Origin of the sequence: Sphingobacterium multivorum (assembly GCF_900457465.1) — a bacterium.
GTDB lineage: Bacteria > Bacteroidota > Bacteroidia > Sphingobacteriales > Sphingobacteriaceae > Sphingobacterium > Sphingobacterium multivorum.
In genome coordinates this window covers 1,038,082-1,095,752 of record NZ_UAUU01000009.1, presented here as the reverse complement: position 1 = coordinate 1,095,752, position 57,671 = coordinate 1,038,082, and the positions used below count along the sequence as shown (strand labels likewise).

The window sequence follows — 57,671 nt, the reverse complement described above, 5'->3', positions numbered from 1 at the left end:
AACGCAACTTAGACAAGGCCTACAAGGAGCTTTCATTCAGTGAGAAAAGGTTTCGATCATTAATCGAAAATGGTCGGGATCTTGTGGCCATTATCGACCTCGACGGCAAATACAAGTATGTAGCCCCTACATCCACTACCGTTCTGGGGATGGATCCTGAAGCCTTTGTGGGCAAAAGTGCCTTTGAATTCATCTATGAAGATGATGCTCGCCAGGTCAAGGCGCAGCTCGACAAAATGAAGGTATCGAAGTCGGCTTCCATTGGCGCATATCGGTTTCCCGATGCAAACGGCGATCTGCGCTGGTTTAAAACCGAATTATCCAACCACCTAAACACGCCCCTTATTGAGGGCATCATTGCTAATACGCAGGAGGTCACCGCCGAAATCAAAGAGAAGATCGTCAACGATCTTTTTACCGAGCTGACCTTAACCTTTGCAAAGTCTATTTCCCTGATATCCTCACTAGATCAAGCCCTTCAACGATTGGTGTTGCTTCCCAAGATACGTGTCAGCGAGATCTGGTTGGTCGCTCCAGACCACAGCGAGTTACACCTTGTGTCAAAATCGTCGCAGCAAAGTAAGTTCGCGCTATTTCACCAACAGACGCAGGAATTGACTTCCTTTAAAGAAGAGGACGGGCTCGCAGGTAAAGTATGGAAAGAAAAAAAGGTGGTTATTTGGGACGATCTCGGCGAAAATAAAGATTTTCTACGCGCAGAAGCAGCCAGGGCGGTGGGTCTTTCCACGGGGATCGGACTACCGATTATGTATGGCGATGAATTTCTGGGCTGCATCGTATGTTTTTCGACGTCTGCGCCAGAGAATCTTGTCGAAACGATAAATTTACTGACCAATGTCAGCGAAAAGCTTGGCCCACTCGTCAAACAAAAAGTGACAGAAGAAGAGTATCGTTCTATTTTCAATATTTCTTCAGATCCGCTGTGCATAATTGGTTTCGATGGTTATATCAAAAAATGCAATAAAGCTTTCAGCCAAGTGCTGGGTTATCCTACAACATATCTATATGCTACCCCCATGTTTGAACTCATCCATCCCGAAGATCGAGAGCGTTTAGAAGAAGGGTTTTCGTTATTGATGAGCGGCCATAACACCGAGCGTTTTTCGGGTCGGTTTTTAACATCCTCCGGTGATATGAAATGGTTGCAATGGTCGGCTACTGTAGCAGCAGAATCCAAAACGCTTGTTGCTGTCGGGAAGGATATCACCAAACAAAAGCTTGCCGAGCACGCGTTACAAACAGCTTATGAACAATTAAAGACAGCCCAAAAAATTGCTAAGCTCGGGTACTGGTTTAGAACTATAGATTCGGATGTCACGGAATGGAGTGAGGAGATGTACAAAATTTATGAGTGTTCGCCTAGCACCTTTATCCCCAGCTTAGAAAATATCAAGCAAACTTTGCAGCCCAAAGACCAGCATATGCTCGAGGATGATCCTTTATTTCACGTAGAGCCTGGAATTATCAAAAGCTTTGAGCATGAAATCATCACCTTATCGGGAAAGTTGAAATGGGTGCATCAAGAAGTGCGATTAGTCACTGATGAAACGGGTAATACGATTAAAATTGAAGGCACAATACAAGATATTACAGCTTCCCATCAGGCTATGGATCAAATAAAGAAACAGAACGAGACCCTCTGTGAAATCGCCTGGCTGCAGTCTCACAGTATCCGCGCTCCACTAACACGGATCATGAGCCTAATTTACCTTTCAAAGGAATTAGATGGCGGCGGAAAATCTACTGCTGAAATTATGGATCTGATTATGGATTCCGCAAAAGAATTAGATGCGGTGATTGCGCAAATCACCGTTAAAACAAACCTTATTCATCATTAAAATGGAACAGATACTACTTATAGATGACGACGCTGTCATCAATTTTGTACATACTAAAATCATTGCTAGTGTCTATCCCGATGCGACTGTGGTCATTTTAGAAAATGGAAAGAAAGCGGTGGAATACATACAGCAAAATCAACAAAATCCCTATCTCGTCTTCTTGGATATCAATATGCCGATTATGGATGGCTGGCAATTTCTGGAAGCGATGCAAGATTTTCCCAATAAGGACAACTTGCGCATACATATGTTAACCTCTTCCGTAGATTTAAGAGACCAGAGTCGCGCAGCAGACAACAACATGGTGCTTTCTTATCTTTCAAAACCCTTAACAAAAGATGTTTTACGATCGATACCCGTTCAACAGTAGCTGGCATTAGGTAAGTAGTCCATCAACTATTACGCACTTTAGGCAATACCACCTTCATTGCGTCGGCAACAATAGTTTGACACAAAATCCAGGTTGCTAAAGGACGTAAAAAACCGATTTAAACGAATAGAGCCCAGTCTGATTTAGTAAACAGGCTGGGCTCTTCAATTTTACGCTAAACCCTTCGTTTTAAAAAAGCGTATTTTTGCATTTTTATTCGTTTAAATACAATATTTCAATCCAAAAATTGTATAATAATTTGAAAAAATGCATTTTTATGCTATATTTGATATAAAACATATACAAACCGATTTCTAACCGCTATAAATTTTTATGAAATAGCACAATATTTATGTTGCCCAAGCACCAGGTGTATTGGCAAAACCTAAGTTGAACGAAACTAATCAAACACAATTTTATTATGAAAAGAAGTATGCTCATACTAGTGAGTTTACTGAGTACGTATGGTGTCGCCCTGGCCCAAAAAATCGTTACCGGTAAAGTCACTACGACAGATGGGTCGGCATTAGGCGGTGTAACAGTTCTCGAAAAAGGCAAAAACACCCAGTCCATCACCACCAACAGTGGAATGTACAAGATCACCGTACAAGAAAACGCCACCTTAATTTTTAGACATGTCGGTTATAACCAAATCGAAAAAGCGCTCATGGGGCAGTCGGTAATCAACATCAGCCTATCCGAAAACAGTTCGTCCCTCGACGAAGTGGTAGTCACCGCTTTCGGAGTCAAACGTGATCGAAAAACCCTCGGATACTCCACACCTATCGTTGCCGGATCAGATGTATCCGAAACCCAACGCGAATCGTTTTTCCAAGGTCTCCAAGGCCGTGTACCGGGCCTTTCAATCAATAGTACAAGCGGTATGCCAGGTGCATCGGCACAAATCGTACTGCGCGGCTTTGCCTCCATCTCTGGCGACAACAATACCCTTATCGTTGTCGATGGCGTACCCATCAACAACTCCACACTGAATGAAAATGACCTGGCTAGCAATGGAGCAAATCGAGATCTCGATTACTCCAATCGGGCAATGGATATCAATCCAGACGATATCGAAACCTATACCATCCTGAAAGGCCCAGAGGCGACAGCCCAATTCGGCAGCCAAGGTGCAGGCGGAGCCATTCTCATAACAACCAAGAAAGGAAAAGCCGGTAAATTTACCGTCAACTATTCGCTCTCAGGACGTGTTGAAACGGTCAATAAATACCCCGAGCGGCAATATGTTTATGCACAGGGAACCAATGGTGTATACGCCGCTAATTCGGTCTATTCAATGGGACCAAAATATGCAGAAGGAGTCACGCTCTACAAAGACAATGTCAACAACTTCTTCCGCACCGGATATAATCAAAAGCATAATCTTTCTTTCGAAGGCGGATCAGAAAAAGTGACTTACCGCTGGTCCAATGAATACAGCAACAATACTGGTATCGTCCCCAATACCAGCTATAAGCGGTTTTCGACCCGCCTCAATGGAACAGCAAAATTTAACGACAAACTCGAATTTAACACCTCTTTCAACTATATCAATTCACAAAACGATAAAGTCCGTAAAGGCAATACAGGCTACCTGATTACCCTGATGCGCTTCAACCCGCTGTACGATGTTCGCGACTGGATCGATGAAAAAGGGAATCGTGTACTCCACAGCACCGATATTTACAATGAGCTGGATAATCCCTTTTGGGATGTATACCGCAACACCGCCAATGATGATGTAAACCGCCTCCTTGCCACTTCCAACATGACCTATCGCGCTACGAACTGGCTAAGCCTCAACGGGATCATCGGCATCGACTTTGCCAACACACGGGGGCAAAGCGTTTACCATCCTCAATCCTACTCCGGATCAGGGTCTTCGACCAATGTACGCAATGGCTCCATGAATGAGTATCAAGTCAATGCACGCGTGCTCTCGGGATCATTTATGGCGACGGCCAATACAAAAATCGGGCGCGACATTAGTTTTAGGGCAAACTTGGGAACAGAATTTAAAGACTACAATACCCTTACTAACTCCCAATATGGCGAGGACTTTTACGATCCCAACTTTTACAGCATCAACAACACCTTTCCGAGCACGCGCCTGGCGCGATCTGTTGCCAATAACTTTCGTACAGTCGGATTTTTGGCACAGGCTGGATTTGGATATCTTGACAACCTGCTGTATCTAAATTTAACCGGACGACTGGATGCAGCCTCCCGAATGATGCCCAATAATCCGTATTTTGGCTATCCATCGGCTTCGTTGGCCTTCAATTTTTCAGACTTGTCTTTCTTCAAAAATAAAGTGCAATGGCTCAGCGACGGAAAATACCGCATCTCTGTGGGAACAACGGGAAAAGCGCCCTTTAAAAGCTATTACACGTTATCTAATCTCGAGCCCAAGCTATCCACAGGTGGTGGATTTGCCTATGGTGTGAATGGCGGAAATCCCGATCTGAAAGCCGAAAAAACCCGCGATTTTGAAACAGGACTCGAATTTGGCTTTTTTAAGCGCCGCCTTACATTTGATTTCAGCTATTTTAACCGTTTAAGCACCGGGCAGATCATTCTACCGCGACTGAGTTATGGCTCAGGCTTCGTTTTACGGATGATGAACGGCGGTGAAGTCAAGACTTACGGTACCGAATTGCAAGTCAACGTCAACCCGATCAAAAAAACCGATTTCAGTTGGGACATGACCTTTAATTTTACCCAGTACAAAGGAAAAGTACTTTCATTAGCGGAAGAATTGCCCGAACTGTATGATTCTGACACCTGGGTACTGAGCGGCGTAAGGTCTTCGGTCATGCCGGGCTATAGTATCGGTACCTTAACTGGAACACAATTTAAGCGAAACGGTCGCGGAGACATTTTGATAAACCCTCAAACCGGTCTACCCATCGCCGGCACCGACAAATATTATCCTATTGGAGATCGTATTCCTGACTTCACGCTGGGCATTGTCAATAAGTTCAACTACAAAGATTTTTACCTCACCTTTTTATGGGACCTCCGCAAAGGTGGCGATGTGCTCAATGGACTGGATTATAGGCTCTATACCTATGGGCAGTCTGTTAAGACGTTAAATCGGGAAAACCCTCGGGTGATTGAGGGGGTACTCGAGGACGGACTCGAAAATACAGCCAATCCAACAACGAACCGTATTGCGGTAACCCCTTATTCAGCTTCAGCCTACTATATGACCAATATAGAACCGCAGATGTTTATCGAGAAAAACATCTATGCATTTAGACTGCGCGATGTTACACTCCGCTATGCACTTCCCAAGCATCTCACACAGCGTATTTCGCCACAAGCTGCATTAAGTGTATTTTTTACCGCTACCGATCTTTTTCTTTTTACGAATTATACAGGACTTGACCCGGAAAGCAATAGTAATACGGCAGGCCTTGGCGGCATCGGCGGATATGGTATAGATTACGGAAACATGGCTAAGCCAAGAGGTTTCAATTTTGGTCTTAACTTGAGATTTTAGGAGGAATATATCATGAAAACAAAACTTTATATACTCATCTTTTCAGTCCTTGCCGGATTGAGCAGTTGTAAAAAATACCTGGACATCAATGAAAATCCGTCCAACCCGCAGCTAGTCAAAGCCGAATTGCTTCTAGCTCCGATCATCTATCAGATGGCCAATGGTTATGCCAATGACCAGCGGCAGATGAACAAATTCAATCAAACCATCTTGGGCGCGAGCACAGACGAATCCTCCCGGATCTGGGAACGTCATGGTTTCCCGCAGCAAAGTGATGTTGGCGGTGTGATGTGGCGTATGGTCTATTTTGATCATGGACTCAACCTGCAGCTGATGATCAACGATGCAATAGTCAATCAAAAATATGAATACGCCGCGATCGGCTATGCCGTAAAGGCCTGGGGCTATCAGATGCTCACCGATTACCACGGCCCGATTATTCTCGATGAAGCCTTGCGTACACAGCAGTTATCTTTCAAATATAATGACCAGCCCGAAGTATATGCTAAAGTACGTGTATGGTGTGACTCGGCTTTATATTATCTGGATCAAAAAAGCCCTGTCGATTATAGTGCCAACCTGAATTCAAAAAAAGGCGATAATCTATTTCGGGGAAATATGGACCGCTGGCGAAAGTTTGTCTACGGCCTAAAAGCACTTCAGTACATTCACCTGGTCAACAAACCCGATTTTAAAGAAAAATATGCCGATTCCATTGCCTATTTTGTGGACCGTTCATTTGATTCTCCGTCCGATGATGCTGGCGTTAAATTTGACGGTGATAAATCGGAAACAGCCAATGTGGTAAGCTCCAGATTTGGTCTTTACACCACATCTTATTATAACAGGGCAGGCAAGCCGATCGTACGCTACCTCACCGGAGGATTGCGCGGTGAACCCATTGAAAACCCGAAAGTATCGACCGATCCACGTCTTTCGCGCATGTTAATGATCAACAATCCGGTTGACAGCATCTACATCGGCGGCGATCCCAATGTATCCAACACAACAGTTCCAAACATCCTTGGAGACGTCAGTAGCGGCGTGGGCAAATTTATCTTTAGGGACGCAGCTGATTTTCCGCTGATGACCTACGCGCAGCTGCAAATGGTCAAGGCCGAAGCACTATTTATCAAAGGCGATGCAGCAAAGGCCTATGAGGCCTATATCAAAGGTATCTATGCCCACATGAACTTCGTCAATAAGTACATCAATACCACCAACGAAAAATCCATTACTGCTGTTGAAATAGATAATTACATCAAAGGAGGAGAAGTACCGCTATCTGCTGCTGATCTAACCCTAGCCGACATTATGGGACAAAAGTATATTGTCCAGTGGGGATGGGGCGGTTTAGAACAATGGTGTGATTTAAGGAAATATCATTATAGCACCGAAATATTTAAACAGTTTATTCCATTGGCCGGCAGCCAGCTGACTTACAATGATTATTGTTACCGCGTCCGGCCGCGTTATAATTCGGAGTACGTATGGAACGCTTCAGAGCTTGAACGATGGGGCGCCCTAGAGCCGGAGTATGTGATTAAGCCCACCTGGTTTGTCACTTCAACTTATTAACGGATTAAAGAAAAAATTATGAAGAATTTCAAAAAAATAGTATTTCTTGGTTTAGGTGCATTTGCCCTATATTCTTGCGAGAAGTCCATTCAAGACTTTGGAAAAGTAGAGTTTCTCGGCCCCGATGATGTCATTGTGAAGGTAAATATGGCATCTATCTATCCCGATGACCGCTATATGTATGTCAAATTTGATGACCAGCGCGTCACTTCGCTCATCCGGGGACGTGAGCCGTTTCCCGGCGGCGGGTACAACACCCGCGGGGACTCCAGACCCGACTTTTTAAAATGGAAGGCCGGCAATGTGAAAGTACAGGTTGCCCTTCCACATAAAACCGATGATGGACGCGACTCCATTATATTGGCCGAATCATCCGTAAACCTTGGTGCCGGCAAGCGCTATACCCTGCATATTACAGATACAGCGCAGAATACGAAAATGATCTTAAATGAAGAGGATCTTTCGCGGCCCGACAGTACACAGGCAAAATACCGATTTACCAATCTGATGCCCAATGTCCCGTCCATTGATCTCTATTATGGCGCTGCAGCAACTGGAAGCGCAACTGCTATTGCTGTCCAAGACTCGCTTGTAGCAAAAGATGTAAAATACCTAGAGACCAGCCCCTATTTCCAACTGAACCGTATTGCGACACGGACATGGAAGATCCGCAAAGCCGGATCACCTGTAACAAATGGTACAGTAATCGCCTCTTATAGCAATGCCGGAGCGATACTTGACCGCAGGTCGTATGTTGTTTATGCCTTAGGCTATGATGGATTTACCAGTACCATCATGAAGCCCTATGTTTCATTTTTCTTAGTTCGATAGATATGGAAAGAAAAACAATTTTTAGTTTTGCCCTGCTATGCATATTCTGTATGGGTATAGCTAATTCGTGCAAACAGAGGGATGATTATCCCTCCTTTGATGATAAGGTCGTAGAAAATCCGATCACAGACACAATCCCCAACGATACACAGATGGAGGCGGTCACCAAAACGATTATGGAACGGACTGACCTGATCAAAACGTTTTTGGTCGATTCATCCGTCAAAGTAACGGATGGACTTACACGCACCCATATACGTTATCTGAATAAGCTCGATCAACGGGTGAGTTTTCAATTGCTAACAGTAGACCTTTCATCCAAAGCGGTATTCCCTTCAATTATGAGTGCATTTGACGATTATTTATATGTTAGTCAGCCAATTGGCGATATGGCAAAGTATAATGAACCGCGGGCGGGGGGGCAGATTCTATCGGCTATCAATGCCGCTTTATCTACGACCTACTCTTACATTAAAAATGGTCGGCAGATCAATGTATCGACCAGTAATATAAAAACCAAAGAAAAGACCAGGCCTTTCTTTGCCATACGCAAAGATGGCTCGCCTTATATTGGCAATTGTCCCGATACCACCAAGTTTGCTTTTGAGCCTTATGATTTGAATCAATTTAGCGGACTGGTATCCGGTACCAACTGGGTTCGTTACCGGGGTTATAACGTTTTGACTACAGCAGCTATTGTTCAAGCGGTAACAGCCATTGGCCTGTCCGCAGACAATAAAACGATGTATGCCTTGGTTGTTGATGGTGGCGACACAAATTTTTCAGTTGGCATCAGTTTAAATGATGTTTCTGCTTTGATGGGTGCTTTAGGCAGTCATGATGCTTTTGTATTAAACAGTGGCACCACCAGTGTTATGGTCCAGAAGACGATCACCAATGACCAATTCAACCCCGTGGTCTGGAATACAGTATCTAAACCCCTAACGGCAGGCGGATCCGCAAGCATCAGTGGTATTGGATTTGTGAAGCGATAAATCGTTTTTAAAAAATCAGCTACTCTACATACAAGTTGGAGTAGCTGATTAAATCGCTACCCTTCGCCATGCCATCTGCTGAACTTTTAGCCATGCCTTGACCCGTCCTAAAATTATTTTTGCGCATGTACTAGACATAGATGAGCATTTACCTGCGTAAAAAATTCGCTTTAAGACAAAATTTAACACCTTATAAACGATTACAACCAGATAAAATATCATCACACACTACATTCGAAGTAAAAAAAGCAAATAAATCACCTACCCGACACAAATAAGTACACATTTTAACAAAAAAACACAGAATATTAGTAGAAAACTCAGAAATAAAAGACATAATAAATTAAAATATCCATAAAAATGCCTTTTGATCTAAAAAATTATCAAAAAAAACAGATTAAATTTGAAAAAGAAATAAAAAATCCATATATTTACATCACCTTAATAGGTTTATAATTGGTTATTTGAAGGTTTTCATTCTCCCCGACTGAAAACCTTTTTTTATTTCACATGTTTCCATCAAAAATGTACTTTTTGAGCACTCTCTACAACAAGATACAATCAATCTCCAGCTGATTACCAGAAATATACCCAAGAACCTCATCCCTATAACTTAAATTCTCAATATCTAAATATTTCGGTAGTGATGAATAGCCTTCTGGTATGTTTTTTAGCCTAAAGATGGTTTCCTTCTCGTTGGAGGCGAAAGACCCAGAGAAGGCTGTAAACGGCAAAAAATCCTGGGAGGAAATTAATTTTGCCAGTTGTACACCTTTGACCGCAGCAATGACGATTTTGACCAAAATATAGACCGAAGCACAAAACACAGAGTCTGATGTGGTTAAAAGGCTGACGAGTGTCCCGACAAAGGCAGTCAATGCACTGTACAGTAGTTTTCTGACTGGGCTAAATCAGGAGCACCAAAGCTGCGGTACAAGCGATCGCTAAACGGGTTAACGCGATGAAACCGGGAAAAATAGGCGAACTACGGTACCTTTGTTTAGTTCGCTCGACAAATGAATCGTCCCACCGATATGTTCCATGAGATGTTTGACCAACGCCAGTCCGATTCCCGTTCCAGCAACCTTGGCCGTATTACTCGCCCGTTCATTCATAAGAAAAACCTTCTGCAACTCATCTCCGGGAATTCCAATGCCATTATCCTCGATATAATATACGACCCCCTTGTCAGCTTTTTCACTGTAAATATGCAATAAAGCCTCTCCTGATTTTTTTGCATATTTTACGGCATTACCAATGAGATTGATAAAAACCTGATAAACGATTCCACCATCCGTATACAAAGGAAATAGATCTCCTAATATGAATTCCATGTGTTTGTCGGGATATACCAGTTTAATTTCATCAATACAATTGCCTATTTTTTTATCCATTGCCACACACGCAACTTCTTTCTCGGCACGGCGTATCTTCCCAAGCTGCAATGTCTGATTTATAATACTTTCTATATTTTGAATAGATGCCGCAAAGGTTTCAAACCATTTTTTACTTACCTTAACGGAAACACCCACATTTTTACTCAGAAAACTATTCCCAATTTTCAAAACAGACAATGGATTTTTCAGATCATGTGCCAATGTGCTGGCGAGCACGTCCAATTCGCGGCTCAACATAAGCTGCTTTTGCTTTTCTTTCACATTTTTGTAAGCAAGATGCCGGTCCGTTACATCACTTGCAGTATGCATAATAGCATAGGTTTTCCCATCCTCGTCAAGCAATGGTCTATATTCAAAATTAAAATATCGCAGTATTTTCGTGCCATCATGAACAATATAAGCGGGTGTATCCTCAGCCTGATAGACAATTCCTGTTTTCCATACATTTTTCAAAATGGATGAAAAACCTTCTTCCTTAAAATTTGGAAAGCATGCACAAAAACTACGCCCCAGGATGGAGCGATCCACACACCAGATATCCAGCATCCCTTGGCTAACAAAAGCAATATTTAGCTCTTTGCTATCAAAAATTGCGATCGCACTAGGGCACTGCTCCAAAACAGACATCAGAAAATTAGCTGCAATTTTCATATACGCTAATATAATTATTTTATTTTTACAGCTGATAAAATAGTGCCAAAATCCTTGCTCCATTTCGAGGAGCCGTTTTAGTGATTAAACTAGTCGTTGACATTACTTATCCAGTTATTAGCCACCCCATAATCTGTAGGATTTTCCGTAGATTCAATAGAGAGCGTCCCCCCTTTTCTGAGCTCATCGTGTGTTATCCATAAACGCCCTAAATCCTTACCATTGAGCAGGATTGATTTAATATAACGCTTTTTGTCACTCGCATTAGGCACCTCAATGACCAGCGGATTTGAACCATTACCTAGAATAATCCGTTCAAAAAAAGGTACGCTAACATAGAAAATAGGCTCACCGATCAAGGGTTGTTGCAATCCGATGGCCGAAAGTACCCACCAACTGGACATCGCGCCGGCATCGTCGTCCATCGTCCGCACAAAAGCCTTGGGCTCATTTTTATAAATCCGATCGATATGTGCTCCGATTCCTCGGCTATTGTCGTTGAAATAATATTGAATGGTGGTATCCAAAGCGATGCGATGTATCCATTCTTGATAACGCCAAGGCGACTTGCTCGCATTATACAAAGTCAGTGATTGCATGTCCGGTTCATTCGCCCTGTTGAAATAATAACCGTCATAAAATTCATCTAGTTCCCGCAGAAAGTCTTCCTCGCCACCTGCGAGCTGCTTTAATCCAGCGACATCGAAGGGTACATTCCATCGATATTGCCTGATTGTGCCCTGATACATATCACGCGCAGACATACGATCTACATCCCGTTTTGTCAGATCTTTAAAATCTTTATTCCAAATAGTTCGATATGACTTTGCCCGTCCCAGGTAGGTCTTGCGCTCCTGCGGAAAAAGTTTGGCCATTGCCCACATATCATAACATGCTTCAAGGTATTTGTCCGGTTTCTTAAAATCAAAGCGGGCGGTATCACCTACCAAGGAGTCTCTAATACCAGCAAGATCAACCTCATATCCCTTTCTGACCGCATCCAGCAGGATCACTGCGGCATGCTCTGTCCGGACTGAATTGGCAGGTTCATGCGGGCCAGCAAAATCATATTTCCCATAACGATAAAGGTCGGCTATAGACGTGATGATGCCTTGATACATATGGGGATCTAGCAATTCCAGAAGTGGTAATTGTGTTTTGTAATTGTCCCAGATGGCCCAGCCGTGGTAACGTTTCTCTTTTGAACGATGCATTTTTCCGTCTGTTCCCCAAAAATCGCCCTGCGAGTTGCTGATACTATAGGGAGATTGCAAACTGCGATATAGTAAGGAATAAAAAAGATCTACTTTATCCGGATCGCCCTTTACTTTGAGCCCTGAAAGGGAATTTTTCCAGTGATCAGCCGCGCGTTTTTTTATGGTCTCAAAATCTAGCTTAGCGTATGCTGAGATCGCCATTTTTGCATCATTTTTACTCACAGCGGAAAAAGCGATATTAATATCTGCGACTAAAGCTTCCTCTTTTAGATCCACCCATATCTTATTTCCTTCTTTTCGCCATCCCCTGGCTTTAGGAATCTCCAGCGCATAATAAATAGTATAGACACCAACATGGCAGGTCGTTTTCGCACGCATTTTACCTACAAGGAGATTACCCGCTTGAATAAATTCATTGTCAACAAAAGCTCCATTGAAAGCATGTTCCAAATCAATAAAAAAACCTTTTCTCCCCGCGGGAAAGCTATAGTGTTCCCGGCCAAAATCATTATCAACAGCGACTTCAACTTGAATGCCTTCTGCTGTATTTACCGTATAATAACCCGGGCTGGCCTGCTCAATGACTTTATTCAAAGGTTTTGTATCATTTTCTATAAATGGTTTAATCAGGATCAATCCTCCACTGCCCATACAGCCCACCCCCTCCAGGCGATTGTGGGTAAACCCCTTAATTTCTTTGGCCAGATACTCGTATCCTGTATGCGTTGTAGGATTAGTATAAGGTACGATACTCAATTGGTGAAAAGGAGAGGACGCTGCCGGCGAAAGCTGGCCATGGTCACCGGAAGATCCTAAGAAGACATTCACGCGTTCGGTTTGCGCTCCAGCAGCAGCTGAGTAACAGAGGAGCAAAGTAAGCAGCAGCTTTTTCATTTAAAGTCTATTAATTTTTTAATTCTGCTTTCAAGCAGTATAATCCTATTAAACAAATCCCGATTTAATTACTAAAGCACCTTGAAACCAGTTCTTTATGCCGCACTTTTGAGACTAGCTAACGGGATAAATAAACATATGCAAGCAAAAATACGATCTTTCTTATTCTTTTTTAGTGTACTGCTAATGAAATTCCAATTTAATAGTGCAGCCCTGGTTCGGTATCACAATGCTTCGCCCCTGTAGACAGCCTATTGTCGCTTTGGCATTTCCCAGTTGCTCATAAATTTATTTTATAAAAACAGTTCGCCTTAAAAACACACGTTTTTTAAGGCGAACTTCAATTTGAGCCTCAAATCTATGAACCTACTTTCTCCGCCGCCACCAGATCCAATACCCTAGCACAGCTAGCATGACGCCCCCTATCGCAAAAAATTCAGCTGACACCACCTTATTTTCTCGCTTCACACGCGAATCCGAAACGCTTGCCGCTTCGCTGTTTGCCTCCCGCAGCTGCAAATTCTCTTCCTTTGCCGCTTTCCCCGGAAAACGCTACAACTTATGACCATTACAATGCTTATAACTAAGAGGCAAAACACTAGGCTGCCAAAGACTGAAATTGTGTATTTGTTCATGACAGCGTCCTCCTCAATTGATCCAGTTTGCGATAGCATAAATAGTAGCAAGTGGACGCCGCCGCGATTCTACCCGGTCATGGCTATTGCCTTCTACCGAGATCAATAATGGACCATGCAGCGCTTTAACTAGGCCTACATGATGGATCCGTTTCAATTGGCTGCTATAGATAGCAAATAGATCAGCCTGCTTGACATATCCCTTATCGATTTGGCTTTGTGGACGACGACGTGCTTTCGGAAAGAGCGCAGGACTCCATGCACTGCGCGGTATTGAAGACCAGCCTGCCCATAACACCAGCTGGCAAATGCGGCACACCATTCATAACCATCACCTAGGCCCACATAGGCCAGGTACTTAGAAATCTCTGGCCCCTTATTATCGCCTCCGATCTCCCTTACCCCAATTTCATTTGCTGCAATTTCATAGATTTGCTGCCTAAGCAGATTGGTGTTTCGTACACTAGCATTGCTATACATTTCCTCTAAAACAGCATTTCCAGTAGCAGCAGAAATGCAAAGAGCAATAGAAAGAATACCGAGAAATAAAGAATAGATTGTTGCCATGAGTTCAATTGATTAAAATGGTAATAAATATCCTGTCTATAATATTTGATGGGTCTCCATAGGTATTCCAGCAACCAGATGCAGCAACATATAAAGACCAGTCCGGCCATTAGCCCAAAATAAAGCAGGGACAGTACCCCCAGATCGAGCGCAGCTGATGCCGGGTCGAAAAATTGTAATATACTCCCAACAAATAGGAAAATAATTACCAGAAATATACTTGCCATACCGATCAGATACTTGGGCTCAATCGGCAGTTTTTGTGTTAAACCATACCATGGTCCTTTCATTTCTACACTGTTCATAGTGATATAATTTAATGATAAAAACGAGTTATACCTTACCTACATATTGACTGCGCGAATAGCGATTTCGATTCCGGTCGCGCATCAAGATAAAGACATCGAGACCGACATTTTGCATGTAATCAGGCAGTTGGAGCATTAATCCTGAGTCCGAGCGCCTTACTAGCGTCTCATTACGGATAGCAACTCTGGCTATTGGATCATAAACCACTAGTAGCAGCTCGATATTAAACAGAAAACCCAATACAAGCTTTGATATTTAAATATTTATCATTAAATTACTGATGCCGGTTAAAGTAAAACCAACTTTTAGCAAAGCCTCCTGAGTTAAATTTGGAGGTTAAATTATTAATGATTTTTTAAATACTTCTATGACAGCAGCAAAGACCAATTATAAGACATGTTACCCGCTGCTGAGGATGTAAAATAAAAAGATTACTATTATGACACTAAATTTTGACACGAGAGGCAATCTTGTGCCCAACAGCAATATTAGATGTTCTTTAGAGCTGTTTCACAAGGTTTTTGTTGAGGAAATCGCCACCCCAATTCGAGCGTCTCTATATGAATCTTTCTCAAGATACACCTCAAATCTGCAAGATACAATAGATGGTGCGGAGCTGATCTGTTGGATAAATGGTTCATTTGCGACCAAGAAGAAAGAGCCTAACGATTTGGATCTGGTCACTTTCATTAATTATGATATTATTGATCAAAAGGAACAGTTTTTGCAGGATTTTAAATATCCAAAATTCTTTAGCTAAATTTGGGTTAGATGCTTATATCGTAAAAGTATATCCGCGAACTCATACTAAATATCCACTTTATATTGGAGACGAGATGTATTGGATGGACAAATTTGATAAAAATAAACGAAATAGGAATGGAGTAAAAGTTCCAAAGGGATTTGTTGAGATTATTCTGTAATCGTTAATTGAAGGTAGAATGAAAAATATAGAATTATATAAATTGATGGACCTTGTTGATGAAATCAAGAGAATTGACGCCATTATTCTATTGCACAAAAATGTAGAAAGTAACGAATTTATGGCCTCACAATATGAAGCAAAGAAATTAAAATTAATGGCTCAGCTCATAGATGCACTTGCCGCTCCCAAGGTCCAATCTGAACAGAGCTTTTCTTTGATTCAAATGTTATTGTCAAAATTTTACCCGAATAAAATTGATAAGCAAGCTTTTAAAGAAAATGGTCTTGATAACTTAATGGCGGTAATTTAGTTTTACTCGTCTTTAAAAGCACATCTTATCAACTTTTCGACTACTTTTACGGAGAGGGAGAGCGTCCAGTAATTGGATTAAGCTAGGAAAGATCCAAAATAATACACAGCAAAAAGATATTTTAATTTTTCAATTTCAGCAAATTATTCTTAAATTGGATTTGCCGGTTGAGATATACCAACATCTAGCGAAGCGTCTTAATTCATTAGAGCGCGTTATTATTAACGATAAGATTTTTCATAATTTAAATTTATAAAGTTTCTCCTCTTTTATCAGCGACGAAAGGGGAGTTTTTTTGAGCAATCATCCTTAAAATAAAAGCCACTCCCTTCCGGAAATGGCTCAAAATAAATATCTATAAATTTTAAGAGTACTTTATTAAAACTTCTATACTCCTTTGAAATATTTCTCAACCTCAGGTTTAGCCAGGCAGAGCTTTTGGCAAATCTCAGCAATAGTAAAACCTAACTCCCTAAGCATTTCAATCTTACCTTCCATTCTGCCTTCAAGCTTACCTTTCTGAATTCCTTTTTTTTCAGCTTTATCTAATAAATATTCTTGAGTGCCCATTGTATCGCTCCTTCCTATTTTTGTTTTAATTTCTTTTTCAAACTTAGATAAATTGCCTACAAAAAGCAATTTATCGATCACTCCTCTACCAGAACAACAATTTATAGAGGAAATTTACTATCTAATTTCTTTATCCTTTATAATAAGAAAACTCCTAAAAAAACTAAAAAATCTTTATACGATTTTATTGAATTTAATCTTCAATATTCCTACTAAAATAACTTAATATATGGATCAAACATAAATATTTGTCCTCTTTTCCCCCCAGTCATTTCTTTTAAGATATGGTATTGTTTCATTTCATCAATTATTTTGTAGGCAGTTGGCATAGATACGCCAGTAAACTCTAACACCTGTTGCGCGTTAATGATTGGGCGTTGATATAAGTGGTCTAAAATATTGAGTATATGGTGACTTCTTGTGCTATTCTTCTGAATTATTTCTTCTTTTTCCTTTTTTAATTTGAGAATTGCATCAAATGTTGCAATTCCATTCTTTGCAGTTTCTATGATGCCTACCAGAAAAAACTTCAACCATTGCTTGATGTCATTGTGCGTACGAACACGCATTAAATTATCATAATACAACCCTCGGTTCCGTTCAAAAAAATCCGAGAGGTATAAAATAGGCTTTTTAAGAATTCCTTTATCTACTAAATAAAGCGTAATCAATAAACGCCCTACACGGCCATTACCATCAAGAAATGGGTGAATAGTTTCAAATTGATAATGAATCAATGCAACCTTCAACAAATCAGGGAAAAAATATTCTTCATTATGTGCGAACTTCTCCAAATCATTCATTAATTCAGGAATAGAAGAATGCACTGGTGGTATAATAGTGGCATCGTTGATAGTCGCTCCACCGATCCAATTTTGACTCGTTCGAAATTCCCCAGGTAATTTATGCTCACCACGCACACTGTGCAATAAAATTCGATGGGTATCACGAATTAATCTTGATGAAAAAGGCAATGCGTTTAGTTTTTTAATTGCTTGGTTCATTGCATCAATATAATTATGAACTTCTACCCAATCGTCTCTACGTTCAACTACTAAATCTTCTTTATCTAAAAAAGCATCTTCTATATTAGTTTGTGTACCTTCAATCTTACTACTTTGTGTTGCTTCCTTAGCCACATGCATGCTAATAAACAAATCAATATTAGGAATGTATTCAGAATACATATCTAAGCGTCCCATCTGCCGATCGGCATTTGAAAGCAACTGTTGTATTTCCATATCATCCAATAGCCATTGTTTATTAAGTTCAGTGGGCTGAAAACTTTTATAATAGCCTTGATTGATATAATTTCCCGATTTGAAATCTTTCATGGACTAAGTTTACAATAAAAACTAAATAGAATAAATACTTATTAAAATTTGGCTTTACAAAATTAAATAAAGAAATCCTTATTTAAAAATAATCATCATATTTTAAATAAGGATTTCTTTGCTAAAAAATTTAAAGATATTTTTGCCCTAAAATTGAGCTGCTTGCATGCCATGTATCCAGCATTGCCTGTTGGCAAAAGCAATATTGAGGTCCTCACTATCATAAATAACCGTAGCTAAAGGAGACCGTTCCAGAACCGACAGCAAAAAGTGCTCATCAAAAGGCATACAGAAAGAAATTTAGCAATCGTGAATGAATAAATATAGGAGAACTCTAAAAAATTAATGCAACAGAAATGATGCCATTCTTTCAGGCCTTTTTTCGTATCTTAACCTTTAAGAAAGTTTAAAATGAATAAAGTAGGAAAAAAAATCAGGTTACTTCGCCACCAAAAAGGTTGGAGCCAACAGGATGTGGCAAACAAACTAGGAATTTCCATTCCCGCATTTTCAAAAATGGAAACAGGCATTACCGATATTAATCTCTCGAGATTAATCCAGATCGGCAAGTTATTTAATTTGACAGCGGTGCAGCTTTTATCTTTTTCAGAAACAGATCAGTTAAATGATTATGTTGACGGAATAACTTCAATTCAGCAAAAGCTGAAAGAACGGGAGGAGAAAATAATCCAGCTTCAGAAAAAAGTTATCGATCTCTATGGTCAGTTGTATAAGGATTGAAACTTCCACCTTATTCCCCAACTCCCTTATTACTTGATCGGAAGCTTGGGGTGGATTCTCTACACAGGCATTCATATCGTATACCATTTTAATCTTAAAACGCTAACTGCATATAAATACCTGTATGAAAGCTATCGCCCTTAATATTAAGTTGAAATTTGTAAATTTGATCGCTGATTAGTTGTTTAAACAGCATACTATCTGCCCTTTTGAAAAGTTTACGATGGACACCACTGCAAATAATAAGCTATTGATTGCGCTTTCCGATGGAGACGAACACGCTTTTTTTACTTTATATGACCAGTATAGCCACGCCTTATTTTCCACTATCTTTCGAATGGTTAAAGATAGACAGGTCAGCGAAGAGATCGTGCAAGATGTATTCCTGAAAGTCTGGCAAAAAAGATCCACGATAGATCCAAATCGAGCTTTCAAGTCCTGGCCCAAGAACCTTTCCTAAGGGATGTTACATTTATCAATGATTTAAAACTGCGTGCAGGCTACGGCGAAACGGGTAATGAAGGATTCGATGCAAAAGTTGCCACACGGATGTATAGCGCCGACACCTGGTTTTTGCAGGACGGGAAATGGTTCAGAACCTACGGTGTAATGCACAACCAAAATCCTGATATCAAATGGGAGGTCAAAAAAGAATACAACCTTGGTTTAGATTTCACGGTACTGAACAATCGTTTAAGCGGCCGTTTTGATATCTACAAACGCAAGATCGATGATCTGATTTACGATATCAGCGTATCCCAGCCGCCAGCAATCCACGATAAAACCACCATGAATGTGGGCAGCATGCAAAATACGGGATATGAGTTTGAACTGAATTTTAAAGCCGTAGACAATGACAATTTCAACTATACCACCAGCATTGTCGCTTCGCATAATAAAAGCAGGCTCAATACCTTATGGGGAAGCCAGACCTTTACTGACCGGAAGGACTTTCCGGCTCCCGGCTCACCAGGTTCGGCTGTCAGGTTATATCCCGGCGAGGATATTGGCCAGTTCTACCTCTGGAAATTTGCCGGATTTACGGACGACGGTTACTGGAAACTCTATGATAAGGACGGAAATGCCTTTGATGTGCGGGACCGCAACAAGACCGTAGTTGACAAATCCTTTGTCGGCAATGCCATCCCAACCTTACAGCTTTCCTGGAACAACCAGTTCAGCTATAAAAACTGGGATGCAAGCATCTATATGCGCAGCTGGATCGGCCATGATGTATTCAATATGATCAATATGTACTACAGCCTACCCAATGTAAAAGGACAGAATGTACTGGAAGAGGCATACGACAAACATAAGAATATCAAGGGTGAAAAAGAGCTGAGCGACTACTGGTTAGAGAAAGGTACTTTTCTCAAAGTTGACGCACTGAATATCGGTTATCGCTTTAACCAAAACTGGATCAAACCATTGAAATCAATGCGTATCTATGCCACTGCACGCGACCTTTTTGTGTTTACAAACTATAGTGGCCTGGATCCAGAAGTCAATATCAATGGCCTTGAACCGGGATTTGAAGAGCGCAATGTCTATCCGAAGACCAGGACTTTTATGATGGGATTACAAGTAAATTTTTAAAGCTAGCATGACAAACATGAAAAAATACATCTCCATAGCAACATTATCCGTAGCATTATTGCTTTCCGGATGCACCAAATTGGATCAAGAATTTTATAGTTCGGTCACACCGGACACTTTTTTCAAGAGTGAGAAAGATATTAAGGCGGCCCTGTTTAGACCATTTACCCATGCCAAATGGTATATGGGCGAAGATTGCTGGCGCCTACAGGAATATACAGCAGACAATTTTGCCATTACCACCAAGGGCCGGCATTGGTATAATGGCGGGGAGAATGAACGTTATCATTACCACTGTTGGACGGCGGATGACAGCTGGGTATCGGGAAGCTGGCGCGGAACCCTGATGGGGGTTGCCCTGGCACTTGATACCAAGAGCGACCTGAGCAAATTTGACTACGGCAAATTTGCACTGAGCGAAGAACGCAAAGCTGCAGACCTCGCCCAGCTGGATGCACTGATCGCTTATTTCTATTTGCGTGGATTGGATTATTTCGGCGGGATGCCCATTTTCGAATCCTTAGACCAGGAATCCCTACCGCGCAATACTGATCAGGAATTGTTTGCACATATCGAAAAGCTGCTCAAAGCCGCTATTGAAAATCTTCCGGCAAAGAAGGCGGGCGACAAGGAAGAAGGGGCTATCCGAAAAGCGGCAGCGGCAGCCATGCTGGCGCAGCTCTACTTCAATGCAGAAGCCTATATTGGCAAAGCGATGTATGCTGAAAGCCAAAAGCTAGCGCAGGATATTGTGAACAAGGTTTATGGCGACTATGCGCTAGATACAAAATGGAACGGAGTCCATGGATTTAAAAACAATGAATCGCCCGAGATTATCTGGTCTATGCCTTCCGAATTCAAGATGCTGGAGTACAATTGGTTTTACGCAGACTTCTACCATTACAATACCAAGCAGTTCTTTGCACAGGACATGGGCGGCAATAATGGGGCCCACCTGACGCCATCCAGGAAACCAAACGGCTCGCTCTATACTACAGACTTTAAGTTAGGTTCACCTTTTGAAACCTTCGACCAGGGTGATCTGCGCAAGGCACCTTACGTCTATCATAGTACAGACCAATACGAGGGCATGTTTATCGTAGGTCCACATAAAACACCTACCGGCGAGGCTATTCTTGGCGGTGAGGAATATAAAGACAAGCCCCTGAACTTTGTCGATCAGGTCGGTCGCTTTTCGGAAGTTGGGCCAGGAAAAAAATATAGTTCTATAGATCAGCTGCCATCCAAAATGTCTGAGGGAGAAGAAAATACAGGCGTACGCCTAGTGAAAGTGCCGATCCCAAATCTCGCCAACAATACTTTACGCTGGGGAGCCGATATGCCGATTATCCGACTCGCAGAAGTCTACTATATGCTTGCCGAATGTGATTACAGATTAGGCAACAAGGAAAAGGCGGCAGAACTGTTCAATACCGTTCGAAAACGGAACTTTACCAATGCTGCCGATCCCAATCCCGTGACTAGCGCCAATATCGACAAGTACCGTATTCTGGATGAATGGAGTATTGAGTTTTTAGGGGAAGGTCGACGACGTACAGATCTAATCCGCTGGAAAGCTTTTACCTCCGAAAAGTGGTGGGACCATAATCCTAGTACATCCGCGCATCTGAATCGTTTCCCCGTACCCAACCAGGCTATTGCCGGCAACAGCAATCTGGCACAGAATCCGGGTTACTAAAATTGACATGCGCCATCTTTGAAGGAGAGCGGTCATTAACGGTTAAATAATGTATTACAAATAAAGCCAGCCTGCTGCATGAAACAGGCTGGCTTTGTGCTGTATTACATGTGAATCCCGGCCATGCAAACAGCCTGATAAACAGCTGCCAAAAATTATTTTTTACACCATTTCCGCCGCAGGCAGCCCAACAGATATCCCGTAGCGAAACTGACTATTGTACCTAGCATTGCCATCAGAATCGTTTGGATAATCTCGCCAAATGAGATGCTTGCCCATACAGAACAAAGTGTTCCGCCGAGCGCGGCAACACGCATGTCGTTAGCTTTCATTGTCCGGTTTCCTCTCTCCCATTCGTTCAGTCAGATCAGCTGAATTTTTCGGCACATCAGGAGCCGGCGGCGGCGCATCTGATTTATCTTCATCCAATACACGTTGCAACAAGCCAACGCCGACGGCAATATATTTTAATACATTGACCAACTTGCCCGGCAATTTTATGGGTGCCAGCAGCAGCACTTGTAGCATAGCACTTACTTTGTTTATCGCTTTTTTCATTCGTCTAAAATTGTTTATTTGTTCGACAGTTAGCCCTTTAAGGCATTATTCACTAAAATTTATTCAAATTGACATTCCATTGATCAGCTGATCTGGATAAACACTTCATCCCCCATATCCCAAAGACTATATACAAGCGCCTTGAGCTTTATCAATGCTTTTCGGCTTTCCGTCCCCTTCCCTTCACCTGTTAACATTGTCACTGGCGCAATACATCCCTGCAAATCCTGCAGGGCATCATTTGCTGGATGAAACATGATAGCTTCACGCCCCAGCACGTTGGTGATGGCGATCTGCTCGCCATTTTTACTGAACTGATGTTTCTTGAGCCTGTAGGTACCAGCCGGAATACAGCTCAACCGGCGCAAATTGTTTCGGTCTGGCAGCTCGATAGTATGACAGATCTTTTGGTTATTATAGTATAAAGTTCCATTGGTGCCCTGGGCTCCATAAGTCCGGTGGAGCCGCAAGGTATGTTTGATAGACATTTTTTTTTGTTTTCAGGTAATCTTTGTTTGAAATAACTATTCGTCCAATACATTGCAGGGACCGAGCCAGCAAAGCACCGCAGACTTTGGGCCGTAATCCCCGCTGTCTACAGTCTTTGCACGCAGGTGCCGATTTAGCGCCGCTCAGTATTATTGGCTCGTATTCTGCCAGTTTGCGCCAATTTTAAGGCACGTAGACCCGCTTAATAGTAAGGGCATTGTATTGCCCATTTGAAAGCGGATAATATGCCCCGTTGACCAACTGAAAATATTCCATTCCTGCCAATAGCAATACTGATCTGTCCGAATCGGCTTGCAAATTGGCAACCAGCTGCAGATCCATCGGCGTATTTTCGCGCAACGAAATGTAGGAAGACCTATTTATAACAGGGCGCTGATCACTGTCGTCGCCATTAAATTCTTGCAGCACAATCGTATAGCGCACATGTGTGGCCCCCTGTAGCTTAGCGATGTTGAGGTGCGGAATAAGTCCCATGCTTTCCAGTATCCCATCACCGCTGACCCGGTCGTAATCCAGTGAAATCGGTACCAGTGAAATATCCCCTAGTTTTGTTCGGTCATTACATTCGAGATGCTGCAGCATGACTAAATTTTGGGGCGTCAGGACACGTTCGCCACGAGCGCTTTTCGTATCGCTCTGAATCACTTTTAGAAACCTGCTGGCCAGGCGTTGACTGAATTTGCTATCCGAATTCTGGAACAGCACATCGCGCAGCAGATCCCTCAGTAGCTTGCCATACTGCTGTGCACGCCCAAATTCGCTGCCATTTTCACGGGTACGGGCAAATGCAGGGTCGGTGGCGATCCTGTCGCCTGAGACGCCGGTTTTCATTCGAGCCTGAAAACCGATTGTTTTTGATTTAAAGAAGGAAAGGTCCCCGACGTTCCCTTCTAATTTGATTAAACTTACTTGTTTTGCCATGACATTATCTGATGTTGACAATACGAAGATGCATGATGTGCTAAAAAGGTCAGGAAGAAATGTCAATGGATGGAAAAAATGGCTAGAAAAAGGCATAAATGACAAAAAAAGGTTACCTTGAATCTGTTTACATGGCCTCCTGAAACCATGGAGAGGAATCAGACACAAAAGCCGCAGCCCTATTCAAAGTAGCCGTAAAGCATAGACCAAGCGTAGATAAACCGATACCAAAGATTTGATAAGCGCTATGGCGCCATATACCATTTTGCAATGAGCTAAGTGTGTAGCGAGTAGGTTATAAGCACGCATTTAACGCACTATTAGCACTGTATCTACGCTTAGGCAACGCCTGATCGATACTTTATCTATGCCCTATCCTCTTTACAATCCGCGTCTGATATGACTATTGGGGCTCCAAAAATCAGAAAAATGAAAAGAAACAATCGCATGTTGATCTACCCAAGGGAGGCGGCTCCCCTGCTGGGCAAATCTGAGCGGCAGTGTTACCGCCTTTTTGAAGATATCCGGGCAGCTTACAATCTGCCAGCAAAGACCGCTATCCCCATAAAACTATTTGCCGAATATTTTTATCTGGATGCACAGCAGGTGCAGAGCAGCCTGATCTAACAAAAAATAAAATCAGCAGGAGAGGGCTGATTTTAGTTACCTGTCAAAGGACATACTAGACAAGCGGTATAGATCCGGTGGGCACCGCCATAATTCTCCGCTGGTTAATGGCACTCTGCTCAGCCAGCCAGTTTTTCCATCCTGGCTGTTTTTTACGGTACGATTCGCCGTATTCAATTTGTTCGCCATGGTGTAAAATCGTCAGTAAGGGTGTATTGGCTGCAAGTATCTCGTATTTTATTATTGCCTGTCCTGCAATCAGAAAATTGCGCGAAATAGGCTTAAGAGAGGGGAATGCCTTGACCAGATCGCTCAATGATTTCAGGCCCGGATGATATTTGGTCCCATCCATCAGCACGATTTCCTGAAAAGAATCTTCTCCTTTACGGTGATGACCATAGCAATAGGCAATATCCCGTTCAAAAATAGCTATTTCCATACCGTTAACCTTAAAGTGAAATACCGCATCTGACCGGCAATTGAGATTGGTACCCATCTCACTTCCCTGATGATTCAATGCTTTGAGTTCTACTATTTCCAGCTGTAGCTCCTGGTTACGTCTCTCGGCCTTTATACGGGCCTTTGCCTCTAGGTTTCTTTCGGCTTCCAATTGCTGTCCAAGAAGTATCTGGCGCTTGTTTTCCTTCTTTAATTCGTCCAGCTGCATAGCGAGCCTATTTTTTCCTTCCAGCAGGCCATTAACTGTTTTATCGGCCGTGGCGACCAGTTGTTTATATTGTTGTGCATCAATTTCATAATGTGCTATTTCTGCCCTTAAAAATTCAACCTGCTGTACTAATTTTTCTTTACCGCTGGCTAATTGTTGCCTGATATCCACCATCATTTTAAGTTCGTTCTGAAGTAAACGGTTGGCCAACCAGTAGTTCAGTATGATCAGTAGCAGGACCATAAACAGGATATCCCATTGAAAGCGGTCATCCTCGACGATGGATGCCGGATAAATGAATAATATTAATCCAAATGTAATGATAGCGGGCAGGACAACTCCTACTAGGGCATGAATCAACGTGGCCCTTCCCGGCGAACGTTTCCAAAAACCAGACACGAAAATCTGATACCCCACCCAAAACTCAAGGCATAGGATGATAAAGCCTATGCCCAATGTATTAGCGATCACAGCCATCACATTAGGTTTAATTAGATAACCGAAGGACATATTGTCAAAAGGAAACAGTGCCACTGCTCCAGATGCGATCAGCAATAAACTGCACCACCACAGCACCGGAAAAACTTTTATATAGGACTTAATAGAGGTACTCATGGATAACAAAAAAATTTAGTTAGACAGCACACACATTAATTTACCACCACTTTAAAGAACACAATATAACTATTAATAGTTCTTTATCCAAACCCGATTGGATGAAACATCGAGGGGATTAGATGGTAAAAAATCGCTTTTGGATTTTTTACTGCTTAAAAAAAGCCATTAAAACGTGGTTCAAGGTGTATATTGGGTACTTTAAATTTATACAAGTATGAAAAATCTACAATTTAGTTTCGATGGACCAGGTGTCAATAGCTGGCAAAATTATCTTTATTCGCAAGATACTATCGTGATCGAAGATGAAAGAATCTTTATCCAGACCAACTTCTCGGACTGGCTCTCCGAGCGTTTTAAGCTGACCGGGGCACAACTGCAGTTTGCAGCCGATTTAGGCAGTGCTGCACAGGATTATTTTGCATCGCAGATAGCCGAAGCGATCTCATTGCGCACGCCAATTGTGCTAGAACGCGAAGAAGCCGAAGAAGGTATCGGCAATAGCAAGACCGGCAGTGTTACACAGGTTTTTATACCAGTAGACGGAAGTTCGATGATATATGGCAGGCGATTAATAATCAAGTTTTACTACAGCTAGGATAATGGAAAACCTAAATTATGAAAACCAGTTTTATGCTATTTTGGAAAAGACCGGCCCTTTGGGGCCGGCACTCCGTCATACACTCCGAAGCATTATACAGATCCAATCCATCAAGAAAGGAAAAATACTGAAGGCACAGCCTTTTGATCTGCATATCATACTCGAGGGAATGGTCATAAAACGCCGCGATTACACAGCCGGTAATGCTATTCGCTCGGAAGTCCTGGATTTCATCGGTTCAAATGAGGCGATCTATCATACAGCCACCGAAGAAGACATTTATTTTCAGGCCGAACTGGACAGCATAGCCATTCTGATCCGTCAGTCCGATATTGTCCATATTATTCAGCATCACCCTCGATTTTCCGAACAGCTGAATGCCTTTCTCTCCCATCTGCTGTCGGAGCGCACATTTCGGGGCGGGCTGATCAACATGAGCTCAAAAGAAAAAAAAGAAGCATTCTGGCGTCATTATCCACTTGCGGCACGCTATTGCCGCATCAAAGATATCTGCTCCTTTTTGGGGATCAACCCCAATACATATTCAGGCTTATAAGCCCAAAAGAAGGAAGTTAATTAAAAATCATAGAAATATGAGATCATTTTCTCATAAATATGAAATTTAAACAGCCGCTGAGCCTGCTAACTTTACTCAAAGTTGATCGTGCTGACAATTACGATGTCTCCTCTCCCGTCGGTGATTGAAAGATTGATCAACATCTAGTTTTAATAGCATTATAACACCATTGGAATGGAACAAAATGTAAACTATGAAGCAGGCAAAGATAAACGGCAAAGGACAAGGTGACGGACATCGCTTGACAGAATGCTCCAGCTGCTCACGAATGAGCAATCAGCTAAGGGGCCATGCAGCTATGCTGCTAGCGGGTGCTTATTACCTTGCGGAGGATCAATGGATTCTGCCGCTCGGCTTTGCCTGCGAAGGCTTTACCGTCAAGCGGTACAGGCGTAAGCTTGCTGTATTCCCGCCCTGGCGGTAAGAAGATTAAAGGTCTGACAGAATAAGGAGTCCCACCGTCAGATCATAGAGTGCGCTAAGGGCGGACTCGGGGCCAATGCGCTGTCCAACTTTTTGACCGATATTGACAGCGGCATTGTGATCAGTTCATAAATCTAAATTAGACAATTTAAATCAGACAATTATGGCATGGTTTCAATTAAACGATCCTATCAATCCCGGAGAACCTTCAAGTTACCAACCGGTGGGATCGCCAAGCTGTTCCGGAAATAATCAGATCTGTGCAGTTCAGGCCAATAATGACGGTAGTGGTCATCCTGAAATCACGGAAGATCTGAGAAATGAGATGCTTACAGCACTCAACACCCGGACTTCTTCTACAAACGTTCAGTTGAAATCTTAATGGAATGAAGCATTAAGCAGTTAGGGGCCACGCGTGGCCCCTTTTTTGACTATAACCTTTCCTCCATCAAAAAAACAGTGGTCTCTCTATCCTCAGCAATCAGTTGAAGACCACTCCTCTTCAGCAGCGTATTTAGAGACTCGAATGAATCCCATTTTCCGGCATACATCTTCCTATCTTTATCCACCTCATTAATAATTGGTGGAAAATCCACGTTTAAGTCTGCCATAAAAGCAAAATCAGACACAAAAGAACGCATCTGTTCAGGTTGTTCGGTGGCAGCCCCGCCTTCTTTGATGATCCATACCGGTATCTTTTGCTTGACAAAACTTGTCCGCACATTGTACCAATTGTCCAGATCTTCTATAATGGCCGCCATGCGACTGGCAAGTTTGTCCGTTAATCGGCTCGTCCGCTCATAGGAAATACTATTTTTGATTTTCCAGTCCTCTTCGAAAAGTTCGACCTCCGGATTGTGAATAAAACGATCCTTATCGCCGACTATCAGTTTTATCCGCGAAGGTTTCATAAAGGGAATTTTATGTATTTTTCCGTAGCAATAGAAATAAAACGGCAGTGCTGTTACATTTACTGCATAATCACGGATAGTTCCATCCAAAGAGTCCACCTGAACGCCAAATTTTGTATCAGCATCTTCCAGATATCCCATTATACCTGAATATGATCTGGTACTGTCCGTATATCTGGGCAAGAGTGGTATCGTATAATCAAATTCCAGATAATCGTTTTTTATGGGCAGGTCAATCGTTTTATTACCTAGCAGTTCTTCAATAACTTTTTGATTAAGATATTCGCCATAGGTGACCGCAGCTACTTTCCCCTTATACAGCCAGACCAGATGAGGCACTGTACGGTGGGGGAATAACCGGCTGAAAACCGTATCGTTTACAACAAAATCCAATGATAAATTATCAAAGTTTCCAGAACGTTTTAATGCTTCTGTCATAACCTGCCCGCTTTCATAAGCAACGGGAATAATTTTCAATTGCCCAGAATATGACTCCTGGAGCTTTTTAAGCTTAGGAATGGACGCCAGGCAATTCGTACAGGTACTTGTCATAAAATCCAGAACAATAAGGTCTCTTTTATAAGAGGACAATTTCTTACCCTGTTTACCATTCAGCAGTGTCCCTATAGGCAGATCCTCAACAGCCTGCCCAATTTTGGGCAGATTAACTTCCTGCACGGATATCGGTTGGGCCACCGCTTTCCCCACAGAACAATGGATGCCTATTACTATCACTATTAATTTATATATATCTTTCATAACTATCTTTTTGTTTGTTGTAGCGTGGAGTTTTCTAAAACAGCTAGCGGAATTAGCATCGTATACCTCAGGTCATTTGGCGGCAATACATATTCCTTATTCTCTATATTTCGATAGAGAGTCTTTGCGGTCGACGTATCCAGATTGAGCCGCTTCAGATCCGACCAGCGACGCTGTCGCATAATCAGCTCTTTCCGACGCTCCATTAAAATGATATCCAGCAATTTTTGAGGATCTTTCTCCGTGATGAGGTTAAACTGAGACTTGACCCAGCGAGACCTGCGTAGCCTATTGAGATCCATTAAAGCGGAATCGACCTTCCCTGTCCTTACGTAACCTTCGGCACGCGAGATCAGAATTTCATCTACGGCCAGACCACTGAAAGGGGCCTGATTGAGCTGACCGTCATAATTTCCTTTGTAGGAATAGGTTCCGTCGGCATTTTTAATAAAGAAAACCGCTTTCCGCAGATCGGAATCGTCATATTTTTCCATCAGCGTACTATCCAGTTTCCATCGTGTCCGGGTATACGTTGCACTGCCTACAGCAATAGCCTGGAAAATCACCTCCTTATTGAATCTTGCTATGGGACTATTGCTTGCAGCGTTGAGCGTTTCAAAATCCAGCAGGTCAGATTTTTCAAGCAGACAAGCGTTGGCATATTGTACAGCTTTTGGATAATCCTGCAAGTAAAGATAGATGCGCGCCAACAAAGCATTGGCGGCAATCTTGGTGGGACTAGAAAGCACATTTCCAGTAGCTGGCAACAATATTGCCGCGTCATTCGCATCCTGCAATAGCTGCTTATAGAATTCGCCTATCGTCGACCGTTCCACCCGGTCCTCAATATTCGGCGTTTTCCGGTACGGAATAGCTTCATTGTTTATATTTGTACCATTGGCTAACGGTATCGGCACAAATAATTCAGCCAGCGCAAAATGCGCATATGCACGAAAGAAAAGAGCTTCACCTTTTAATGTTTTGGATTGCTGTGTTTCATCCAGGTTTTTCAGCACGTCCAGCACCTGATTGGCCACATACACTTTTTTATACTGTGCGGACCACTGCGTGGCTGGAGGAGTAATGTCCGTGTTCCAAATAAACAGTTCCTTATCCTCAAGGATGGAAACAGACTGCCAATTGGCAGTGGTCATCATAAAATTGTCCGATGCCAGTTCGCCTATATAGGGATAGCCCTGATTAAGGACACTGTAATTATTCAAAAGAGCATTGCAGTCTTCTAAAGTCGTGGGCACAGCCTTGCGCAGATCGGGTTTTATATCGAGATACTCCTTACAGCCGAAGAATACTGTAAAGAGCGAGATCCATACTGCTGCCTTCAATAGATTTATTTTTTTCATCTGTATAAATTTATTTTTCAATTGTGATGAAGCTATCAGATTTATTCATTCACCAACGTATTTGAATAAGTAGTGATAGCTTCATGATAGGTTCGTTAAAGTGAAATATTTAACCCCAAGGTATAGATAGCCGGTAAAGGAATTGCCGTACCATAATCGGAATCTATCCGATATTTTGTTTTCTTCCACAGCATCAGACCTATATTGTCCGCATTTAAAAACAAGGATGCTTGCCTCACTCCCGGTATTTTACCTTTAAGGTTGTACTCAAGATTGATATCCTTCAGCTTGACGGCGTCCCCACGCTCAACCAGGGCATCCGAGGCCTTATAAAAATTCTCCATCGCCAGGTTGAGCGGATAGATAAAAGCCGGCACATCCGTCGTGCGTTCATCACCCGGCTTTTGCCAGCGTCTATCATAATCCTCATTCGATATCCAATAGTTTGCAAATGCCAGCGCACTCATCCCTGTGCGCCTAAAGAAAAATTTGAACTTATACTGTAGGGTAAATGACAGCTTAAAATCAGCTATCTGGACAGTATTTCTCAAAAAACCATTATAGAGCGGTATAGCTGACCCCATAAAACGCACATCCTCTATCGATACCGAGGTTAGCTTGGAGTAATCCTTGCTTACCTCACCATTGAGGTATCCTTGCGGCGCACCTGTTTCGGGATCAAGGCCGGCAAAGCGATAGGCGTAGATAGCATACAGATCATTGCCGACAATAGGATTGGGCACAATTCCGTTGTCCATATAGCTTGATACGGACGTAGCCCTATAGTTGTATTTTTTTGTAAAGTTCCTATTGAAATTAATGATCCAGTCGGTTGACCATTGGAAGCCTCTGGTTTTTATATTTACCGATCTGATGGAAGCTTCCAATCCCCTACTGACAAAGCTGGCAACATTGAGCACCTGATTATCAAATCCGACAGTGGGATCCACATTTGCCCTTGCCACGATATCTTTACCCTCTTTGTGGTAAAGATCTATACCCCCAGAAATACGCTGATTGCGGGAGGCAAAGTCAATCCCAAAATTCAGTATTCCTACACGTTCCGCCCGGTATGTGGGATTGGGTGGATTGACCATATATCCAAATGGTAAGCCTGTGATACTGTTTGTACCGCCATATTCCATGGTCGGATAAGCAGAATAATCATTTACAGCCTTACCATTATAACCGTACGTCATCCTTAGCTTGAGGTATGGCAGAAAAGAAATTTTATAGAATGGCTCCTGCGAGATATCCCAGCTCAGTCCGGACGACCATAGCGGCTGCCATTTGTCATTTGTCGATACACCAAAGAGATTAGAAGCATCCTGTCGGGCACTGGCACTCAGCACATATCTATTTTTGTAGGTCAGCGAAGCATTGGAAAACACAGATAAAAACCGTTGCCTATATTCCTCGAGCATGATCCCATTTGGGATAACACCCGATCCGGCGAGTCCACCCAGCAGCGGAAATGTACTAAGAAAGTCGACAGGCTGGTAGTTGAGTGTCTTCCTATCGTATCCATACAATCTACTGCCATCGATCCTGTTCTGCAGATCTTTTAGTTCAGCACCCAGGATGCCGCTGATACGAAAAAGATCTCCTTTGCCAAACGGTCTATCGAGCTGCGCATTCACACGCAGATTATTGGCATGGACCCTTCCATCCTGCATGGTATAAATATCACCGATCGGGATAATGTGTTTCAGTCCCGCAGCAGGTGAATATTGGGAGAATAGATTAATATAGTTCTGTGTAAAATACGACTGCAGACCCTGCCAGTTTGTAACTTTATTTGTTGACTCCTGATATTGGTAGTTCAGCATAAGCTGCAGATATTCATTGATTTTAAACTGCCCGCCCAGATTGAGCAAGATATCGGTTGTGGTATTCACATTTTCACTAGACTGCAATTCGTTCCCAAGGTTGTACTTTGCCGGCAGCAGCTGACCATTAAAAAGCGTATCGATAAAAGAACCTTTAAACGTCACTGTTTCCAGGTCTCTAAAATTTCCGCCGTCGTCCACTAAGCTGATATAAGGGTAATTGGACCTCCCATCGCCGGAATACAAGGCACCATATGCTATTGAAGACTCGCTACCAAGGTTCCTTGCGCTGCTACGGCTCATTACGGTACTCAAATTTAGCTGCAGGCGATCTGTCGGCCGTGCATTAATGGCGGCACGAACGTTATAGCGGTCATTGGAAGAGGACTTCAACGAATTGAGACTTTTGTTATATCCTCCAGAAGCTACAAAATCCATGAGACGATTTCCACCTGAAAAATTAACATTGTACTGCTGATTGAATCCCTTTCGGTAGATGTATTTCAGGTAATCTTTTCGGACATCCTGTGCTGAAAAAACAACTTTCTGACTGTCATAAGTATCCTGATCAATAATGTTCCTTTTCAGCTGGTCCCGGAGCTGCACAATTGAAGACAAGGTACGCTCGGGAGCATTCAGCTGCCAGTCGTAAAATCCTTTATCAAAAAGAAACTCTTCCATTTCGATAAACGAGCGGCTGCTCGCATCAGGCCTATAGAACAGGTCCGGTTTTTCTGTCATTTGCAGGTTAATATTAGCATCGACCTTTGTTGTTCCATTTGTCGCACCCTTCTTTGTTGTCAGGACAATGACACCATTTCCGGCCATTGATCCCCATATGGAAGCAGCCGCAGCATCTTTGAGGGATCGTGACACTTCGATATCGTTGGGGTTGATATTCATGATATCCCCTTCATAAGGAAAATTGTCCAATACGATCAATGGGCTCGCCTTGCCATAGAAAGTCGTGCGTCCTCGCAGGCGCATCTGCTGCATCAGCGTGCTTGCTGTAGATCTTTTATCAAAAATAAATGACGGAGAAAGCCCTTCCAGACGAGACAGAATGTTGTTGATTTATTGATATTGAACTTTTCTCTATTTATCAGTTCAAAACTGCCTGTTGAGCGCTCTTTGGGGATCTGCTGGTAACCTGTGGAGACCACTTCGACCTCTTCCAATTGATTTTCCAGCGGTAACATCTTAATCATCAATGATACAGCAGCCGAGTATTCGGTCTCAAGAGGCTTATAGCCCACATAGGTAAATTTGACCTTTCCTTTAGGGCTCTTTACCCGTAGGTTAAAAGAGCCATTCCCTTTGGATGACACCCGGAGCTCCTCTGCCCCGATACTTACCGATACACCCTGTAATGGCCTGCCGTCAACAGCTGAAATGACAGTCCCTTGCAAAATAAAATCTGTAGGCCCATTGGCCCCGCTGTCCTTGCGGGGCGTCTGGGCCGATAAACTAAACATAGAAACTAAACATAGGATAGATAGCAGGGCACTATATATACAAGTTTTCTTCGGATCGGGCAAGAGCATTCCTGCCCTAAAAAAATGAGTCATTTTTTAAGTTTTAATGGAGCGGCCCAAGCAGAGACAATCCTGTCCGATCGGAATCAGCAATTTCATCCCAGGGTTCTGACCTGAGTCACTCCGGTAAATAACTAGAACTATTAATAGGTCTTCGGGCGCGGTGCAGGACAGTTACACGTGATTTGATATAGACGATACCGCATCCGATATAATATAAAAAACCGACCTTATATATAGATAATCTATAAATGTAATTTTCTAAAGTTTTGCTTTTGAATTGCAAAATCCCTACTTTTAAAGTGCGAATAAAAAAGAGAAGGGCGCTGTGCAATATTGGGGCATAGAACTTAGAAAAAGTACAGGTCGGCAAAATCAGCAGTGGCGGTGCTATCGGTAAGCCTTTGCAGGCTTTAGTATGCACAATCCTCTACCGTGGTAAAGGACATTGCTGATTTTAAGCTTTTGAGAGGCTATTCAGGCGGACAATATTTGTTTTTGAAGAGCAGCATTACTGCAAGCTGGTTCAGCTGATCCTTGATCTGCCTCCCTGCTGTATACGTGATTGACTCAATTAGCTTCATAATCTAACATTTGGTTAACAAAAGAGTCTCGAGGAGGGAAATTAGAAGAGGATGTCTAAATATAAAAGAGGCGAGCCTCACTATCTTCCACTGAACATCGGGCACGGCAAAGAGCCTTGACACAGTTTCCAATAGAGAGTGCTCGCCCCTCCTTGTTGTAAAGATACAAAAAGCTTAGGGGGTTCGCAAACCCTACGTCTCGTGTCATTTGAAATTTGCCGTTTCGATATTCGAGACTAAATCAGATTAACTGATTATGATACAAATATAATTAAATAAATTTTTTTAACAAAATATTTTGTAAAAACAACAAATAAAATTGATGAACATCGGACAGAAGATAAAGGAAATAGCAGATAAAAAAAACTTGTCGCAGAAAATGGTTGGTGATCTAATAAATGAAAAGCAGCAAAATGTTGGAAATGATTATAAAAAATCCTCTCTTTCCTTTGATAAACTATTAATTTATTCAAAGGCATTAGACCATAATTTCATACAATATTACTACAACGACGAGCCATTTAAAAGCTATAGAGAAGAAGAATATAAACAATGGGATGAAAAAATCAATTCTCTAAAAGAACAATTCGATCAAGCCAACCGATTAATCTCTATGCAGGAGGAAACAATACAAACACAAAAAGAATTGATTTATACTCAGAAAGCGTTAATTGAATCTCTATCTGGTAAATAATAGCATTGTGAAAATTTATTGCACGACTATACGTATCTAGTGATCAATTCTCCGACAAAAGATCAAACGGAGTTTGCAAAATTTATCTAAGGTATTAACCTTTCTGCAGATGTGACCACATCTGCAATTAGAGCCTGTGGCAGTCTAATAACCAGAATTCGAAATGCAAATGATGAAACCGATTTTTACCCCATTCAAATGCAGGCTATAGCAAAAGCATATCAATTTTAACCAAATCACCTTTTCGACTATTTCTATGGTAACGGCAATCGTCCAATAATTGGTTCATCTTAGGCAGTTCCCTTAAAAATAAAAATCAAAAAGATATTAACTCCTATTTTAATTTTAAAAAAATATTCCTATCTTAGATATGCCGGTTGAAACATAGCATTTAGCCAAGTGTCCTAATTTATTAGGACACTTTAAAATCAAAAAGTTTTTTTTCATAAAGTAATTAATATTTAAATTGTTCCTCTTTTATCGATGATAAAAGAGGATTTTTTATTTAGGACACAGCATCTTTCAAGAATAAAAGCCACTCCCTTTGGGAAGTGGCTTCAATAATTAAATAAATACAAACTTCAAACTACTCTATTACAGTTTCTATACTCTTTTGAAATATTTCTCACCATCAGGCTTGGCCATATTAAGCTTTTGACAGATTTAAACAATTGTAATTGCACTTAATGTCCTGTACACCATAACTAAGCAGCCATGATCTAAAATGAACAGGATCTAAGGGAGTAAAATGGATCACTTGACCAGATGTTAAAAGTAAGGAAAATAAGCCGGCGGCGGCGATAAACTTAATAATTTCACTAGGATCACAACCGAGCTGGAATATAAGATTGCATCCATAATAAATAACTACACCATTAAATAAGACGTTTTTTTTAGCGAAATAGTTTAATTGAAAATTTTACTTAAGTATATAATACTTTAAAAATAATAAAATTATTTTTATTTACTCATATGGATTAATATTTTTTATTAGCTTGGTTCGTTACTTGGCTTCCATAAGCTCTTTTTGTAAATATTTTAAATCTAAGCTTCGGATTAGCGCATCAGCTTGAGAACGGTTTCATCGACTTTTTTTAGAAATCCTAAACCATAATTGAGAAGATTGTGAACCGAGCTGGCTGGAATATAAGATTGCACCCATAATAAATAACTACACCTTTAAATAGGTCGTTTTTATGCAAAATAGGTTAATCAAAAATTTACCTGTTCACTGGACTCACCGTTCTCTCATATAAAGTCATAGATACCATTTTTCCAGCCCAGAATTCTCCTATCGTCCGCCTTGAGCCAGTTTTTCAATACAGTTGCATAGACTTTACGGAAGTCTTCGGTATAGATGAGATCGCCATCTTTAAGATGCTGCAGATCAGGCAGTGCATTCAATAATCCCTTCTTCTTTAGACCACCTGAAATAAAAAACAGCTGATTAGCAGTTCCATGATCGGTTCCGTTACTCGCGTTCTGAGCCACCCGCCGCCCAAATTCGGAAAAAGTCATCAACAGCACATCGTTAAACAGTCCATTTTCTTTTAGATCGTGTACAAACGCCCTCACCGCATCATTAATAATCTTAAACAGGTTCTCCTGCTGCTGCTTTTGATTGACATGTGTATCGAAGCTCCCGATCTGAAGATAATAAACTTTGGTGTTGATATCTGACTTGATAAGAGAAGCTATGGTCTTAAAGTCCTTTGCCAGGGCCGAATCGGGGTATTGCATCTTATTTGCTTTGGTTTTGCTTTATCAAAGATATAAGCTGCATTATTGATGGTTGAGCCCAACGTCTGGTAAAGATATTCTACGGTTTCGTCATCATGACGATGTGCTTGATGGATAAATTTAAAGTACTCATCGCGACTTGTCTGATACATTTTCTTGGGATCTTGAAATGCAAAGGCTTTGGACTTGTTCCCTTTCATCGCCAGGCTCAGCATATCACCGACTTCGAGTGCTTGTGTGGGATGTTCGCATTGGTAACAAGCCTCATCGAGATATCTGCCTATCCAACCGCTTTCAAGATATTCATCGCTCCTACTGGCACTCTGCCAGATATCCATACTCCGAAAATGAGATTTATCAGGATTAGGGTAGCCAACATTGTTCAGCACAGCGATCTCCCCACTATCAAAAAGTTCTTTAAAGAAACTCAAAGCAGGGTTTATACCGGCCTCGTCCGTCAGAGGCAAAGCATCATGGACCGCAATCACCTTTCGTTCACGAAAATAGATATCGTTTCGTACCGGAATAATTGTATTAAGCCCATCATTCCCTCCGTTGAGCTGCAAAACCACCAATACTTTATTATCCTTTCCAAGTGCTTCGGGCAGAGCCATCGCCTTCAAGAAATTGGGAAGCATCAAAGAAGCTGTAGCCAGAGAGCTCATTTTTATAAAATCACGCCTTTTAATAATCATAGCTATATTTTTTTAAAGGTTAGCAAAGCTGATATTCGGGCGTGCTCATGACATCGATGATATCCGTGCGGACACGACCATCCGAGATCGCTGGAATACCTTATGGCCTTCGGCCAGCTTTTTTGTAAAATGATTTCGGAAACATTTCTACCGGCAAAAGAAGCTTCTACCTTGCTCCAATCAATACTCATCTTGGGGTCTTTGAATGTGCTTGTTAGATTCTGTTTTTGAGGAAGTCCCATTTCGAGGTCGTCATCTGGCCGGGGTTTCAGATCGAGCGGCCTCAGACCAGTCCATATTTGCGGCATCTGCATACGGAGCAATAGTGTAGAGCTATCGATCCAGGATCTTCCTGATGGCCATCCAGCCACATTTGGCGGATAGAGTAGCATCTGGCCCAATAGCTTCTGGTAAGTAATCAAATTTTCGGGAACACCTACTTTCATATCCAATATACGCATCATGCCCACCATTAATTCGATGGGCGACTTAATCTTGCTACCCATATGTTCTTTTTTGAAAAACCAGGGCGATGTGAATATATCTTCGAGCAAGGGCATTATCTCATAACCCGTAGCATACAACTTTTCACTTAAACGATGAATGAGCTTGTCATCTGCTTTTTCATTGACAAAAAAACGATAGATTTTAGTTGCAATAAATTTAGCTGCAGCAGGTTGTTCCAGGATAATATCAAGGATAGCATTGCCGTCAAAGTTGCCCGTTTTTCCAAGGAAAGTTTTCTTCCCTTCATCGTGGATATTTTTCCTTTGTATAAAAACAGCATCCTTGTTGTAGGACCACCCAGTAAATGCCCTTGCGGCTTCACGCACATCATGTTCGGTATAGTTTCCCCTCCCATTGTGAAAAGCTCCATGAGTTCACGCGCAAATTTTCATTGGGATGTTCTTTGCTGTTCTGCTGATTATTGAGAAAATTGAGCATTGCAGGTGATGTGGAAACTGCCAAAGGAGGCTTTTGAAGTTGCCGAGTGCATTTTCCCTGATTTTATTCAGCAACAGCTCATTAAACTGCGGGCTGCCGCTCCTTGAAGCAAAATGGCCGTGCCAGAAGAAGCCATTTTTTCGCGGAGCTGATCTTCAGAGCTGACCATTTCCTGCAGGAATTTGAGGTTAATTTCGTTGATCTGTTTCTGATTTCGTCGCTGAAGCTGTTTTTTCTGTTCGGCATCGAGCTGTGATGCTGGCAGATCATCGAAATCGAGCTTCAGGGGAGTAAAATTAATTGGGCGGAAGGGTCTGCTCTGTGCAAGTTCCTTCCAAAACTCTTCTGGATGAAGATGGTTTAATCTTTCGACCTGCGCAAGGCTGATTCCGAAACTTGCGCGAATGGCCAAATGTTTATTTTTAATAAAGTCCGTTGCCATACCACTTCATTTTTTTAATAGACTGTCTTTCAGCAAAAAAGATTAATCGCCTTTGCTCTTCAATATTAACGCTGACTGAATCTAATAAATTATAGTGCTATGAAAGATAACTTATTTTTTAGCTATTCCGTACACTTTTCGTAAGATACACGTGCTCCGAAACTATCGTCCAGCAGCTGCCCCTGATCCAAGGCGAGCGATACCCCGAGGTACATTTTATTTTTGAGCTGCCGCTCACCCGATAAAATTGCGGAGAACTGAGATACAGGGACAAATTGTTTCTCGTAGGGCTCACTTTTGATCTCCCCTGTAGTTTTCCCGTAGATACTGGTAGCAAAAGTGCCGTAGTGTCTTGCAAGGGTCATTTTGCTGAACACATTCCAGCCATACACCTGAAGCCTCGTTCCGATATGGCCAGCCACGACACGATTGCTGATAAAATAGTCACCGGGAAAATTTGCCTGTCCAGCACGTGCGCTGTGTGCTGTCACTATTAACGGAGAACCTAGGCCTTGGCTTTTGTAAGACCATCCTTGTTGATAATAGTAATTGTTGTAGTAATCTTCATCGCCCGATTTCGTTGGCTTTGACCAAGGGTATCCCGCCTGATCTTTAGAGTAAAAAACTCGACCAAAAACTTGTGCCAGTCCCAATTTTTTAACGAGCGACCAAAGTGTCTATTGGTCAAGGTGATGCCATTGAGTCCATCCGCAATATTGGCCAATTTGGAGAGTGCACCCACATCATAGAAATTTTGCCGATAAGCCATGAGTTGCAAATTGTCCCAATCGTAGGAAAAAGCCATATCAATTGACCCCTGCTGATTCCCAAGTTTTGATTTTGGCACACCCGGGGCTCCATAAGCCTTTCCAAACATCACATACAGTAAAGACTGAAAATCATTTAAGGTGTAATTACTCCCATAGACTTTTTTTTCAGCCCCCATTGCACCTGATGACTGATACCACCATAGAAATTGATGCGCCAGTCCTTTTTACCGATGCGTCCATACAACGATTTCTGGTGCAGCAATGTGGGCATATTATTATCGCGTGGCGGTGTTTGAAACTGGCCAGAATCGACCAGCATCTTCCCCATATAGCCATTGGCAAAATTACCTTTAAAGGAAAATAAGCCGTCAAACCAAGGGAGCCGATAATATTCGGAGAGCCTGATATCCAGCATAGGGACCCCTAAGGCATTTCCCGACACAGCAAAGTTACCCGAACTCAATAAGGTATCCCCGTTGAGCCCAGTCACATCTTTGGTACGTCCCAATTTGGCTTCAAACATCTTGAATCGCAATTTGGCATGTGCATCAATCAGTTGACCTTGGATTTTGGAACCCATGTTGGCACGAGCTTCCACAGCATAGCCCCAGTCCCAGGCTGGAGCTTTATCTTTTATTTCCGGCCACTCTCCTGTATAGCCGTAATTGCGTGCAGCACGCAACAATACAATTCCTGAAGTGCCGCTTAGCGGGATCGATCCAAACTGGTTAGACCGCATCCAAAAGGGTACAGTGCTATTGCTAGTGTACCCAGCATCCACAGTTACCTGCACATATTGCTTTATCGTATCTGTCTGGGCAGACAGCTTATCATGAGAAACAATAAGGAGTAGATTTATAAATAAAATATAAAAAAAAATATTAGCCAGATTTTTCATATAAAAATTTATTGCATAAAATAAAATTAGGCATCGCAAGAAACGTTAAACGAGTATTGCTGACTAATGTAATAAAGATAAAAACAATTGTCTCAAATGTATAATATTAAAATTAAGACAACTTATATGAAGTTGTATCTTTTTAAAGATTAATTACGTATTTATACTCCGTATAGTATGAATCTTAAAAATTTTATACATTTAAAACAGTATAATAAGTATTTTAAAGTGGAATACTGCTAAAAAATTTTGAATACATGTATTACATCACCATTTAATAACATAACATTCTAAAAAGATTTACAGAATTAATTATTAAAATAATTCTATTTTAATTTGAACGGATTGTTATAGCGCCCAAATTTCTGCTTTAAAATCAAAGGAAAAATTGCCACATCATCCACAAGGTATCTCTTCCATAATCTACCGGGCTCCCTTATTAAACGATACATCCATTCTAATGAAAATCTTTGAACCCACTTCGGAGCGCGTTTCAAATTACCAGCTTCAAAATCAATTGTAGCGCCTAAAGCCATAAATAAATTTATATTAGGCAAATACTGTTTATATTTTGCAATCCATTTCTCTTGCTTAGGAGCTCCCAAGCCAACAACTAATACATTTGCACCACTTCCTTTAATTATCTTAATAATATCAAAGCATTCGTTTTCATTTTTTTCAAAACCGAATGTTGGGGAATGCGCTCCAACCACCATATTATTTTCTACTTTGGCATTAATATTATTCATCGCTTTTATTGCAACTCCCTCCTCTGCTCCAAGTAAGAAGATTTTAATATCAGGATTACTTTTGTGGTAAAGGTAAAATTTCGAAAAAAAAGAAGATCCTGGGATAACTTCTAGTAAAGGACGCCTTAAAAATTTAGCCATCAAAAATATTATCCTGCTATCACAAACAACCCAATCCGCTGCTTTATAACAATCATAAAAATCTAAGTCATTCTGTAATTTAATATAATGGTCTACATTTATTGTAAATAATATTCCCTTATTTAACGATTTTAAAAGTTCATCACTTGTTAGTGACAAGATATCCATATTCAATATCTGAACTTTATCGTAGGTTTCGTTCATCATTTAAAGCAAATTAAAAAGAAAGTTAATGATATTAAAAAAACAACAAATTGTTATATTTATGATTCCACATTAGAATATAATACAACATAATAGATACTGAATAACTATGATTTATTCAGAATAAGGTCCTTATACTTATCCAACATTTCTTTCTCACTAAAAAATTGTTCAAATTGGTTCCTTGAAGAATAACACATCTCTTTATACTCTTTCATTGTAATTTTGTCCAAATAATTTATTAAGTCAATTAATTTTTCATATTCATTAACAACATACCCATTTACACCGCTAACGACGATTTCTTCATTTCCTCCAACACTGTTGCATATAATAGGTTTGCCATAGGACGTTGCTTCAATTAAAGATAAAGGCAAACCTTCATTTTCTGAAAAAAGCATCACATAATCATATTCAACCATAACTTTGCCAATATCTACATGTCCCAAATACCTAAAATTAAAATCACCCTCAATCAACTTCTCCAAACTATCGGAATCTTCACCTTCACCAGCAAAATCTATTATAATTGATTTTGATATCTGGTCTTTCAATGCATTTACCAAGCGAATCTGACCTTTCACAGTATTGATTCTAGCTGGATAAAGTATTTTTATTTCATTGGTATTATATAATTTGGGGCCAACAAACGAAGTATTCAAATATGGATCATGAATCCCATTATGAATAACTGTAATGTCTTGTGGTTTGACTTTAAATTCTTTTATTAAATTTTGCTTTACCTTCTCTGATACGGCTACAATATCTTTTGGAAATAATGTTAATCGCTGAAGATTGAAGAACTCGTTATGAGAAACATGAATAATCCTAGTTTTAAGTCTAAATATTTTTTTTAAAATCAGCAATAAAGTCGTTAATTTTCTGTGATTGGAAATAATTACAGACTTTCCATCAGTTAAATATCTAAAAAAACTAAACCTCAAATACTCACTATTTGTAATATTATAAAATTTATTATTTTCTTCAAATTTATTCAATCCCATTATTTTTGAAGAAAAGACATCACCAGCCAATAATCTGCTTAATTCCACAGCAACTTTTTCAGCGCCCCCAACCCGTCTAAAATTTACGTAAAAATTTAAGACGACATAATTATACTTGCTTTTCATAAAGATTTAATTTAACTCTTGCATAAATATTAATCCATGTTTTTTTGTTTGTAAATAGATTAAGGTTATATAACGCATAAAAGAAAATGAACAGCTTTGTTTTTATCGAACTGTTAAACAATACATTCCCAAGCAAATAAAGGGTCCTCTGCTGTACCCAACTCTCTATTTCTTTCTTCTCTGCCTCATTTGAAGGGTAGATATCTAAAAACTTCTTCATCATCATCTTAAGACAGGAAATGCTATTTCTTAGTACATCAAAAGAAAATTTATCTTTACTTCCAGTTAATAACTTAAGAAAAGTACTTTCAATGTCTAATTTTAAGTATTTCTTTATGTTATTTTGAGAGAGAGCAAGAAAATTGCAAAATTGTTTGTCTGAAAATAGACGTGAAACACTTCCACTATTAATTCGAATAAAAAATTGATCTGTTGAGCTTAAAACAAAGACTTTTTCTCCTCCATAAAGCATTCTCGTCCATAGTTCTCCATCCTCTACATGTAAGAATTGTTCATTTTCTAAATACAAATAGTGTCGATAGACTGCAGCTTTAATCATCACACATGGATGAGATAGCGGCGTTGCTAATAAGGACATAAATTGACAAGACCTATGCAATGTATTAGCAAAGTATTTACTAGGAGAGAGAATACTGCCATTTTCAGAAATCTTTCCTGGCATAATTGAAACTATCGATAATTGAGGGTCTCTCTGAAATTCACGAAGTGAGTATTCAAACCTTTTCAAACCCGATATATCGTCAGCATCCATTCTTGCTATAAACTCTCCGGTTGCGAGTTGAATACCTTTATTCAACGTTTTTATTAACTTAAGATTTACGTCATTTTTATATAACTTAATTCTTGGGTCTGCATCTGCTAAACGTCTTAGAATAGTAAATGTCGAATCCTTCGAACAGTCATCTATACAGATAATTTCAAGATTTTTATAGGTTTGGTTCGTAATCGAATTGACTGCTTCTTCTACAAATTTTTCTACATTATAGCATGGAATAATAACTGAAATTAATGGATTCATATTTTGTCAAACTTTAAAACTCTTCTTAAAACAAATATCTGATAATAATAAAATATAAAGCGGATCATAGGTTATGAATCCATTTAAAAATGCCGTTAAAAATAAAATAATTAGCAAGTATAAACTTTTTACATTATTGAAATAATTAAATGTTGAAATAAGATATGCTAATAAACCAATAACCCCAAGATTGAATGCTATATCTAAAAAGTCATTATGCATCCAAATAGGCGCACCTATAAACTGTTCATTTAACCTATTTGATGCCTTTGGACCTCTCCCTATCAAATTATCTATACTAATACCATCATTTAATATATGTAAAATACCATTAGCTTGAAAATAACTTCTTCCAGAGGTAAAAACCATTAAGTTTTCCATATTACTTGAACTCAATGAATAGGCTATAAGTAAGAAAATAGTAAATGAAAGGCTGCTAAAGATTAGAACTCTATATTTCCAAATAAAGTTTAATAATTGACGGTTTACTTTATATAAAAAAAGAACCATAATACCAATGAGTATATATACTAAACCTATACGAGCTCCTAATGTTAGAATATACATACAAAGAATTACTGATAACCATCTTTTTTTAAATTTCCATAAAAAAAAAGCAGATACTCCAAAATAATATGCCGCTAAGTGAGAAATAACAAATCCATCCTTATAGTTTCTTTCTATACCATAATATTCATCTATGATTACTTTACTAGCAAATTGTGATGAGATTTCAAAAATAATCATAAAAATAATTATGAAATACACAAGAAACTCTCTTAGTTCAACTAATTTAACCCGCTTGTAACTAAACGATGGTAGGATCAAAAAAAGTAAAATAATATTATGTAAAACTATCAAATATGATAAATTCTCATTAATTCTTGTATTGGTATAAGCTGAATAAAAAAAAGAGAGAAATAAAAATGTCAACAAACTTGATAAAACCAAAAATGCCTTCTTTTTAACAATAAGAAAATATAGATAAAAAGTTAAAATTAATTGAAAATAAGCACCAATCTGAATATTTTGATGTAAAATAATATTATACCAAAATTGAATACAAGTGAGCACTGGTACTATTAACAATAGTATATAGATATCATTGTTATTTAAAAAAAATTTATCTGATCTGATCAATTGTTTCATGATAAACTTCTAGGTTTTATTAGCATAGGAATTCCATATGCAATACTATTACAAGGTAATGATTTAGTAACTATGGTACCAGCCCCAATAATAACATTGTCACCTATAGTTACCTCTCCAATAATCACACAATGCGCCCCTATGTTAACGTTATTCCCGATAATGGGGCAAGGAGACCCTTCATACTTATTACCAATGGTTGTATTGTGCCTTAAGAGAACATTATCGCCGATTATAACTTGTTGATTAATTACAAGTCCCATACCATGCCATAAACAAAAACCTTTTCCAATAATTGCCAAATCGGGGATTTCAACGGACATAAATATTGGAAAGAAAATTCGATAGAATTTATAAATCGGGTATCCTATCAAACGAAAAAATCTGTTTTCGTGTGTGGAAAAATATTGGGCAATTCTAAAATGAAAAACAATAAATTTACCATAAAAATTACCCTTGTTTGCCTCAAAATCAGCCTTTATAACATCAATTAGACCCATAGCTAAATATTTTTACCAAACAATCTTCTTTTCAAAATCTTAAGGTTTAATATAATCATATTCCATCGGCTAATCTTTCGCCCTAAAAAAGGAAATTTAATAAAGTCTTCTAAGAATTCAAGAATAAATAATGATGCGTTTCCTTCCACAGCAGCACCTATCTGGGTATTTAAAAACTTTGAATCAAATTCTCCTTCTGTATTATCTCGAGTCGATATATGCTTTAATATACGCCTTAATTCATCCCTATTTTTTGCATAAAAAAGCATCTGATTGTCAGCTACTATCGAGTAATGGAATTTTTCATTATGCGGATTATAATAAATTGCAGGTCTTCCCAAACAAATAGCTTCCGTCAATAAGGCACTAAATCTCGATATCAAAACCGAAGAATTTTTCAATTGATCATGAATAAGAGAGGAATTAGATTTTAAAACCTTATAGCTACTTAAATCAGCATTATCTCTTGGATGCTGCGAAATTACATAATCAAAACTGGTATCATAACATGATGTAACTACATCTTCTATCCAATTTTCACGAACATCCTCAAAAATTCCATATGTAAAATTGACATTAACAAGAGCTAAATTATGAGTTACTTTTAAACTTGGCTTTAGGCGTTCGAACCTCGGATTTCCAATTACCGCCATGATTCTACCACGAACATCATAATTTGATAAAGAAGCTATACCTTGAAATACAGGAAAATTACAATTTCTCATTTTCCCAAATTTTGGGTTAAAATCTATACTTGATTCTTGTAATGCCAGTGTATTCTTTCCTTTAATTAAAAAATCACTATTTAACTTCTGCTCCAGTAACCCCCAATCGTTTGCAGTAATAAATACAGAATAATCCCTTTGGTTACTAACCTTAGTTTTGGTCACTTCAGCATTAATATTGTTCAATAGAGCACTTTCTTGAGCCGCTTCATTACCTCTGCAAAATAACTTATAATCCTTCTTGTCCATTAAATTCAGTATTGGCACGAAAGAACTTACAATCGTATCGCTGGATGCAAAAAAACAAATTTTCTTATTCTTATTATTCAAACAAGAAAGAGATCCAAAAAAGGTCTTTACAATTTTATTGGACAAATTTGGATAATCTCTCTTAAAATCTTCAGCTATTGTATCTTGTACAAAGATATCCGTAACCTCTATATAATCTTCAAGATATCTATATGACAAAAGTCCTGGTGCGTACCAAAAAGCACAAGATTCTTGAGTATGTTTGTTAAGAAAATCAATTACTTCATTTATGCCATCTTTAAAAAAGAAAACTCTCATATTGGTATCGTTTTGTTAAAAATTAACTGTAATAGAGAATATAATATAAACAGCATCAAAGGCAGAACTATTGTTCTCTTTTCGAAATCAAAAAATTTGACAGGCAATGATCTGTAGGAATAACTTGCAGCATACCATGCATAAAAGCCAAGATATCCACATATTAAACCAATCGGGATAGAATATATACCCAGCCATTTGATTGATAGAAAGCTAACAACAATAAATATTACACCAGAGATCCCGTCTGCAATATGAGAAATAACATGATTAGTTGTTAAATATATTTGCATATGCATTGCACCGTATCTATGAATAAAAAGGCAATTGATAGAACTAACCAAAAAGAAGAACTTACGAAATCAATTTTACTATCAATCAAACCCAACAAATACTTAGAAAAAAACTCACAAATATGACTCCGATTACGAATACGATATGACTCATAAACATTCCGCGACGTACAACTTTTATTAATTCACTTATTCTATTTTGCGCACGCAATTGAGATAGATAAGGTATTTTACTATAAAATGGAGCCATAGAAACTTCTCTTATCTGGGTGATTAACCTCATAGACAAAAGGAAAGGAGCAACCACTTTCGGATCCCCTATTTGAGCATATAATAGTCCACTCAAATTTGTTAAACCATTAGACATTAAACCTGAAACACCAGAACGCCATGCTGGTTTCCAAATATAACTAAATAACTCCCTATCAAATTTCTTATGGACAAAAGACCTTAGTTTACCTTCTTCTACCATTCTTGCTAGATACCAATTTCTTATTACATTAAAAACAAGCCAGATTTGGTTCGCTATAATTAAATATAAAATATTGCTATTTAATAGAAGTACAACGATACTTGTAATTATGCTCCCTAAGGACATTAAGGCTTCAATCCGTCTGACTAAAGCAATTTTATTTAACCCTTCTAAGTAATTTTCATAAATCGTTCCATAGAAACGGATAACGTTAACAATTATAATTACCCCCATGAAATCCATGCTCCTTTATGGTTTTCCACTAAAGAAATTGGTTTTATTAACAAATAAGTACCTATTGACAATAACAATACAAGAAGCAACACTGCTAAATACTTATATATTGTCTTCATTGCGGAGAAAATATCCTCCAGAAGAGCCCAATTAATAGGTATTTCGTCCAAATTGTCACTATCTTCCTTTGTTGTTCCTATAGCAGAAAAATCCTTTACTCCACCGTACGCATAAGAAATAATCCGCACAAAAGTCTGCCTAAATCCCATATCTGCTAGAGACAACAAAACGAAAATTGAACTAAAAAGATACCACAAACTAATTTCCGCAGGATTAAATCTATTTAAAATTAAAGGGATAACAACAACTAGACTAATTGCTTTGGTTGCATAACTTAACCATGTCATAATAGTTGGCGAAGTCCAAATTTTATTAAGTCTTAAATTATTCAAATACATATCTCAGACTTTATATTTATTATTAAGTTGATATATATATTGAGCATTACTAAGAGAAGGATTATTATAGCCAAAAAAGAAATTGCATTTAAATCTGCCGCCTCCTTGTCATTAACGGAATCCCCGATCAATGCAACTTCACTATGACTATAAGTATAAACTTCCAATAAATTTGAAACAAGGTCAATTTTAGCTGTAGGCGATCCATTTATTGTCTGAAAATATTTAGATAATCCTAATTCTTTACAGATTATGTTAAGCTCTTTTCCATCAGATCCAGAAACTATATGAAAAGTAAAATTCTGATAATTCTCTTTGATAAAGAAACACTATCTTGTATTAAAAGCTTTTCATCGATTAATAAACTTAGCATGATTTCTGAAAATTTATGTGCTAATTCCATTACTTTCGATTCAGATACAGCCTCTTTTCGGATTTCTTCAAAGAAATATCTAAATTTGACATATCTAGAAAGACCACCATTTGAATTGTGGAATTCCAACAACTGGTCAACTTGTTCTTTTGGAAAGTCAGCCAGTGTCTTCACAAATCCTAAAGATCGCGTGGGCATGGAATCCATGATTACGCCATCAAAATCCCAAAGGATCACTTTATATTTATTTAGAATGTCCATGCATTAATTCAGCTATTTTAAAATCTTCTTCCCAATCAACATCGAATGATTCAATCTTATTCATCTCAAAAAGATAAGGCCTACTACCTAACCTATTTTTCTCTCGTACATAAATGTCTTTACTTGCTATAAACATTACATGATTTACTTCATACAATGATTCCAAATCCTGCGTCCGCGGCCAAGGGCGTGAACTAGCATTATTTATTACTTTTCCTTGTTGATTTAATAGAAAATTTTGAAATCTTTGTACACTCACTAGGGAATCAAATCCATTTTTCAAACCGTCTAAGTAACAATTTATTCCATTATCATAAATTCTAGCATCCGCAAATGGCGTAGTAACGTGTCCCCAAACTATATGATCACCTGAAACAACTTCCGGAACGTAAGCGATAAGATCACTCAAATTGGTACTATCCAGACAAAGGTAATCTGGCCTACGGTCAATGACCAATTTCTTGAAATCATCGAGTATGGTTTCGGCAATTTCAATACAATTCTCATCATTTGTCGAAAGCACAACCTCATCTACCATTTCCATTGTCAAAAGTTGTCGAAGTTTATGTAACAACAGTCCTCCCTCATTACCAGCAAAAGGTCTGGTATTTTTATTAATCACTCGCTGGCTGCCTTTTCGAGTTGGTAGAAAAAAACTAACTTTATTTGTCATAAATCATACTATAAACAGAATTTACCGGTATTTCGTAACGTGTGGGCGTAATAGCAATTACATCTTTATTGTTAAAAACAGTAAACCGATGAAATAAAAATTCATTCTCGGCTGTTAATTGTCTTTCCTTTTCTGTAATTGGAAATTCATTATAACCATCATAACCCACGAGATAAATTTCTTCTGCACCTAGCTCATAAGTAATTTGGAGTGCTAATGCTGTGTGCGAATCCTGATATTTATCTGTAAAATCTACATTTTCCAACTCAAAGCTATTATCTCTTACGCAAGCAGGTATATAGGTACCCATTTTTCTTGGAAATGGAGGCAAAACTGTTTGACCATTAAAACTTCCTAAATCATTAAATACTTTCTCCATACGGTGTCCCTCATTACCAACTAGACAAAAAATCTGTTCATTTTCAAGATCTTGATAAGAAAATGCATTTTTTGAACTTGCATGAACAATTGTAATTTCAGCATCAGTACGGATAAATTCTTTAACGGCCTCTACATGTTCACAAGCTCCCTTCCCTCCTCCAATAATAACGACGCGCTTTTTTGATATACTTGGTTTAAATAGTGGTAACTGTTCATTATCTTTTACTTTTTCTTTCTGATTTTGAAGCGCTTGGATAATACTATTAAATGAATAAAAACGGGTAGTCACCCAGTCCATAACATCTTTCTGTGGTAATGAATTTGCACCAGAAATCATATATGGCAAATTTGTTCCCCATTCATATTTCCGATGTAGACCGGAGAAAGTATTAACAAGGTCTCCCAAAGAGTTAAAATCAACGTCAAAGTTAAATCTGTTATTGAAAGCTGTCAACAACAGCTCTGTCTTCAGATTTCCCGCACCTCTACCCATTCCAGTCACCGTTGAATCCACTATCTCTACGCCGTGATCAATAGCGGTAAGAGTATTGATCAAAGCCAGCTCTAGATTATTATGACCATGGAAACCCAACTTAACATTTAAGTGCGATTTTACCAAAGCAATTGTATCGATAACATCTTGGGGAAATACACCTCCATAAGAATCAACCATATAAAAATAATCGGCTACTCCAGAAACCTTAGAAAGATTACTCTGGAAGTCCAAATAACTTTTCCATTTGGACATGTACATTACATTGAAACCGACTTCGAATCCATAGACTTTTATGCCTTCTGCAAGCTTAATTGCTCTCAAGAGATTTTGAGGGTCAAGTGCAATTCGAATCATGGATACGATCCCTTGCAAAGGTTGCAATAACTCCTTTAAATCTTCTAATCTAGTATCTTTCTCGTTTAGAATAATCACAAGTTTCTTTTGAGACAACGATTTAATCTTTTCGAGTTCATAAATCGGCAAATAAAAATATCTACCCAAATAGCCTTTTATAGGTGTACTTCTATAACCAACCTCCAAATATTCTATTGGTAAATTATTCGTACATTTTATATAATTATCGACAACCTCATCACTAAAATCCCAATTGGTATAGTAACCACCATCACGTAAAGTGCAATCTAATATCTTGATCATAATAAGATAATTTTAATTAAATACAATAAAACCAATTTTATATTTCATGTCTAACTTTTTCTCCAGAACATCCACCATTTACCCCTTTTGGTTGACTGACCGTAGTCTCCATAGCCATAACCGTAACCATAGCCATAGCCATAACCGTAATTATTGTAATACCCACCCTTGGCCTTAATATCATTGACAATCAACTGTATAGGCTTAATCTTATGGCTAGCAACCAAATCATTCGGAATACGCAGCTGCTCTTTGAGGGTAAATCCCTGACGCACCAGATACAGACAGCAGTCGGCATAGCGCGACAGCAACTGAGCATCGGTCATCATCCCCACAGGCGGCGCATCCATCAATATATAATCGTAGCGCTTGGCCAATTCGTCCATCAGCTCCTGTGTGCGTGGATGAACCAGCAGCTCCGAAGGATTGGGCGGTATAGCACCCGCCTGAATCAAATGTACATTTTCATGGGCCCCCGAAGCCATAATGATTTCATCCAGCCGCATATCGGGCCGTACAATATAGTGGGAAAATCCTTTGCCCGCCGGAAGCCCTAGCTTGGAGGTAATGGATGGTTTCCGCAAATCCAACTCCATCAACAGAACCTTTTTGTCCAATAAAGCCAAAGTAACGGCAAGATTTAAAGCCACATACGACTTACCCTCACCTGACATCGATGAAGTAAAAAGAATACGCTTTCCGCCGTTGAGGGCAAACTCCAGATTGGTCCGCATCGCCCTAAACTGCTCGGCTATAGGTGAACGCGAGGTTTTGGTAACAACGACCTGTTCCATCTCATCGGAATGGGCAATCATACCTAGGATAGGAAGCTTATTAACAGCTTCAATATCGTCCATCCCCTGTATACGCAGGTTAAATAGACCCTTCAGGTAGATCACAGCCAATGGAATGGCCAAGCCAAACAGCAGGCCTAAGATATAGATCATCTTTCCCTTGGGTGAAAAAGGCTTCTTTTCAGCCTTTGGCGAATCGATCACCTTGGAATTGGACACATTGGCGGTCCGGCCGATGGCGGTCTCTTCCCATTTTTCCTGCAAAAAGATATACTGTGCCTGTTTGATCTGCTGCAAACGCGATAGATCTATATAGCCCCGCTCAATCGTGGGTACCTGATGGATCTGCGAGGTCACCTGATTGGCCAGCGCCTGCTGGCTTTGTTTGGCCAGTGCCAGCTGCTTACGCGTGGAGGCCACATTGGCAATCATGTCTTGCCGCACACCGGCAATCTGGGTTGTAATATTCTGTACAAGTGGATTATCCTCGGTATTGGCCAGAAGCAGGCGTTCACGCTGCAAGACCAGCTCATTGTAGCGCTGAATTAGGGCATTGAACCCAATGTCCTGCGGAATAACGGCCGAAGGCACTACCCGCGGATGCTTCGTATCGTTGAGATAACCTGCCACAGCATCCAAAGCGGCCAGCTGGGTTTCAACTTCCGCAAGCTTAACGGTAAAATCTGCCGAACTGGCAATCAATACCTTGCCCTGCTCGGATATATCGGCCAGCTGATTTCTCTTTTTGTAACCCGAAATCCGGTCTTCTACACCGGCCAGTTCATCGGTGATCTTCGACAGCCGGGCATTGATAAAGGACAGTGTCGAATCGGCAATGACATTTTTATCGTGCAGATTCAGCTCCACATATTTTTGGATTAGCGTGGTCAGCAGCTGCTCTCCATACTTGGGCAAGGTACTTTCAAGTGTCAGATCAATGGTGGATACATTTTTATTGGTCACGTCTACCAGAAGGGCTTTGCCAGATCGTCCACCACATCCCGGACAGGACTCAGCACAAAGCCATAATCGTCCTCCCTGGACTGGTCAAAAGCCGGGTTGGCAACAGCCTTGAGCTTGCATTGCGGCGCCAGGCTAAAGGTTTGTCCCATACGCACACGGAAGCTGGTATCGGAATTACTCAGTTCAAGTTCATTGGCATTCAGCGGATGGATCTTGAAACTATAAGGCTCACTAACCGAATCTACTTCGCTCAGCAGCTCCAAAGTATAGGGAGCGTTGCCCACAGGCACATTATGTACCCTGCCGGCCTTGAAGTAACGGAGGTAGGCCTTTTCGGACAGCACCATCTCCCGCATCAGATCTGCCGTTTTTAGGACTTCCACTTCATTATCAACGGAGTTCTTGGTGCCCATCAGGCTAGATAGATCGCCCAGTGCAGAAGAGGAAAACATGCCGCCTCCCTTTTTATCGTCGGACACCAATAGCTTGGCATGGACCTTATAATTGGGAATGCTATAGCGCAGATAAAAGAAAGCAGACAATAGGCCCAAAAAACCGCAAAGGGCAAACCAGTACCAATTGGCCATCAAGCGTCCAAAAAAACGCAACAGGTCTTTGTTATCGGACTTTTCAGTCTCAAAATCAAACTCCTCTTCCCAGTCTATATTTTTTTTACTCATACTATTCAATATTTTTATGGAGATGCCCTGTGCAGCTGTCGACTAATGACAATGAACACGGGCACCTTGCTAAAAAGGCTATTTAGCCTTCATCAATTACAAACGGGTCAATGCAACAATCAGCACCGACAACAACGAACCGATAATGGCAAAAGTCTGGGTACGTGCCGCATTGTTGGCCGCTGCTTTGGCCTTGCCCGGCTCCACATACAGCACGTCATTCTGCCGCAGATAGAAATAGGGGGATCTGAAGACTTCGCTGTCATTCAGGTTGAGCCGCACCAGCTCCTTTTGTCCTTGTTGATCCCTTACCAGCAATACATTTTCACGCTTTCCGTAGATCGTCAGGTCGCCGGCCAGCCCAAGTGCATCCAGCACGGTCACCTTTTCATTGGGTACCGTATAAGTCGCCGGCCGAGTCACCTCGCCAATACCGTGATCTTAAAATGGCAAAACGGACCTGAACAGTGGGGTTTTTATAATATTGCGAGGCAAGCTCCGTGATCTTGTCCCGGACCTGATAGGTCGTAAGCCCGCCGACTTTGATCTTGCCCAATAAAGTCATCTGAATAAACCCATCTTTGTCGACCAAAAAACCGCTGATCACCTGATTGCCAACCGTGGCAGCCGAGCTGGCACCAATGGCCTGAATGACTTCGGCTTGATTGGCCACAGAACTCGTCGTGGGATCCAACGTCTGTACGGTGACACTGAGGATATCATCGGGATGGATGGTAGGCTCAGTAAAGGCCGCAGCTTCTTTCAATACCCGGAGAGAATCTGCCTGCAGATCGTTGAAATAAACGATTTTCTTGACCGAGCAACTGCTCAGTGTCAATAGCATCAGCAAGAAATACAGCCATACGCGATGGTGCCCTGCTTGCTTTTTGTAGTGTGTTTTCATTGTGATATACTTGTAAATTGTAGTTTTTTTATTTTATATGGTCCGGCTAACCCGATGTCCATGATGGATCAAAAAGATTAGGGTTGAGTAATTCGCATCGTTTAAAATAATTTTTGAGATCTTCACGTTGCAGCCCATGCTCCAGGGCTTTCACATGACGCTCATGATGGGCATCTGTACCGACAAGGTCAACAAGACCTGCGCCAGCAAGATACTTGGCGACACGCTTTTCATGCGTGCCGTAATAACCGATAATGGACAGCAAATTCACCTGCAATAAACAGCCGATCTCCCTTAGCCGGCTTATCTTCTGCATATCGGTATGATAAAAAATATAGCGTTCGGGATGTGCCAGTATCGGATAATATCCCGCTATCAACAGATCAAAAATCAATTTTTCGATCTGCTTATTTTCCTGAATGTATGACATCTCGATCAGGATATGGTTATTCGGAAGGACAAGAAATTGAGGATCGGGCTGACGCAGAAGCTGCTCAAAATTAGAATCGAGCATATATTCGGCCGCGTAGCCACCTAATTTTTTATCAAAACCCTTGCCCTTGACTTTCTCAAATGATGTCTCGATACGCTCTCGCGTATTCGGGTACATCTCTTGAAAAATATGTGGTGTAAAATAAAAGTGTTGCAATTTCAAATCGACTAGACGGCCCAATAGGTCCATGCTCTCAGCCTCGTCCGTACAACCATCGTCAATACCCGGCAAGAGGTGCGAATGCATATCCGTATCCATCCAGCTTAAATCGTAATTCCGCTTTTTTCGGTTAAAAATTGTTAACATCTTTTTGGCAGATAATAATTGATAGTGTTTCGTCTATAAAGGAATATCCGGCCAGCTCGCCCGGCCGGAATATCCCAAATCTACAATCACAAGTTTTTACACTTGAGTTCTTAAATGCTTTTATAATTTGCCGCACTCTTCGGTCAGGATAGCCAGATTGGTCGCTCCTGCTTTGGTTCCGATAATGTCACCCGGCTGTATGCCTACTGTGGCTGTATTGTCTGCTGCAATAGTTTTCGCGTTGACTTCTTTCACACGTTGGCCCCAGATCGCTTTGAAATCATATTTGGTACCGTCTGTTTTTAAAAGTGTCGTACGCAAGAATCCATTGTCCACTGTACCTAGGAACTGATACGTTCCTGTGCCGCTTACCCGGTAGAATAACTGGAATGTTGGCAACAGGGTAATAGTCGTTGTTTTGTCCGGACAACGTACATACAGCTGCAGCGTCGACGTAGTTCCCGTAGCATCACCCGGATTTGGCAATGTCATCGCTGTCACCTGACCACAGGCTGCCAATGGACTTTGCTCCAATATATTACCGGCACTGTTGCGCACCACAATACTTGTACCGCTAGACGGCACATCAACCAAACTGATACTTGGATTATTCTTATTGATCGAATATTCACCTGTGGCAATCACTTTGCCGCCCCAGATGGCTTCTACAATAATCGGATAGGTCGACCCATTCGTCATCCAGTCGCCCGAGAACGTGATAACGCGTGCCGAAGGACAGGCCTCACCAAATTCACCAGCCATATAGAATGACAAGTGCTGAACCTGAAAACTTACTTTAAATCCGGCAGCTGCCGAGCCTGTAACTGTACTGTTTTGTTCGTAACGCCAGATGCCATCGGTGCTATTGGAAAAGATCTGAAATACCTGCCCCGCTGCAATGGATGCACCGGATATCGGGCTCACATAAGCTGCGTCAACAGGCATACTCACCGTAAGTGGCTGACTGAATTGTTTCACCGCTATACCATTCACCAACATGCTGATTTCAGCAACGGCTGCCGGGCTGAACGTACCTGCAACGGTACTGCCGTTGGCCAATACGACTTTGTCGCTTTTGACATCCCCGCCCGGAAGTAATTCGACAGCATCCTCATTGTCGGCATCGATGCTGGTCAAAATAATCTGAACAGTGTTGCCGCCTGTAATGACGTTGCCATTGGCATCTTTAAACTGGGTACCGGTCGGAATCGTCACTTCCATATTGCCGCCGCCTACAGCGGAGGGTACGGTAACTGTCGTTGCGGCTGTTGTGGACCCATTGGAACTGAGGTCAACATTGGCGACCGTTTCCTTCGCACCGTCCGGAACAACTGTCGGTTTTGTCAGCACGATCGTCTGTATACCACTCGATGCATCTGTGATGGCAACAGGTACTTCCTGTGTCGTGTAGCCCGAAGCTGCAAGCTGCACCCGAAAACGGATCGGATTTGCAGCACTGGCCGTCCGCTTAGGATCAAGACCAAAAGTGATCAGGTTATCTGTCAGCTTAAAATCTTTATAGCCATTCATGTTGTAAATGTCCTGAGTGTCTCCAGAACTCAGTGTGACTGTCACCCCGCTGATTGTCTTACCATCAATATCTACCACCTTCAGGGTAGCATAATTTTGAATAACTTCTGTACTTACCTGCAGGTTGAAATCCTTCAGCGGACTCTCACAGGAAGATACCCCGCCCAACAATGAGAAAGCTAAGGCACTATATATAGCGATTTTTTTGATTTTCATAATGACTCTGTTTTATATATTTACCTATTTAAACCGATAACTGATGCCTGCTTCGATACGGGGCAAATAGCGGTAGTTCTTGATGTTCTTCTCGATGGTGGCGGCATTATTGACATTTTCTTCCAATAGACCTGTTGCTTCCATCGTCACAGAAAGGCTTAGAAAGGTAATAGCAGCCCAAGTCCACATGCATTGAAAAGCGGCTGTCCGATCAGGATATTGCTCCAGCCGATACCCGCATAGGGATTAACGGTTTTCTTCCAGGCCACATTGGTCTTTATCGTACCGACCATTTCTGGATCAACGGCAATATCACCATAACGGTAGGGATCCGCCAAACGGGTGGTCAGGGTTCCATCGAGCTTAAAGAAATAGGCGCCGCCCACCTGCACGTTGAAACTGCGGAAAAAGCCCCGATTATCCAAGAAGGGTGTCCAACCGAAAATAGCAGAGGCATTGGATGATTTGGCCTTGGCCTCACTCCGTGTCGCACGGTTACTATACGTACCCTCAATGTTTGTGGTGAACGGCATATAGCTTACACCGAGGCGCATGCCAAACTGTTGGCTCAGCGGATAATAAAATTGAGCCCCAAAACCTGTGGACCCAAAATGCACCCCAAGCCCCAAGGGGTA

Annotated in this window: 60 protein-coding genes and 1 pseudogene (2 of these 61 only partly in view); 18 read left to right on the top strand and 43 right to left on the bottom strand. The window is 40.6% G+C overall.

Annotation, left to right across the window (positions count from 1 at the left end; translation table 11 throughout):
* The 6 genes from DTA23_RS16315 to DTA23_RS16290 all read left to right on the top strand — a co-directional run.
* Positions 1–1,859: the 3' portion of a PAS domain S-box protein gene (locus tag DTA23_RS16315; RefSeq protein ID WP_112375359.1), read on the top strand. The gene continues 382 nt to the left of window position 1, outside the view; 1,859 of the gene's 2,241 nt are visible here — the last part of the coding sequence; its start codon lies beyond the left edge, outside the window; its stop codon occupies positions 1,857–1,859.
* 1 nt (position 1,860) lies between these two features.
* Positions 1,861–2,232, top strand: a complete 372-nt coding sequence (locus tag DTA23_RS16310; RefSeq protein ID WP_112375358.1) for a response regulator — start codon at positions 1,861–1,863, stop codon at positions 2,230–2,232.
* Positions 2,233–2,653: 421 nt separating this feature from the next.
* Entirely contained in the window at positions 2,654–5,737 is a 3,084-nt protein-coding gene (locus tag DTA23_RS16305) for a SusC/RagA family TonB-linked outer membrane protein (protein WP_112375357.1), read from the top strand.
* A 12-nt stretch (positions 5,738–5,749) separates the two neighbouring features.
* Positions 5,750–7,315: a SusD/RagB family nutrient-binding outer membrane lipoprotein gene (locus DTA23_RS16300; protein WP_112375356.1), complete on the top strand. Its 1,566-nt coding sequence runs from the start codon at positions 5,750–5,752 to the stop codon at positions 7,313–7,315.
* Between the two features lie 18 nt (positions 7,316–7,333).
* A complete protein-coding gene (locus DTA23_RS16295) occupies positions 7,334–8,146 on the top strand; it encodes a DUF4397 domain-containing protein (RefSeq protein WP_112375355.1) in 813 nt (270 codons plus the stop codon).
* 2 nt (positions 8,147–8,148) lie between these two features.
* Positions 8,149–9,141 carry a phosphodiester glycosidase family protein gene (locus DTA23_RS16290; protein ID WP_112375354.1) on the top strand — a complete coding sequence of 331 codons (993 nt, stop codon included), beginning with the start codon at positions 8,149–8,151 and terminating at the stop codon, positions 9,139–9,141.
* A gap of 545 nt (positions 9,142–9,686) precedes the next feature.
* Here the strand turns inward: DTA23_RS16290 and DTA23_RS30905 are convergent.
* The 5 genes from DTA23_RS30905 to DTA23_RS16260 form a co-directional block, all read right to left on the bottom strand.
* Complete coding sequence (locus tag DTA23_RS30905) at positions 9,687–10,019, bottom strand: hypothetical protein (RefSeq protein ID WP_440591180.1); 333 nt, start codon at positions 10,017–10,019, stop codon at positions 9,687–9,689.
* A gap of 75 nt (positions 10,020–10,094) precedes the next feature.
* On the bottom strand, positions 10,095–11,189 hold the full coding sequence (locus DTA23_RS16280) for a sensor histidine kinase (RefSeq protein WP_172462432.1): 1,095 nt from the start codon (positions 11,187–11,189) through the stop codon (positions 10,095–10,097).
* An 89-nt stretch (positions 11,190–11,278) separates the two neighbouring features.
* A complete protein-coding gene (locus tag DTA23_RS16275) occupies positions 11,279–13,300 on the bottom strand; it encodes a glycoside hydrolase domain-containing protein (RefSeq protein ID WP_112375352.1) in 2,022 nt (673 codons plus the stop codon).
* 788 nt (positions 13,301–14,088) lie between these two features.
* Positions 14,089–14,502, bottom strand: coding sequence for a C40 family peptidase (locus DTA23_RS16265; RefSeq protein WP_146753101.1), 414 nt, complete (start codon positions 14,500–14,502; stop codon positions 14,089–14,091).
* A complete protein-coding gene (locus DTA23_RS16260) occupies positions 14,421–14,807 on the bottom strand; it encodes a hypothetical protein (protein ID WP_112375349.1) in 387 nt (128 codons plus the stop codon). The genes DTA23_RS16265 and DTA23_RS16260 overlap by 82 nt, the downstream gene beginning before the upstream one ends.
* Before the next feature lie 443 nt (positions 14,808–15,250).
* Here DTA23_RS16260 and DTA23_RS16255 point away from each other — a divergent pair, with 443 nt between their 5' ends.
* From DTA23_RS16255 to DTA23_RS16250, 3 genes are read left to right on the top strand one after another with little or no spacing between them, the layout of a single operon-like run.
* Positions 15,251–15,571 carry a DUF6932 family protein gene (locus DTA23_RS16255; RefSeq protein ID WP_112375348.1) on the top strand — a complete coding sequence of 107 codons (321 nt, stop codon included), beginning with the start codon at positions 15,251–15,253 and terminating at the stop codon, positions 15,569–15,571.
* Positions 15,507–15,734, top strand: coding sequence for a DUF6932 family protein (locus DTA23_RS30900; RefSeq protein ID WP_394370134.1), 228 nt, complete (start codon positions 15,507–15,509; stop codon positions 15,732–15,734). The genes DTA23_RS16255 and DTA23_RS30900 overlap by 65 nt, the downstream gene beginning before the upstream one ends.
* Before the next feature lie 18 nt (positions 15,735–15,752).
* Positions 15,753–16,046 carry a hypothetical protein gene (locus tag DTA23_RS16250; protein ID WP_112375347.1) on the top strand — a complete coding sequence of 98 codons (294 nt, stop codon included), beginning with the start codon at positions 15,753–15,755 and terminating at the stop codon, positions 16,044–16,046.
* 387 nt (positions 16,047–16,433) lie between these two features.
* Here the strand turns inward: DTA23_RS16250 and DTA23_RS16245 are convergent, their stop codons facing one another.
* Together DTA23_RS16245 and DTA23_RS16240 are read right to left on the bottom strand one after the other, a co-directional pair.
* Positions 16,434–16,697, bottom strand: a complete 264-nt coding sequence (locus DTA23_RS16245) for a hypothetical protein (RefSeq protein ID WP_112375346.1) — start codon at positions 16,695–16,697, stop codon at positions 16,434–16,436.
* Between the two features lie 131 nt (positions 16,698–16,828).
* Positions 16,829–17,950, bottom strand: coding sequence for a Fic family protein (locus DTA23_RS16240; RefSeq protein ID WP_112375345.1), 1,122 nt, complete (start codon positions 17,948–17,950; stop codon positions 16,829–16,831).
* 411 nt (positions 17,951–18,361) lie between these two features.
* On the opposite strand from DTA23_RS16240, the gene DTA23_RS16235 reads away from it, so the two are divergent.
* From DTA23_RS16235 to DTA23_RS16220, 4 genes are all read left to right on the top strand, one after another.
* Positions 18,362–18,691, top strand: coding sequence for a helix-turn-helix domain-containing protein (locus tag DTA23_RS16235; protein WP_112375344.1), 330 nt, complete (start codon positions 18,362–18,364; stop codon positions 18,689–18,691).
* Between the two features lie 223 nt (positions 18,692–18,914).
* Entirely contained in the window at positions 18,915–19,151 is a 237-nt protein-coding gene (locus DTA23_RS16230) for an RNA polymerase sigma factor (protein ID WP_146753100.1), read from the top strand.
* On the top strand, positions 19,073–20,287 hold the full coding sequence (locus tag DTA23_RS16225; RefSeq protein WP_370445113.1) for a TonB-dependent receptor domain-containing protein: 1,215 nt from the start codon (positions 19,073–19,075) through the stop codon (positions 20,285–20,287). Before DTA23_RS16230 ends, DTA23_RS16225 begins: the two co-directional genes overlap by 79 nt.
* A gap of 16 nt (positions 20,288–20,303) precedes the next feature.
* Positions 20,304–21,986, top strand: coding sequence for a RagB/SusD family nutrient uptake outer membrane protein (locus tag DTA23_RS16220; protein WP_112375341.1), 1,683 nt, complete (start codon positions 20,304–20,306; stop codon positions 21,984–21,986).
* A 155-nt stretch (positions 21,987–22,141) separates the two neighbouring features.
* Here DTA23_RS16220 and DTA23_RS27165 read toward each other — a convergent pair whose 3' ends face one another.
* The 4 genes from DTA23_RS27165 to DTA23_RS16205 form a co-directional block, all read right to left on the bottom strand.
* Positions 22,142–22,318 (bottom strand): hypothetical protein, encoded by a 177-nt coding sequence (locus DTA23_RS27165; RefSeq protein ID WP_172462431.1) that lies wholly within the window; start codon positions 22,316–22,318, stop codon positions 22,142–22,144.
* Entirely contained in the window at positions 22,308–22,544 is a 237-nt protein-coding gene (locus tag DTA23_RS16215; RefSeq protein WP_112375340.1) for a hypothetical protein, read from the bottom strand. Before DTA23_RS16215 ends, DTA23_RS27165 begins: the two co-directional genes overlap by 11 nt.
* Positions 22,545–22,627: 83 nt before the next feature.
* Entirely contained in the window at positions 22,628–23,032 is a 405-nt protein-coding gene (locus DTA23_RS16210; protein ID WP_112375339.1) for a DUF5675 family protein, read from the bottom strand.
* 184 nt (positions 23,033–23,216) lie between these two features.
* Positions 23,217–24,143 (bottom strand): hypothetical protein, encoded by a 927-nt coding sequence (locus DTA23_RS16205; RefSeq protein WP_146753099.1) that lies wholly within the window; start codon positions 24,141–24,143, stop codon positions 23,217–23,219.
* 261 nt (positions 24,144–24,404) lie between these two features.
* Between DTA23_RS16205 and DTA23_RS16200 the strand changes: the two genes are divergently transcribed.
* A complete protein-coding gene (locus tag DTA23_RS16200; protein ID WP_146753098.1) occupies positions 24,405–24,602 on the top strand; it encodes a hypothetical protein in 198 nt (65 codons plus the stop codon).
* A 55-nt stretch (positions 24,603–24,657) separates the two neighbouring features.
* Here the strand turns inward: DTA23_RS16200 and DTA23_RS16195 are convergent, their stop codons facing one another.
* Complete coding sequence (locus DTA23_RS16195; RefSeq protein WP_112375336.1) at positions 24,658–25,884, bottom strand: hypothetical protein; 1,227 nt, start codon at positions 25,882–25,884, stop codon at positions 24,658–24,660.
* A gap of 217 nt (positions 25,885–26,101) precedes the next feature.
* Here DTA23_RS16195 and DTA23_RS16190 point away from each other — a divergent pair, with 217 nt between their 5' ends.
* The 3 genes from DTA23_RS16190 (at position 26,102) to DTA23_RS16175 (ending at position 27,867) form a co-directional block, all read left to right on the top strand.
* On the top strand, positions 26,102–26,482 hold the full coding sequence (locus DTA23_RS16190) for a hypothetical protein (protein WP_112375335.1): 381 nt from the start codon (positions 26,102–26,104) through the stop codon (positions 26,480–26,482).
* 4 nt (positions 26,483–26,486) lie between these two features.
* Positions 26,487–27,041, top strand: a complete 555-nt coding sequence (locus DTA23_RS16185; protein WP_112375334.1) for a hypothetical protein — start codon at positions 26,487–26,489, stop codon at positions 27,039–27,041.
* Positions 27,042–27,648: 607 nt separating this feature from the next.
* Positions 27,649–27,867 carry a hypothetical protein gene (locus DTA23_RS16175; RefSeq protein WP_112375332.1) on the top strand — a complete coding sequence of 73 codons (219 nt, stop codon included), beginning with the start codon at positions 27,649–27,651 and terminating at the stop codon, positions 27,865–27,867.
* A 49-nt stretch (positions 27,868–27,916) separates the two neighbouring features.
* On the opposite strand, the gene DTA23_RS16170 is transcribed toward DTA23_RS16175, so the two are convergent.
* From DTA23_RS16170 to DTA23_RS16155, 4 genes are all read right to left on the bottom strand, one after another.
* Positions 27,917–29,155, bottom strand: a complete 1,239-nt coding sequence (locus DTA23_RS16170) for a TlpA family protein disulfide reductase (RefSeq protein WP_112375331.1) — start codon at positions 29,153–29,155, stop codon at positions 27,917–27,919.
* 2 nt (positions 29,156–29,157) lie between these two features.
* Complete coding sequence (locus DTA23_RS16165) at positions 29,158–30,516, bottom strand: RagB/SusD family nutrient uptake outer membrane protein (protein ID WP_112375330.1); 1,359 nt, start codon at positions 30,514–30,516, stop codon at positions 29,158–29,160.
* A gap of 95 nt (positions 30,517–30,611) precedes the next feature.
* The gene (locus DTA23_RS16160) at positions 30,612–33,341 is read right to left on the bottom strand and encodes a SusC/RagA family TonB-linked outer membrane protein (protein WP_256603990.1); all 2,730 of its coding nucleotides are present in this window, start codon (positions 33,339–33,341) and stop codon (positions 30,612–30,614) included.
* Positions 33,341–33,913, bottom strand: coding sequence for a carboxypeptidase-like regulatory domain-containing protein (locus DTA23_RS16155; RefSeq protein ID WP_112375328.1), 573 nt, complete (start codon positions 33,911–33,913; stop codon positions 33,341–33,343). The genes DTA23_RS16160 and DTA23_RS16155 overlap by 1 nt, the downstream gene beginning before the upstream one ends.
* An 873-nt stretch (positions 33,914–34,786) precedes the next feature.
* Between DTA23_RS16155 and DTA23_RS16150 the strand changes: the two genes are divergently transcribed.
* Positions 34,787–35,158, top strand: a complete 372-nt coding sequence (locus DTA23_RS16150; protein WP_112374419.1) for a helix-turn-helix transcriptional regulator — start codon at positions 34,787–34,789, stop codon at positions 35,156–35,158.
* Between the two features lie 1,248 nt (positions 35,159–36,406).
* On the opposite strand, the gene DTA23_RS27790 is transcribed toward DTA23_RS16150, so the two are convergent.
* The 27 genes and pseudogenes from DTA23_RS27790 to DTA23_RS16030 form a co-directional block, all read right to left on the bottom strand.
* Positions 36,407–36,898, bottom strand: coding sequence for a DUF1501 domain-containing protein (locus DTA23_RS27790; protein ID WP_218565395.1), 492 nt, complete (start codon positions 36,896–36,898; stop codon positions 36,407–36,409).
* Complete coding sequence (locus DTA23_RS27785) at positions 36,853–37,593, bottom strand: DUF1501 domain-containing protein (protein WP_218565394.1); 741 nt, start codon at positions 37,591–37,593, stop codon at positions 36,853–36,855. The genes DTA23_RS27790 and DTA23_RS27785 overlap by 46 nt, the downstream gene beginning before the upstream one ends.
* Before the next feature lie 2 nt (positions 37,594–37,595).
* Positions 37,596–38,441: pseudogene (locus tag DTA23_RS27780) on the bottom strand (DUF1800 family protein); the annotation flags it as partial.
* Entirely contained in the window at positions 38,428–38,562 is a 135-nt protein-coding gene (locus tag DTA23_RS30465) for a DUF1800 family protein (protein ID WP_218565392.1), read from the bottom strand. The gene DTA23_RS30465 and the pseudogene DTA23_RS27780, both read right to left, overlap by 14 nt.
* Before the next feature lie 43 nt (positions 38,563–38,605).
* Positions 38,606–38,980 (bottom strand): DUF1800 family protein, encoded by a 375-nt coding sequence (locus DTA23_RS27770; RefSeq protein ID WP_218565391.1) that lies wholly within the window; start codon positions 38,978–38,980, stop codon positions 38,606–38,608.
* Between the two features lie 122 nt (positions 38,981–39,102).
* Positions 39,103–39,471: a hypothetical protein gene (locus DTA23_RS16135; RefSeq protein ID WP_112375327.1), complete on the bottom strand. Its 369-nt coding sequence runs from the start codon at positions 39,469–39,471 to the stop codon at positions 39,103–39,105.
* Between the two features lie 14 nt (positions 39,472–39,485).
* On the bottom strand, positions 39,486–39,926 hold the full coding sequence (locus DTA23_RS16130) for a capsule assembly Wzi family protein (protein WP_146753097.1): 441 nt from the start codon (positions 39,924–39,926) through the stop codon (positions 39,486–39,488).
* A complete protein-coding gene (locus DTA23_RS16125; RefSeq protein WP_112375325.1) occupies positions 39,884–40,648 on the bottom strand; it encodes a hypothetical protein in 765 nt (254 codons plus the stop codon). Before DTA23_RS16125 ends, DTA23_RS16130 begins: the two co-directional genes overlap by 43 nt.
* Positions 40,649–40,974: 326 nt before the next feature.
* A complete protein-coding gene (locus DTA23_RS16120) occupies positions 40,975–41,745 on the bottom strand; it encodes a WecB/TagA/CpsF family glycosyltransferase (protein ID WP_204990904.1) in 771 nt (256 codons plus the stop codon).
* Positions 41,746–41,849: 104 nt separating this feature from the next.
* Positions 41,850–42,872: a glycosyltransferase family 4 protein gene (locus tag DTA23_RS16115; protein WP_112375324.1), complete on the bottom strand. Its 1,023-nt coding sequence runs from the start codon at positions 42,870–42,872 to the stop codon at positions 41,850–41,852.
* The gene (locus DTA23_RS16110; protein ID WP_112375323.1) at positions 42,856–43,911 is read right to left on the bottom strand and encodes a glycosyltransferase family 2 protein; all 1,056 of its coding nucleotides are present in this window, start codon (positions 43,909–43,911) and stop codon (positions 42,856–42,858) included. Before DTA23_RS16110 ends, DTA23_RS16115 begins: the two co-directional genes overlap by 17 nt.
* Positions 43,912–43,917: 6 nt before the next feature.
* Positions 43,918–45,060 (bottom strand): O-antigen ligase family protein, encoded by a 1,143-nt coding sequence (locus DTA23_RS16105; protein ID WP_112375322.1) that lies wholly within the window; start codon positions 45,058–45,060, stop codon positions 43,918–43,920.
* The gene (locus DTA23_RS16100; RefSeq protein WP_112375321.1) at positions 45,057–45,560 is read right to left on the bottom strand and encodes a serine acetyltransferase; all 504 of its coding nucleotides are present in this window, start codon (positions 45,558–45,560) and stop codon (positions 45,057–45,059) included. The genes DTA23_RS16105 and DTA23_RS16100 overlap by 4 nt, the downstream gene beginning before the upstream one ends.
* A gap of 2 nt (positions 45,561–45,562) precedes the next feature.
* Positions 45,563–46,852, bottom strand: a complete 1,290-nt coding sequence (locus DTA23_RS16095; RefSeq protein ID WP_112375320.1) for a glycosyltransferase family protein — start codon at positions 46,850–46,852, stop codon at positions 45,563–45,565.
* A gap of 378 nt (positions 46,853–47,230) precedes the next feature.
* On the bottom strand, positions 47,231–47,851 hold the full coding sequence (locus DTA23_RS16085) for a hypothetical protein (protein ID WP_146753096.1): 621 nt from the start codon (positions 47,849–47,851) through the stop codon (positions 47,231–47,233).
* Positions 47,842–48,309, bottom strand: a complete 468-nt coding sequence (locus tag DTA23_RS16080) for a hypothetical protein (protein ID WP_112375317.1) — start codon at positions 48,307–48,309, stop codon at positions 47,842–47,844. Before DTA23_RS16080 ends, DTA23_RS16085 begins: the two co-directional genes overlap by 10 nt.
* On the bottom strand, positions 48,300–48,560 hold the full coding sequence (locus DTA23_RS29265; RefSeq protein ID WP_256604072.1) for an HAD family hydrolase: 261 nt from the start codon (positions 48,558–48,560) through the stop codon (positions 48,300–48,302). The genes DTA23_RS16080 and DTA23_RS29265 overlap by 10 nt, the downstream gene beginning before the upstream one ends.
* Positions 48,561–48,592: 32 nt before the next feature.
* On the bottom strand, positions 48,593–48,943 hold the full coding sequence (locus DTA23_RS29260) for an HAD family hydrolase (protein WP_256603984.1): 351 nt from the start codon (positions 48,941–48,943) through the stop codon (positions 48,593–48,595).
* Complete coding sequence (locus DTA23_RS16070) at positions 48,927–49,616, bottom strand: acylneuraminate cytidylyltransferase family protein (RefSeq protein WP_112375316.1); 690 nt, start codon at positions 49,614–49,616, stop codon at positions 48,927–48,929. The genes DTA23_RS29260 and DTA23_RS16070 overlap by 17 nt, the downstream gene beginning before the upstream one ends.
* On the bottom strand, positions 49,606–51,150 hold the full coding sequence (locus DTA23_RS16065) for an aldolase catalytic domain-containing protein (protein ID WP_112375315.1): 1,545 nt from the start codon (positions 51,148–51,150) through the stop codon (positions 49,606–49,608). The genes DTA23_RS16070 and DTA23_RS16065 overlap by 11 nt, the downstream gene beginning before the upstream one ends.
* 50 nt (positions 51,151–51,200) lie before the next feature.
* Positions 51,201–52,907 (bottom strand): GumC family protein, encoded by a 1,707-nt coding sequence (locus DTA23_RS16060; RefSeq protein WP_112375314.1) that lies wholly within the window; start codon positions 52,905–52,907, stop codon positions 51,201–51,203.
* A 2-nt stretch (positions 52,908–52,909) separates the two neighbouring features.
* Positions 52,910–53,587, bottom strand: a complete 678-nt coding sequence (locus DTA23_RS16055) for a Wzz/FepE/Etk N-terminal domain-containing protein (RefSeq protein WP_112375313.1) — start codon at positions 53,585–53,587, stop codon at positions 52,910–52,912.
* Positions 53,588–53,683: 96 nt separating this feature from the next.
* A complete protein-coding gene (locus DTA23_RS16050) occupies positions 53,684–53,971 on the bottom strand; it encodes a polysaccharide biosynthesis/export family protein (RefSeq protein WP_256603981.1) in 288 nt (95 codons plus the stop codon).
* A gap of 4 nt (positions 53,972–53,975) precedes the next feature.
* Entirely contained in the window at positions 53,976–54,491 is a 516-nt protein-coding gene (locus DTA23_RS16045) for a polysaccharide biosynthesis/export family protein (protein ID WP_112375311.1), read from the bottom strand.
* A gap of 46 nt (positions 54,492–54,537) precedes the next feature.
* The gene (locus tag DTA23_RS16040) at positions 54,538–55,290 is read right to left on the bottom strand and encodes a tyrosine-protein phosphatase (RefSeq protein ID WP_112375310.1); all 753 of its coding nucleotides are present in this window, start codon (positions 55,288–55,290) and stop codon (positions 54,538–54,540) included.
* A 120-nt stretch (positions 55,291–55,410) separates the two neighbouring features.
* A complete protein-coding gene (locus DTA23_RS16035; protein WP_112375309.1) occupies positions 55,411–57,036 on the bottom strand; it encodes a hypothetical protein in 1,626 nt (541 codons plus the stop codon).
* Between the two features lie 158 nt (positions 57,037–57,194).
* Positions 57,195–57,671 carry the 3' portion of a hypothetical protein gene (locus tag DTA23_RS16030; RefSeq protein WP_146753093.1) on the bottom strand. The gene runs 78 nt beyond the window's last position, so 477 of the gene's 555 nt are visible here — the last part of the coding sequence; the start codon falls outside the window, past its right edge; the stop codon is at positions 57,195–57,197.

Coding starts and splice junctions, on each gene's coding strand:
- DTA23_RS27785 (WP_218565394.1), bottom strand. CDS start 37,593: ATGATTATTAAAAGGCGTGATTTTATAAAAATGAGCTCTCTGGCTACA.
- DTA23_RS16110 (WP_112375323.1), bottom strand. CDS start 43,911: ATGAATCCATTAATTTCAGTTATTATTCCATGCTATAATGTAGAAAAA.
- DTA23_RS16045 (WP_112375311.1), bottom strand. CDS start 54,491: ATGAAAACACACTACAAAAAGCAAGCAGGGCACCATCGCGTATGGCTG.
- DTA23_RS30900 (WP_394370134.1), top strand. CDS start 15,507: ATGATATTATTGATCAAAAGGAACAGTTTTTGCAGGATTTTAAATATC.
- DTA23_RS16260 (WP_112375349.1), bottom strand. CDS start 14,807: ATGAACAGTGTAGAAATGAAAGGACCATGGTATGGTTTAACACAAAAA.
- DTA23_RS27165 (WP_172462431.1), bottom strand. CDS start 22,318: ATGAAAGCTAACGACATGCGTGTTGCCGCGCTCGGCGGAACACTTTGT.
- DTA23_RS16065 (WP_112375315.1), bottom strand. CDS start 51,150: ATGATCAAGATATTAGATTGCACTTTACGTGATGGTGGTTACTATACC.
- DTA23_RS27770 (WP_218565391.1), bottom strand. CDS start 38,980: ATGGCAACGGACTTTATTAAAAATAAACATTTGGCCATTCGCGCAAGT.
- DTA23_RS16175 (WP_112375332.1), top strand. CDS start 27,649: ATGGCATGGTTTCAATTAAACGATCCTATCAATCCCGGAGAACCTTCA.
- DTA23_RS16125 (WP_112375325.1), bottom strand. CDS start 40,648: ATGAAAAATCTGGCTAATATTTTTTTTTATATTTTATTTATAAATCTA.
- DTA23_RS16155 (WP_112375328.1), bottom strand. CDS start 33,913: ATGACTCATTTTTTTAGGGCAGGAATGCTCTTGCCCGATCCGAAGAAA.
- DTA23_RS16215 (WP_112375340.1), bottom strand. CDS start 22,544: ATGAAAAAAGCGATAAACAAAGTAAGTGCTATGCTACAAGTGCTGCTG.
- DTA23_RS16150 (WP_112374419.1), top strand. CDS start 34,787: ATGAACATCGGACAGAAGATAAAGGAAATAGCAGATAAAAAAAACTTG.
- DTA23_RS16305 (WP_112375357.1), top strand. CDS start 2,654: ATGAAAAGAAGTATGCTCATACTAGTGAGTTTACTGAGTACGTATGGT.
- DTA23_RS16240 (WP_112375345.1), bottom strand. CDS start 17,950: ATGAAAGATTTCAAATCGGGAAATTATATCAATCAAGGCTATTATAAA.
- DTA23_RS16055 (WP_112375313.1), bottom strand. CDS start 53,587: ATGAGTAAAAAAAATATAGACTGGGAAGAGGAGTTTGATTTTGAGACT.
- DTA23_RS16105 (WP_112375322.1), bottom strand. CDS start 45,060: ATGAAACAATTGATCAGATCAGATAAATTTTTTTTAAATAACAATGAT.
- DTA23_RS16080 (WP_112375317.1), bottom strand. CDS start 48,309: ATGTATTTGAATAATTTAAGACTTAATAAAATTTGGACTTCGCCAACT.
- DTA23_RS16265 (WP_146753101.1), bottom strand. CDS start 14,502: ATGGCAACAATCTATTCTTTATTTCTCGGTATTCTTTCTATTGCTCTT.
- DTA23_RS16070 (WP_112375316.1), bottom strand. CDS start 49,616: ATGACAAATAAAGTTAGTTTTTTTCTACCAACTCGAAAAGGCAGCCAG.
- DTA23_RS16170 (WP_112375331.1), bottom strand. CDS start 29,155: ATGAAAGATATATATAAATTAATAGTGATAGTAATAGGCATCCATTGT.
- DTA23_RS16250 (WP_112375347.1), top strand. CDS start 15,753: ATGAAAAATATAGAATTATATAAATTGATGGACCTTGTTGATGAAATC.
- DTA23_RS16190 (WP_112375335.1), top strand. CDS start 26,102: ATGAAAAATCTACAATTTAGTTTCGATGGACCAGGTGTCAATAGCTGG.
- DTA23_RS16290 (WP_112375354.1), top strand. CDS start 8,149: ATGGAAAGAAAAACAATTTTTAGTTTTGCCCTGCTATGCATATTCTGT.
- DTA23_RS16100 (WP_112375321.1), bottom strand. CDS start 45,560: ATGGGTCTAATTGATGTTATAAAGGCTGATTTTGAGGCAAACAAGGGT.
- DTA23_RS16200 (WP_146753098.1), top strand. CDS start 24,405: ATGAAAAGAAACAATCGCATGTTGATCTACCCAAGGGAGGCGGCTCCC.
- DTA23_RS16160 (WP_256603990.1), bottom strand. CDS start 33,341: ATGCAGCAGATGCGCCTGCGAGGACGCACGACTTTCTATGGCAAGGCG.
- DTA23_RS16165 (WP_112375330.1), bottom strand. CDS start 30,516: ATGAAAAAAATAAATCTATTGAAGGCAGCAGTATGGATCTCGCTCTTT.
- DTA23_RS16130 (WP_146753097.1), bottom strand. CDS start 39,926: ATGGGGGCTGAAAAAAAAGTCTATGGGAGTAATTACACCTTAAATGAT.
- DTA23_RS16195 (WP_112375336.1), bottom strand. CDS start 25,884: ATGAGTACCTCTATTAAGTCCTATATAAAAGTTTTTCCGGTGCTGTGG.
- DTA23_RS16300 (WP_112375356.1), top strand. CDS start 5,750: ATGAAAACAAAACTTTATATACTCATCTTTTCAGTCCTTGCCGGATTG.
- DTA23_RS16095 (WP_112375320.1), bottom strand. CDS start 46,852: ATGAGAGTTTTCTTTTTTAAAGATGGCATAAATGAAGTAATTGATTTT.
- DTA23_RS16085 (WP_146753096.1), bottom strand. CDS start 47,851: ATGGGGGTAATTATAATTGTTAACGTTATCCGTTTCTATGGAACGATT.
- DTA23_RS16310 (WP_112375358.1), top strand. CDS start 1,861: ATGGAACAGATACTACTTATAGATGACGACGCTGTCATCAATTTTGTA.
- DTA23_RS16040 (WP_112375310.1), bottom strand. CDS start 55,290: ATGTTAACAATTTTTAACCGAAAAAAGCGGAATTACGATTTAAGCTGG.
- DTA23_RS16295 (WP_112375355.1), top strand. CDS start 7,334: ATGAAGAATTTCAAAAAAATAGTATTTCTTGGTTTAGGTGCATTTGCC.
- DTA23_RS16280 (WP_172462432.1), bottom strand. CDS start 11,189: ATGAAAATTGCAGCTAATTTTCTGATGTCTGTTTTGGAGCAGTGCCCT.
- DTA23_RS16235 (WP_112375344.1), top strand. CDS start 18,362: ATGAATAAAGTAGGAAAAAAAATCAGGTTACTTCGCCACCAAAAAGGT.
- DTA23_RS16035 (WP_112375309.1), bottom strand. CDS start 57,036: ATGAAAATCAAAAAAATCGCTATATATAGTGCCTTAGCTTTCTCATTG.
- DTA23_RS16210 (WP_112375339.1), bottom strand. CDS start 23,032: ATGTCTATCAAACATACCTTGCGGCTCCACCGGACTTATGGAGCCCAG.
- DTA23_RS16230 (WP_146753100.1), top strand. CDS start 18,915: ATGGACACCACTGCAAATAATAAGCTATTGATTGCGCTTTCCGATGGA.
- DTA23_RS16115 (WP_112375324.1), bottom strand. CDS start 42,872: ATGAAAAGCAAGTATAATTATGTCGTCTTAAATTTTTACGTAAATTTT.
- DTA23_RS16220 (WP_112375341.1), top strand. CDS start 20,304: ATGAAAAAATACATCTCCATAGCAACATTATCCGTAGCATTATTGCTT.
- DTA23_RS16255 (WP_112375348.1), top strand. CDS start 15,251: ATGACACTAAATTTTGACACGAGAGGCAATCTTGTGCCCAACAGCAAT.
- DTA23_RS29260 (WP_256603984.1), bottom strand. CDS start 48,943: ATGGACATTCTAAATAAATATAAAGTGATCCTTTGGGATTTTGATGGC.
- DTA23_RS16120 (WP_204990904.1), bottom strand. CDS start 41,745: ATGATGAACGAAACCTACGATAAAGTTCAGATATTGAATATGGATATC.
- DTA23_RS16185 (WP_112375334.1), top strand. CDS start 26,487: ATGGAAAACCTAAATTATGAAAACCAGTTTTATGCTATTTTGGAAAAG.
- DTA23_RS27790 (WP_218565395.1), bottom strand. CDS start 36,898: ATGCAATACCCCGATTCGGCCCTGGCAAAGGACTTTAAGACCATAGCT.
- DTA23_RS16275 (WP_112375352.1), bottom strand. CDS start 13,300: ATGAAAAAGCTGCTGCTTACTTTGCTCCTCTGTTACTCAGCTGCTGCT.